Genomic DNA, 53,902 nt, shown 5'->3' on the forward strand with positions numbered 1-53,902 from the left:
CGGACGCTGGCGGATCGGGCCGCGGCGGACCGGCGGTGGACGTACGGGCATGTGATCGTCGACGAGGCGCAGGAGTTGTCGCCGATGGCGTGGCGGGCGATCGCCCGGCGCTGTCCGCTGCGGTCGATGACGGTGGTCGGTGACGTCGCGCAGACGAGTTCGGTCGGCGGCGGTACGTCGTGGTCGAGCGCGCTCGGGGAGACGTTCGGCGATCGCTGGCGGCTGGCCGAGCTGACGTTCAACTACCGGACGCCGGCCGAGGTGATGGAGTTGGCGAACGCCGTACTCCGCGCGGTCGACCCGTCCGCGAAGGCGCCGCAGTCGGTCCGTTCGACCGGCGTACGCCCGTGGCACATCGACGTACCGGCGGCCGAGCAAGCGTTGTACGTGTACAAGATGGCGGCCGAGGAGACGGCGTACGGCGAGGTCGGCGTGATCACGTCGCGGAGCCGGCTCGAGCTGATCCAGGAGGCGGTCGACGGCCTGACCGGCGTCACCGTCCTGACCGCCCGCGAGGCGAAGGGCCTCGAGTTCGACTCGGTCCTGGTCGTCGACCCCGACGGCATTGTGATCGAGTCACCCCGCGGCCTCCGCGACCTGTACGTCGCCCTCACCCGCTGCACCCAACGCCTCGGCGTCGTGGGCGAGCTCCCCGACGTACTGCGGGAGTCAGCCGCGTGGAGCTAGTGGTCCGCGCAGCACTTCTGTTGGTGCTGTAGCTCGAACGGGATCAAAAGGTCGCCGGCGGCCGGTTGGACCTGCAGGACCAGGCGGCCGTCGCGGCGGACCGGGCGGAGGAAATCGAGGGTGTCGATCAAGGTGTCGTCCTCGACCGGGACACCGCCGATGCCCTCCAGGTGATCGATGCCGCAGCGGGTGCGGAGCTCGGCCGCGGGCAGTACGCCGCGCGCCTGCTCGTGACCGGGCCAGCGGACCACGCGTCCGGACGTACCGAGCGCGGCCTCGACCGCGGCGACGTACGCGCCACGGACCAGGCGGCTCGGACCGGCCAGCTCCGGCTCGGACGCGCCCGGCCGGGTGACCGCCAGCCCTACGTCGCGCCCGGCAACCATTTCGCGGACCGGGTCGGCGAGGTCCGCCGTACTGGTCAGCGAGACCGCGACGTGCGGCCGGTCGTCGCCCGCCACCATGTGGGTGAGCGCGACGACCGGCTGGTCCAGCCCGGCGATCAACTCGTAGAGCAGATGGTCGGCCGCCGCGGTGTCCTTGCTGTCGGCATCGATCGCGATGATCATCTGCTACCTCGGAAGCACCCAGATCGGGTTGGTGTAGAACCACAGGTCGACCCACGGATCCGCGTCGCCGACCACGTCGAGCTTCGGGCCGGCCGGGTCGACCGCCGCGCCGTGGTAGCCAGGCTGGCTGCGATTCCCGTCGGTACCTCGGACCCGGACGTACTGCGCTTCGTCGGCGCGGCCGAGCGGGTACACCAGTTCGAACGTGCCGCGCTTGCCCGAGGTGTCCCACTGCTTGACAACCTTGGTGTTCGGCGCGGACAGCGTGTCCTTGTCGGCGACCGGACCGGTCACCGAGCCCTGGATGACGTCGACCCGGTTCAGCGCCGGGACGAAGTTCGCCCAGTTCGGCATCGTCTGCGTGGTGATCCGGACGACGAGCTCGATCGGACGGCCCTTCTTGACCAGCAGCGCGCCGCCGAGCGGTTCGCCGTAGCGCTTGCCGACCTCACGGACCTCGACCTCGACGCCCTTGACCAGTGCGCCGTGGTCGACCCAGACGCGGCCGTTGCGCAGACCCTCCATCACGGCGAGGTAGTCGCGGCGGTCGGCGCCGACGTGGGTACGGCTGTAGAAGCCCGGCCAGAAGTCGGTCGCGGTCGAGTTGACCGTGTTGCCGTAGACCGGGTCCATGTACCGGCCGTCGCGGTCGAACTGCTCCTGGCTCGAGCCGTCCGGACGGCGGGAGGTCTCGTTCCAGTTCACGTGCGAGTCGGAGTTCGCGGTGATCCACCACGGCTTGCCCTCGGCGAGCAGGCTGTCCCAGAGGCCGCCGACGGTCGCGGTCATCCAGTCGAAGCCGCCCCAGGTGCGGTAGCTCTCGGCCGGATAGCCGGTGAACGAGTTCGGGTTCGGGGCGTTGCCGTACAGGCCGCGGGCGCTGCCGGCGCCGATGCCCTTCGGTAGACCGCCGGCCTGGTGACCGGGCGCACCCTCGAAGCCGATCGCGATCCGCGGGTCGGCGTCGCGCCAGTTGCGGATCTCGTGCGGACTGTCGATACCGTTGCGGGCCGGGTGGTTGGCGAGGAACAACGCGTCGGCGACCCGGCGCTTGTCGACCTGCTGGCCGAGCCACTGGATGCCCGACACCGCGAGCGCCTCGTTGGCCGGCGAGTTCGAGCTCGCGCCCTTCACGCTGCCGTCGTAGTCGTTCTCGAACTGCTTGAGTACGTCGACCTCGCGGCTGCCCGGCGCGACGAAGATCGTGCCGTGTTCGGCGGCCGGGATGTTCCACTCGAGGCCCTGGAAGATCAGGGTGTCGCGCAACTCGGCGCGGGCCGCCTTGATCTGCGGGTTGACCAGGTCGACCCCGATCCGCGCGTGCGTGGCGCCCCCGTGGTCGGTGATGACGAGCCAGTCCAGTCCGTACGACGCCGCGTGCCGGGCCTGGTCGATGACGCGGTACATGCCGTCGGAGCTGAGCTGGGTGTGGATGTGGTGGTCGCCGGCCAGCCACACGTTCGGACGACTGCCGGGCTGGAACACGAACCCGTCCTTCGGCGCAGCCGCCGCCGCGAACTGCGCACCCGTCACCGCGAGCGCCGCCGTACCCCCAAGAATCCCGGCAGACCGCAACAACCCACGCCGACTCACCCCAGCCGGCGACAACTCACTGTCCGGCACAGACTCGTCGAGCGCCGCCAACGTCTCCTGATCCAACTCGGTATTCGGCCGGTGGTGATCGTGCTCATGTGAATGCGAATGACCATGACCGTGCGAGTGCGAGTGCGAGTGCCCCATCAACTGTCCTCTCCCAGGCGGAACCGCCGGGATCATCACCTCCCGCCATGACCAACAGATGTGCACCGGATGAACGCACCATGGGTCCCGCGGGTACTGCTAGCGGGGGCGGTGTTCGCGGAGCGTGGTGATGGATTTTTCGATGCGGCGGGTGCGGGTGGTGTCGGTTTTGGCGGAGGTGATTTGGAGGGCGTGCCATTGGCGGTTGCTGTAGCTGAGGGTGTCCCAGAATGCCTTCGCGTCCGGGTCGGCGGCCAGTGCCGCGGCGAGGGGCTCCGGAACTTCGAGCTCGCGTGGTGCGGTGTCGAGTACGACGTCCAGTTCGAGGACGTCCCCGGGCGCGATGCCGGCCTCGGTACGGCGCTCCGCGCTGACCCCGAGGAGGTACCGTCCGCCCATCCGCGCGATCGACGTACGGAAGGTGAAGCCGTTCACGGTGACCGCGACCTTCGGGTGGCCGCCGCCACCGAGTGACTCGACGACCGACTCGGGGATCTCGAAGCCGGCCGTGTTCTTGCCGGAGGAGAACAGTTCCGCGGTGAACTTCATCTGTCCATCATCCGAGCTCGGCAGGTCATGTCGAAACCCGGCCGACGGCTCCGACGTAGCGGGGTGAGAGTCGGAGCTGAGGAGAAATCGTGATTCTGAACAGCATGTTGCTCGGGAGTGCGGATGCCGAGCGGTTGAAGGCTTGGTACCGGGACGGGTTCCGGGCGGAGGTCGACGGATACGGGAACCTGGACCTCGGTGGGTTCGGGCTGGTGATCGAGCAGCGGGACGACGTCCCGGCGAAGAACGCGGAGCCGGGGCGGCACATCGTGAACTTCGCCGTCGACGACATCCACGAGGCGGCCGCGCAGCTGCGGACGCTGGACGTCGACTGGCTGGTGCACCCGGAGGACCGTGGCATCGGCTGGTTCGCGACGCTGATCGACCCGGACGGGAATTACGTCCAGTTGATCCAGATGAAACCGGAGTACTACGCGCAAAAGTGAAGAACGTTCGCACCGGACCTGGGGATCCGGTGCGAACGGGATTTGTCAATCAATCAGGCGCATTACACAGGGGAGGAAAGCGGGCGGCAAGCGAGGGGCAGAACGCCCACGCTCGCCTGCCGCCCGATACCGGTCCTTTGGTGATCGAGGTGAGGTGCTCGACCTGGCGACGTTCCGGGTGGGTTGTCTGGTGAGGTACGGAACGCGAAAGGTACCGGAGATTTCTCAGCGGGGCGCTACGTCCCACATGCGCTCGCCGGGCAGGGGGTCGGGGAGCTTGTCGATCATCGGCATCGGGTCGTTGGTGACCCGAAGACCGGCGAACCGGCGGCTCATGGCGTCTGCGTACCGCTCGGCCAACGCCGGCTCGGCGTTGTAGTCGGCGATCACGTGCTCACCGAACCAGACACGCACGCGTCGGCGCTGAACGGTCTGGGTGGCGGTGGCGGTTGTCACTGGTCCTCCTGGCTGTACTTCGAGGGGTGGAACGGCCTGGAAAACGCGGGCGAGCGCGGTGCCGGTGCGCCGTGTTGTGTTCACCGTCACGTCACTTCCAACGGAGGATGCCGAGCAGAGGTCACGCCCGGATCCGGAAATTCTGGGCAATCGGCAAAACTTTTCTCGACGGTTCAGAACCCCATTAATTCGCACACATTTTCGATTACCCGAACGGTCCTCGAACCGAGACGCCGCCGTCCAGCACGAGCTGCTGGCCGGTGATGTACGACGCGGCGTCGGACGCCAGGTAGACCACCGCCCGGGCGACCTCCTCGGACCGCCCGAACCGCCCGACCGGGATCTCCTCGACCACGTCGGCGCCGACCACTCCGTTGGCGACCGCGGTCGCGATCGCTCCGGCGGCGGCGACGTTCATCCGGATGCCGTCCCGCGCGTACTCCGCGGCGACCGTCCGCGCCAGGCTCAGGATGCCCGCCTTCATCACGCCGTACGCGGCCTGTTCGGGCGCCGCCATGAATCCCGTGACCGATCCGACGCTGACGATCGCCCCGCCGGTGCCCTGGTCCAGGAACACCCGGAGCGCGGCCCGGACGGCGCGGGCGACGTACCGCAGGTTGACCTCGTAGATCGTGTCCCAGTCCGCGTCGGCCATCTCGTGCAGCCTGACCGCCGGCACGAACGCGACCTGCCCGCCGACGACGGTGACCAGTACGTCGAGCCCTCCGAGCCGCCGTACCGCTTCGGCGACCATCGCCTCGATGTCTTCCGCCGAGCGGACGTCGCCGGACACCGGGTACGCCGTACCGCCGGCTGCTCGGACCGCGTCCGCGGCCTCCGCGGCACGCGCGGGATCGAGGTCCGCGACCACGACCGCGGCGCCTTCGTTGCCGAGGGCTTCGGTTGTCGCGCGGCCGATGCCGCCGCCCCCGCCGCCGATCACCAGGGCTCGTTTCGTACTCAGCTGCATAGCCGGAGGGTAGGCGAAGAACGTCATGAGATTCACAGGGATTCCTCAGGTAAGACACGCCGAAGCTGTCAGAACGGCTCCGTACGCTGGAACTGTGACGATCGAAGACGCTGGAATCAGGCCGCTCACCGAGGCAACCCTGGGATCCCCGGACGCCATCGACGAAACCGCTGAAACCGTCGTGGCGAACGCCCTGGTCGTGCCCGAGCGGGTGATCGGCGGCGTGGTCGCGTCACCGGTCCGGCCGGGTCCGGCTGGGATGGCGGCCGTCCAGACCGAGCACCTGATCAGCGACGTCGGCGACGCGCTGCGGCTGCTGGACGCGGTCGAACGGGTCCGCGGGCACGCGCACCCGTTGATCCTCGGCCTGCAGGAAGCGGTCGGGATCAAGATGCCGGCCGCGCTCGTGCTGAGTGCGATCGCGAACGGGCGGACCACCGCCCACCAGGTCGCCCAGCAGGTCGGCATCACCACAGGCGAGGCGGAGTTGGCGATTGCCGACCTGGAAGCCCTCGGCATGGTCCGCACCACGCCGACGCTGACCGTCTCGTCCCTCGGCCAGGCGCGGCTGTCGCAGCTCGACGGGCTGACCGTGCGCGTCCTCGACGTCATCACCGGCATCCTCGGCCCGACCGACGCCGCCCACCTGGTCCGCCTCCTGCACACAGTTGCCGACGGCCTCGAATCCGCCTCCGTCGCCGCCGCCGTGAACCCGGCTCTCTCGCACAACTAGTGTCGAAATCGCCCGGGTGGTGACGACGTAGCTGATGTCGAGTGACTACCAGGAGGGCATCAGATGCTTCAGGACAGCAAGGCATTCAGTGGGTTCTCGGTGGACGATATTCCGCGGGCCAAAGAGTTCTACACGAAGACGTTGGGTCTCGACGTCGGCGAAGAGCACGGGATGTTGCGGGTACGGACCGGCAGTGGGAACACCGTTCTCGTGTACCCGAAGGACAACCACGTCCCGGCGGAGTTCACCGTGCTCAACTTCCCGGTCGCGGACATCGAGGAGACGGCGCGTGAGTTGACCGCGCGCGGCGTCACGTTCGAGAGGTACAACGACGGGCACGACGAGCTCGGGATCTACCGCGGCCACGGCCCGTCGATCGCGTGGTTCAAGGACCCGGCGGGCAACGTCCTCTCGCTCATTCAGGACGCCGGGACCGGGTCCTGATACTGGCCGAGGCGGCCGGTGTAGCGGGTGCCGCTCAGGTAGGGCCACGGATACGCGGTGCAGCCGTGGAGACCTAGGGTCTGTTGCTGCATGACCGGTGCGGGTTGGCCGGGGCCGGGGCAGAGTTCGTGGCCGCGGCCGAGGCGGTGTCCGGTCTCGTGGTTCACCATGTACTGCCGGTACGTCGTCAGCGAGGCGCCGTACCCGGGGACGCCGTGCGCCCAGCGCGCGACGTTCAGCACCACGCGGTCGCCGATCCGGCAGCTCGTGTACCGGTCGGGCGCCGCACCGCAGAGCACGTCCCGGGTCTGTGGCGTCACCAGCATCAGCGTGAAGTCCGGGTTCGTGCCGGGCCCGACCTGCTGGAACCGCCACAACCCGTGCGACGCCCACCCTTCGGCCGCGCCGTACGTCTCCCGCACGAACCGGGCGAACCCCGACGGCCAGTCCGACCGTCCTGACAACTCTGCGCGGCATCCGGTGAGCTCCTCACGCCACGCCCCCAGCGGGCGCGCCCTCAGTGACTTCTTGCCACTGTGCTCAGAAACCCTTCTCCGCCCACCACCTCACCGCCCCCGAACCGGCATACCAGCCGGACTACGCCCTGGTGGCCCGGAACCGGAGGGACGGGAACCGGGACTCGACGAAGCCGAGGTTGCGGTAGAGGTCGATGCCGTCGTCGGTCGCGTGCAGTTCGATCTGGCCGACGGCCGTTTCTTCTTGGAACCACTCCACCACGGCGATCACGCACGCCCTGGCCAGACCGCGCCGACGGAAGTCCGGGTGGGTGCTGACGTTGTACAGGTGGCCGCGGACCGTGGTCAGGTCGTTCGGGCCCGGCGCGTGGGCGTACACGTTGCCGGCCGCACCCGCGACCACGCCCGCGCTCGGGTCGTCCACGACGTAGGCCGCGAACGTGTCCGAAGATGCGAGCTGGCCGGCGAACCAATCGAGCGCGATCGCCCGCCATGGTGCGTCCGGTCCGCCGACGTCGTTGCCCATCGCGGCGAGCATCAACCCGCGCAAGTGGACGAGCGACTCCGCATCGTCCGGTTTCGCTCGACGTACCTGAATGTCGATCACTTGGTCGATTCTGCCAACTTTTTGCCGGCTCACGGAATCGAAGAGGTCATGGCCCCGAGCAGAGCCCAGCGCGCCGCCCGCGCCCGCCGCGCAGGACCACGCACCTCAGGACCACGCACCGCAGGAGCAGGCCAGGCTGGACCACGCCGACAGACCGGGATCGGGGCGCTCGCGATCGCGGTGCTCGGTGTCCTGCTACCCGGTACGGCGTACCTGGTCGCGCGCCGCTTCAAGCTCGGCACGGTCGTCACGCTGCTGAGCCTCGGCCTGTACGGCGCTATGGCGTACGTCGGCCTGCGCAAGCGGGAGGAAGCGATCACCTGGGCACTGGATCCGTCGGTGCTGCTCTGGATGATCGTCGGCCTGTCCGTGATCGCGCTCGCGTGGATCGCGGTCCTGGTCACGTCGTACAAGATGCTCCGCCCGCTGACCGCCGGACCGGCAGCGCGGTCACTCGGGTCACTGGTGATCGGCGTGCTGTGTTTCGCGATGACGGTGAGTACGGCGACCGGCGCGCAGACGCTGATGGCACAACGCGAGCTGGTGAAGAAGGTGTTCGGCGGCACGGAGTCGAAGAGCCCGACGCGGCCGACGATCACCGGCAAGAAGGACATCTCGGACCAGCTGCCGCGACTGAACGTACTGCTGCTCGGCGCGGACGACGGCGCCGACCGGGACGGCGTCCGGACCGACTCGGTGATGGTCGCGAGCATCGACACCAAGACCGGCAATACCTCGCTGATCTCGCTGACCCGGAACTTCATGCGGATGCCGTTCCCGGCCGACTCGCCGCTGCACAAGAAGTTCCCGACCGGCTTCTGGGACCCGAAGGGGAAGAAGGAACAGCCCGAGTTCTACCTGGACGCGATGTACCGGAACATCCCGAAGCTGTACCCGGGCATCCTCGGCCCGTCCGACAACGAGGGCGCGGACGTGCTGAAGCAGTCGGTCGGCGAGGCGCTCGGGCTGCCGATCCACTACTACGTGCAGGTCAACCTTGCCGGGTTCGCGAAGCTGGTGGACGCGCTCGGCGGGATCACCGTGAACATCAACTACCCGGTCCCGGTCGGCGGCAACGACGACAAGAAGATCCCGCCCAGCCGGTACCTACAGCCGGGGCCGAATGTACCGCTCAAGGGCGGCGACGCGCTCTGGTTCGCTCGCGGCCGCTACAAGGTACCGACCGCGGACCTGGCCCGGCAGTCACGCCAGCGCTGCACCGTCAAGGCGATCGTGGAGCGGGCGACCCCGCAGAACGTGCTGGCGAACTTCGAGTCGATCGCGGAGGCCGGCCAGCAAATGATCCGGACCGACATCCCGCAGAAGGTGCTCGGCCAGCTCGTCGTGGTCGGCGAGCGGGTGAAGAACGCGAAGATCACCAACGTCGACCTGGACAAGAAGAAGAACTTCCCCACCGGCCGGAACCCGAACTACGCGGGGATGCGCGCGATCGTGGCGCAGGCGATCAACCCGGCCCGCCGGACCACCACACCCGTTCCGCGCAGGACCACCACCACGACCCCGTCGACCATCGCGACCCAACCGCGCGTGACCACGAAGCCGCCGGCGGGCGATCTGACGTCGGAGTGCGCCTACCACCCCGGACCACCAGGCTAGGGCCGCGGGCCGATCAGGAGGCAGAACTCGTTGCCGTCGGGGTCGGCCATCGGGATCGCGGCGTCGCCTTCCTGCCCGCTCTCCAGCCGGCTGGCACCGAGGGCCACCAGCCGCTCGACCTCCGCCTCGACATCGCCGTCGGCCGGCACCACGAGGTCGAAGTGCATCCGGTTCTTCGGCGCCTTCGGACGGATCGGCGGCCCGCCCCAGGCGAGCTTCGGTCCACCGGTCGGCGCCTGGATCGCGGTCTCCTCGTCCTGGTCCCAGACCAACGGCCAGTCGAGCGCCTTGCTCCAGAAGTTCCCGACCGCCCGCGTACCGTCTCCGGCCAGCTCGCCGAGGAACGCGGTGTTCGCGAGGTAGTTGTTCCCCGCCTCGATCACACAGAACTCGTTGCCCTCCGGATCCGCGAGCACGATGTGCAGTTCCTCCGGCAGCTGTCCGACGTCGAGGTGCCGGCCGCCGAGCTCGAGCGCCCGTGCCACTGTCTCCTGCTGCTGCTCGGGCCTGTCGCTGGTCAGGTGGAAGTGGATCTGGTTCGGCCGATCCTTCTCGACGTCACTCGGCAGGAAGCGCAGCCGGAACCCGGTCTTCTCGTCGGGCAGCAACTCGTGACCGTCGGTCTGCTCCCAGCCGAGGAGGGCGCCCCAGAACCGCGCCAGTCCGGCGGGATCCTTTGCGTCCACCGACAGTGCGTACAAAGAGGCGGTCATGACCGTCACGGTAGGTCGGCGCCCTTGACGCTCGCAAAGTGTTTAGCCGCCACGCGGGCGTGGTAGTCGGCTTGCGCGCGGGTCATCGGCTGCCGGAGCAGGACGAGCTGGTGGTAGATCGGCGCGGTCGCCGTGAGCAGCAGTTGATGTGCATCGACGTCGGCCGCGATCTCGCCGCGCTCGACGGCCCGGCGTACGACGAGAGCTGTGCGGGCGTAACGGTCCTTCCAGAACCGGGTCAGGGCCTCGGCCGCTTCCGGCGTACGGAAGGAGGCCGCGATCACGGCCTGGGTGATCGACGGGCGAGCCGTCAGAGCGGCGTGGACCTCACGGTTGACCGCGATCAGGTCGCCTTCGAGCGTGCCGGTGTCGGTGGGTTCCCACGAGTCGTCGGCTCCGGACTCGAGCAGGTCGACGAGTAGTCCGGGCACGGTCTTCCAGCGCCGGTAGATCGTCGTTCGATGGACGCCGGAACGTTCGGCGACGGCGTCGATCGTGAGTCCGTCGTACCCGTGCTCGGCGAGCTCGGCCTGCACCGCCGCGAGCACGTCGGCGCGCACCCGGGCGGTCCGTCCTCCCGGCCTGCTTGCGCGATCGGTGTCGATCATGGCATCATCTTAACGCAACAGTCGTCGCATTTAGGGAGCAGCCAGTGATCTTCTGACCCGCCGTTCGCCAACCACGAACCCGCGAGAGGTCAGGAGGATCCTCATGTCTACCCAGCTGTCCCTGCACGACGTCACCAAGTCCTACGACCACCGCCTGGTGCTCGACCGGATCAGCTGCGCCTTCCCACCGGGACAGGTCAGCGGCCTGATCGGCGAGAACGGCTCCGGCAAGTCGACGCTGCTGCGGATCCTGGCCGGTCTCGAGCCGGCCACCGACGGTACCGCGACGGTTGCCGGAAGCATCGGCTTCCTCGCCCAGGACAACCCGCTCGACCTGGACCTGGACGTCCAGGCCCTGGCCGATCACGCCCTGGCCGACCTGCGCCGGATCGAGTCCCGGATGCGCGAACTCGAAGCACTGCTGGCGGCAGGCCAGGTCGACGTCCTGGACGAGTACGGCGAACTCCAGACCGTCTTCGAGATCCGTGAGGGGTACGACGCGGACGCCCGCTTCGCTCGTGCGACGTACGGTCTCGGGCTGTCGGCGCTGCCCGGTGATCGCCGGTTGTCCGAGTTGTCCGGCGGCGAACTGGCCCGGCTGCACCTGGCCGCCGTCCTCGCGTCGTCCCCGGAGGTCCTGCTGCTCGACGAACCGACCAACCACCTGGACGTGTCGGCCGCGGTCTGGCTGGAGGACCACCTGAGGTCCAGGCGCGGTACGACGGTGGTCGTCTCGCACGACCGCGCGTTCCTGGAGCGGGTCGCGTCGACGCTGTTCGAGGTGGACGGCGACACGCACCGGCTGACGCGCTACGGCAACGGATTCCAGGGCTACCTGCACGAGAAGGCCGCCGAACGGGCGCGGCTGGAACAGGCCCGGCAGCAGTGGGAGGACGACGTCGCGCAGATGCGCGTGATGGTCCGTACGACGGCCGACCGGGTCGCGCACGGGCGGCCGATGAAGGACAACAACAAGGTGGCGTACGACCGGGCGAGTGGTCGGGTGAACGAGGCGGAACGCAGCAAGATCCGCAACGCCAAGGAGCGCCTGCGCCGCCTGGAGGAGAACCCGGCGCCGGTGCCGGCCAAGCCGCTCCGGTTCACCGCCTCGATCCGTACCACGGGCGCGGCGGCCGGGCTGGACGCGGTCGGTGTCGCGGTCGCCGACCGGCTGCGGCCGATGTCGCTCGAAGTACCCGCTGGTGGCCGGGTTCTGATCACCGGACCGAATGGGGTCGGCAAGTCCACGTTCCTCGACGTACTCGCGGGTGTGCTCGAGCCGGACTCCGGGTACGTCGACCGCCGCGGACGGATCGGCTACCTCCGGCAGGAGGTGGACGAACCGCGACCGGACGAAACGCTGCGCCAGGCGCTGGCACGGCACCCGGGCGCGGCCGGGCTCGGACTGTTCCGGCAGGAGCAGCTGCAGACCCGGGTCGGCGGGTTGTCGACCGGTCAACGCCGACGTCTCGCGCTGGCGCGAGTGCTCACCACGCCGTACGACGTACTGCTGCTGGACGAGCCGACGAACCACTTGTCGCTCGTGCTGGTGGAGGAACTGGAGGCCGCGCTCGACCGGTATGCCGGTGCGCTCGTCGTCGTCAGCCACGACCGCCGCTTCATCTCCCGCTGGCGCGGAACCGTCATCGACCTGAAGGAGAACCTGTATGTCAGTCAGTGAATATGCGATCGACGGCGCACCGTACGGCGTGGTCGCGGGCGGCGGTGAGGTGTGGACGACGCTCGTCCACACCGGCAAGGTCGCGACCGTCTCCGGGCGGGTGTTCGACCTCGGCGCACCCGAGTCCCGGCCGAGCGTCATCGTCGACGGCCCGGACGACGCAGTCTGGTTCACCCGGAACGGCGACGACCGGGTCGGGCGGATCGGGTACGACGGGGTCGTGTCCGCGGTCGAGGTCGCCGGCGCGCCGTACGGGTTGTGCGTCGGACCGGACGGCGCGTTGTGGTGCACGACGATGAGCAACGACTCGATCGCTCGCATCACCGTCGACGGCGACGTCACGACGTACCCGATCGGTACCACGGGCGCGTTCCCGGGGATGATCACGTCGTCTGCCGGGGACCTGTGGTTCACGCTCAACCAGGCGAACGCGATCGGCCGGATGACGGTGACCGGCGCGGTCACCAGCTATCCCCTGCCGCCCGCGGGCGCCGGGCCGGTCGGGATCAGCGCGGGACCCGACGGCGTCTGGTTCACCGAGATCCTCGCGAACCAGGCGGGTTTCATCGATCTCGACGGCGCGATCCAGGAGTTCACCCTGCCGGCCGACTCGAAGCCGCACGCCGCCGCGGCGACGGCGGACGGTTGCTGGATCACCCTGTGGGCGGCATCATCCCTCGTTCACATCGATGCCAAGGGCAACATCACCGAGCGGTACGACTTCGGCGAGGGCGCCGAGCCGCACGGGCTGTGCGTCGACGGTTCGGTCTGGGTCGCGCTGGAGAAGGGTTCCGTGGCTCACATCCAGTCTGGCGGGTGAGCAGGTTCACTCGGTGGAGGGAGGACGCGACGCACCAGCGAGGTGGACAGTGGAGTTGTGAGCACGGACGTGCAGGTACTCCGACCGCGGGTCCGTGACGTCGTCGCGGTCGGTCGTCCCGCGTTCTGGGTGGTCTCGATCGTTCCTTATTACACAGGGATTCTGCTCGCCACGCATCGGCTGCTCCCGCCAGTCGAGGAGTGGCCGCGGCTCGTCATCGGCGCCGTCGTGATGGGACCGCTGGTCTGGCTGGCCGTACCCGCGGTCAACGACGCATACGACCTGCCGAGCGACCGGCTCAACCCGCGGAAGGCCAAGTCGCCGCTGCTCGACGGGCGGATCACACTCCGGGCGGCGACCCGACTGGCCTTCGCGGCCGCCGTCGCCGCGGTCGGACTCAGCCTGCTGGTCGGGGTCGTGTTCGCGCTGGGCGTGCTCCTCGCCGTCCTCCTCGGGTACGCGTACTCCGTACCGCCGGTCCGGCTGAAGACCCGCGCCGGCTTCGACGTCGCGGTGAATGCCCTTGCCCTAGGGGCTTTCGGGCCGCTGGCGGGGTGGGCCGCGATCAACCCGGACCTGAGCGACTTCCCCTGGCTGATGGGCCTGCAGGGCACGCTCGCCGCCATCGGCCTGTACCTGCCCACCACCCTCGCCGACCTCGAAGCGGACCGTGCCGCCGGCTACCACACGATCGCGGTCCGCTTCGGCGCCCGGACGACGTACCTGATCGGGTACGGCGCCTGGATCGCAGCCGCCGCACTGTCGGTGATCCTCGCCGCCACCGGCACGATCATCCCGCGCAGCATGCTGCTGCTCGAGGTCGTGATGGTCCCGGTCCTGATCGCGGCCTACCGCAAACTCATCGGCCCGCACCAGTCCTTCAGGGGCATCGTCGTGCTGGCGTCGCTCTTCCTCATCCCGTGCGGGACGTTCGCGCTCACGTACACCGGAGTTCTGTAGCGGATGCACGTGCACCAAGGGCAAAGATTTGATCACTGATCTTTACAGCGATGGAACGCGCAGGAACTGTTATCTCTCATGACTCTGACCCGCCCGGAGCTGGAGACCGACTACAACCTCAGCCGGTCCGACCTCGCCCACTTCGCCGAGCACGGATTCGTCAAGCTGAAGAACGTGCTCAGCCCCGAGACGATCGCGGAGTACGAGCCCGAGATCACCGGCAAGGTGATCGAACTGAACACCCAGCACCTGCCGCTCGAGGAGCGTGACACCTACGGCAAGGCGTTCCTGCAGGTGTCGAACCTGTGGCAGGACAGCGAGCGGGTGCTGGAGTTCGTGTCGTCGCCGCGGCTGGCGCGGATCGCGACGCAGCTGCTCGGTGTGCAGTCGGTCCGGCTGTACCACGACCAGGCGCTCTACAAGGAGTCCGGCGGCGGCGTCACGCCCTGGCACGCGGACCAGTACTACTGGCCGTTCGCGACCGACCGCTGCGTGACGATCTGGGTACCGCTGCAGGAGACCCCGATGGAGATGGGTCCGCTGTCGTTCGCGGCCGGCAGCCAGACCTTCGAGCACGGCCGCGATCTGCCGATCAGCGACGAGTCGGAGCGCGTCCTGCAGCAGGCGCTGAAGGAGCAGAACTTCACCGAGGTCTCCGAGCCGTACGAGCTCGGCGAGGTCAGCTACCACCTCGGCTGGACGTTCCACCACGCGCCGCCGAACACCACCGACATCCCGCGCCGGGTGATGACTGTCATCTACGTCGACGCGGCGATGCGGATCGCGCCGCCGGTGAACGGCAACCAGGTCGCGGACCTGGCCACTTGGATGCCGGGCAACGAGCCGGGCGACCTCGTCTCCTCGCCGCTGAACCCGGTCCTCTACTGACCTCTGTACCTATTAGTATGTACGGCATGACCGAATCGATCAGCCGTGTCGTCGTCCTCGACCAGCACCTGCCCGCACCGCTCCCGGTCCAGCGCGTCGAAGTACGCCGGATCACCATCGAGCCGCACACCGCGGTCGGCGCCCATGTCCACAACGGGCCCGTGTTCGGGAACATCGTGTCCGGATCCGCCGTCTACCAGCAGGGCGCCGACGACGAGCCCCAGGTCCTGCGCGCCGGCGACGTCTTCTACGAACCAGCCGTCGACCGGATCAGCCGCTTCGACACCGAGGACGAGGGCGTCACGTTCCTCGCCTACTTCCCGCTGACCGACGGGCAGGAGGCAACGCTCGACCTGATCTAGAGCGTCCGCTTCTGGGGGTAGATCGTCTCGCCGCGGGCGAGTTGCCCGACGTACAGCGCGATCCGCTTCGCTCTGGTCTCGGGGCGCTTGGCGTCGTTGACGCGGTAGATCACGGCGAACCGGTTCGCGCTGGTGAGGATCTCGAACATCGCCAGCGCCTTCGGCTCCGCGGCCAGCGCCGCCGCGAGGTCTTCCGGCACTTCCCGCGTGCTCGCGCCGCCGTACGCCTTGTCCCACCGGCCGTCCGCCTTCGCGCGTTCGACCTCGGCACGCCCGGCGTCCTGCATCCGACCGTCCTGCTCCAGTCGCGCGACGATGCCGACGTTCCGCTGGGACCACATGCTCTTCGCGCGGCGCGGGGTGTACCGCTGGACGAAGGTCTGCTCGTCGCGTCCGCGCCGCTGCCCGTCGATCCATCCGTGACACAACGCTTCCTCGAGCGCCTCGTCGTACGTCAGGCTCGTCGGGTCCGTGACGTTCTTCTTCGCGAGCACCAGCCAGACGCCGTCGGAGTCGTGATGATGCGCCCGCAGCCACTCGTGCCAGGCGCCGGCGTCGGCGACGATGAGCTCACTGGTCATGAGGCGGCCTCCTGGTAGCGGGCGGCGAGTTGGGTGGCGGCGTCCTTCAGTTCCTGCGGACCGACGAACTCCAGTTCGCACTCGAACATGCCGAACATCGCGGCCAGTCCGGTCCACGACCAGCCGGTGAGGGCCAGCCGGCAGCTGGTCGGGGTGAGCTCCTCGACGAACGCGCCATGACCGGCCCACTGCGCGATGTCCGACGCCTTCGCCTGCAGGATCGCCTCACCACGACAGGGGTTCTGGTCCTGGCCGCGGAAGCGGCTGGAGATGTACGTCGCGACGTCGGGCGCCGGCAGTTCGCGCGGGGTGAAGCGCGGGCCGGTCGGCGTCTTCGGCGTCATCCGGTCCACGCGGAACGTCCGCCAGTCGTTGCGGTCGAGGTCCCAGCCGACCAGGTACCAGCGTCCGCCCCACGTCACCAGGTGATGCGGCTCGACCTTCCGGGGCGGCGGCCACGCGCCTTCCGGCGTACCGGGCGCGGCGTAGTCGAAGCGCAGTACCTCCTGGGCGCGGACCGCCATCCCGATCGCGATCAGGTGCTCCGAGTCGACCGTCGTACGGCGATGCGCGTACCGATCGACCGTGGTCACCTGCAGGGCGTCGACGCGTTGCCGCAGCCGAGCGGGCATCACCTGGCGGACCGTGGCCAGCGCCCGCAGCGCACCCTCCTCGATCCCGGTCACCGTTGTTGTTGCCGTCTGCAACGCCACCGCGACCGCGATCGCCTGGTCGTCGTCGAACAGCAACGGCGGCAGCTCGGCGCCCGCGTCCAGGCGGTACCCGCCGTCGGGGCCCTTGGTAGCGCGGACCGGGTAGCCGAGGTCGCGCAGCCGGTCGACGTCACGGCGTACCGTCCGCGGGCTCACCTCGAGTCGCTCCGCGAGCAGGGAACCCGGCCAGTCACGCCGGGCCTGCAGCAACGACAGCAGCGCGAGGAGACGAGCGGAGGTTTCGGCCATGTCCTCAGACTGCCATGAGTAGCGGCCAGATTTTGTCCGCTATTGAGTCGGGTGACCCAAATGCGCCAGTGTCGCCGCTGCGCCGACCTCAACGATGGAAATCACCTACGGTAGCGCTCAGATCACCCACCGCCCCGAAGGAGATCTGATGAGGCCCCGCCCCGCCTTGTTCGCCGTCCTGACCTCGCTGACCATCGCCGCACTCGCCGGTTCTAACGCGGTGGCCGCGCCGCCGCCCACTGCCGAGACGAAGAAGGTCGTTGCCACCGACACCGATGGCGACTCGCTCCCGGATGCCTGGGAGACGAACGGGTACGACGCCAACGGCGACGGAGTCGTCGACGTCGACCTGCCCGCGATGGGCGCGAACCCGAAGAAGAAGGACCTGTTCGTCGAGCTGGACTACATGTCGGGCCGGCTCGCCAGTACGGCGGCGCTGGACCGGATCGTCCAGGTGTTCGCGTCCGCACCGGTCGGCAACCCGGACGGCTCGACCGGCATCACGATCCACCTGGACGCGGGCGCCGCGCGCGGCACGAAGTACGACCTCGGCGGTGGCAACGAGGTGCCGTACGACGCCGACCTGAACCCGTCGGCCACCCAGACGAACGCGATCAAGGCCGCCAACTTCTCGTCGACGCGCAAGGCAGTCTTCCATTACATGCTCTGGGGTGACAGCTACGACGGTGGCTGCAGCAGCGGGCAGGCGTTCAACATCCCGAACGACACGTTCATCGTCACGGTCGGCCCGAAGTGCAACTGGAACGCGACCGACGACGTCAACGTGGGTACGTTCGTGCACGAACTCGGTCACAACCTCGGCCTGAAGCACGGCGGCACCGACAACCTGAACTACAAGCCGAACTACCTGAGCGTGATGAACTACTCGTTCCAGCTCGGCGGTGTGCTGAAGGCTGACGGCACCAAGTACTGGGGCTACTCGAACGTCCAGCCCACCTCGATCAACGAAGCCCGTCCGGACGAGACGGTCGGCCTCGGCAGCCTCGGCGCCGGATACCGGACCAGCTGGAAGTGCCCGAACGGCACGACCCGGACCACGGCCGGCGCCGCGAACCAGCCGATCGACTGGAACTGTGATGGTGACACCAACGACACGACCACGGCGGCCGACGTCAACGGCGACAAGACCACGTCGATCCTGATCGCCCAGAACAACTGGGCGAACATCGTCTTCGGCGGCGGCGCGGTCGGCGGCGGCACCGCACCCCTCGCGAAGACCCCTGCCTCGGAGCTGAAGGAGCTCACCCACGCCGAGTGGACCGCGCAGCACTGAGTCTCCGCCTCCCCCGCCTTCAGGTGGGCGGGGGAGGCGGACCGCCAACACTCAACAACCTGCCGCAGCACGCGAGTGCTGAGCGTGCGAGCGCCCGAGGGGCCACGGTTGTTGAGTGTTGGGCGTCCGCAGTTCAGAGCTCCCACACCCCGGTCTTCGCCGTTTCCCGGGCCCACTCCGTGAAATCGCGGGGCGGGCGGCCGAGGACCTGTTCGACGCCGTCCGAGACGTATTCGGAGCGGTGGTTGCGGATCACCGTGAACAGGTCGCGGACCGCCTCGGCGTCCTCCGGCGGGAGTCCGTGCTCGAGCAGTTCGGCGACATGCGCCGCCGGGTCGAGGTCGACGTACTTGATCCGACGGCCGGTCGCCGCGGTCAGCTCCTCGGCGATCTCGGTCATCGTCAGCACGCGCGGCCCGGAGATCGGGATCACCCGACCGGCGTACGACGGGTCGAGGAGCGCGGTGGTCATCACGTCGCCGACGTCGTTCGTGTCGATCCACGCCTCGCCACCGGTGCCCGCGGACAGGCGGATCTCGCCGGCGAGTACGTCGTAGCGCAGGAAGTCCTCGCTGAAGCCCTGCGCGAACCATGCCGGCTGCACGATCGTCCAGTCCAGATTGCTCTCCCGTACTACGTTCTCGAGTTCGAGCTGACCGTCGTACACGGCGAAGTCGCGCCCGGAACCGCCGACACCGCGACCGGACAACAACACGAGCCGGCGGAGCCCGTCGGCCTGCTGGACGAACCGGCCCGCCTGCGCGAGCCCGGTCGGTCCGACCGGCGGCGCGAGGTACGCCGTCTCGGTACCGCGGACCGCGTCCGCCCAGGTGCTCTCGTCGTACCAGTCGAAGCGCTGCTCGCTGGAACGCGACGCGAGCCGGCACGGGACGCCTCGGGCGTCAAGCTGTGCCGCCACGCGACGACCGGTCTTGCCCTTGCCACTGAGGATCAGGATCTCTGTCATGTCCCCAGTCCACCGGCTCGCGATGAGACAAACCATGGCTGTGTGCCGCAATCCGATGTTCGAAACACTCACGTTGTTCTAGGCTCGTCGTCATGGACGTGCTCGACGAACTGCTCACCGGGACCCGCGCGCAGGACGGCGTGTTCAACCTGACGATCCTGGATCGACCGTGGGCGCTGGAGATCCGCGACGAGGCTCCGCTCGCGCTCGCCACGATCGTCCGCGGCTCCGGCTGGCTGATCCGGGAGGGCGTCGAACCGCAGCGGATGGAACAGGGTGACGTCGCGATCGTCACCGGCCCGCAACCGTACGTCGTCGGCGACACGGTGCAGACCGTGCCGGTGCTGCGGATCCACCCCGGCGGCATCTGCGAACGGTTGCCGGGGGCACCTATCGACTACTCGGCGCAGCTCGGGGTGCGGACGTTCGGCGACCGCAAGACCGGCGAGATCATGGTTGCCAGCGGCACCTATTCGGTGGCCGGTGACGTCAGCCGACGGCTCGTCACCGCACTCCCCTCGGTCCTGGTCGTTCCGGCGGCCGAGGTGGCGGGCGCGGTGATGGACATGATCACCAGCGAGATCCAGCGCGACGTACCCGGCCAGCAGACCGTTCTCGACCGTTGGCTCGACCTCGCGTTGATCACTACCTTGCGCGCCTGGTTCGCCCGGCCGGAGTCGCACGCACCTGGTTGGTACCAGGCGCAGACCGATCCGGTGGCCGGTGCGGCGTTGCGCTTGCTGCACGAGGATCCGGCGTACCCGTGGAGCGTGACGGAACTCGCGGATCGCGTCGGGGTCTCCCGTGCGTCGCTGGCCCGGAGGTTCACGGCGGTCGTCGGCGAAGCGCCGATGAGCTACCTGACCGGCTGGCGGATCACCCTCGCCGCCGACCTGTTGCGCTCGACCCGCGATACGGTCGAGACGATCGCCCGCCGGGTCGGGTATGCGAACGCCTTCGCGTTGAGCGTTGCGTTCAAGCGGGTCCGTGGCATCACGCCGACGGACCATCGCCGCGCTGCGTGAAAGTCTCAAGTCCGGGGTTCAACGATATGGTTGAGGTCCATGGGTTATGACGAGATCCCGCTCAGCCTCGACGAGTTGCGGCAACTCAGCCTGTGGACGGCAGAGTGCGCCGAGCGAGCACTCCCCCTCTTCGAAGCGGCCTCACCGGGAGACCGGCGCGCGCGGGACGCGATCGAGGCAGCGCGCACCTTCGGCACCGGCGGCCGCCGAACAAAGGCGATCCGAACAACCGCCTTCGCAGCCCTCAAAGCAGCCGGCGAGCTTGCCACCGCGGCAGCTGGTGCTTCCGCCGGCGCCGCAGCCGGTGCTGCGCCCAGCGCCGGGGTTCGTGCTGGCGCCGGAGTCGGTGGGGCCGGTGGGGCGGTCGGTGGTGCGGTGGGGGCTGGGGAGGCTGCTGCTCGGGCTGCGGTGGGGGCTGCTGGGTCGGCTTATCTGCATCCGTTGGCGGCTGGTACGCAGGTGAAGCACGTCGTGGCGGCGGCGCAGTATGCGGCGTATGCCGAGGAGTTGGCGACTGGGGATCCGGCGGCGGCCGACGCCGTGGTCGAGTGGGCGCTCGAGCGCGCGCCAGTTGCCGTCCGGGAGGTGATCGCGCGGTATCCGGAAGGCTCACCCGGACGCGGTCGGCTGGGCGAGCTGCACCGGCAGTTGGAGGCCGAGCTCAGGCGACCGTCGACTTCATGAACGCGAGCGCCTGCGGCCACGCCAGCCGGAACGCCTCCGCGTTGACGTCCTTGCCGTGGCGCGACTTGTCCGAGAACCCATGCTCCGCTCCCGGAAAGTACTGCGCGAACGTCGCCCCGGCGGTCCGCGCCTGCAGCACGGTCTGCAGCGTCTCGAAGTCCGCGTTCGGTACGGCGGCGTCGGCGCTCGGATAGCTCACCAGTACCGGCGCCGTGATCCCGGCCGTCTCGGCGATCGCGTCGTACGTGTGATGAGCCGGCCGCTGCGACGGCACCGTCGGATGAAAGGCGACCACGTTCGCCACCCGCTGATCCCGCGCCGCGAGCAGCAACGCGAACCGTCCCCCGAGACACCACCCGATCACGCCGACCTTGCTGCACCCGAGCTCGTCGAACAGGTAGTCCAGCAACGCACTCTGCTGCCCGAGCGCCGCATCGTCGTCCAGCTCGCGCGCCAGACCGCCGAGCTCCTCCCGGGTGGCGTTGTCCGTACTGCGTCCCTCGAACGGATCCCACGCCAGCGCGGTGATCCCCTCCGCCGCCAGCTCATCGGCCCACGCCCGGACCTGCTCGCCGATCCCGGTGATCATCGGCAACAGCAACATCCCGGCCCTGCCGACCCGCGCGAGATAAGCGTCCTGCTCCCCGACCGTCACAGTCACACCCATGGGCGCATCCTAGATCCCAACGGTTTGGTGCTCCGCCTCGATGACGCCGACGACCCGGTCGAGGTCCCGGGAGTACGGCTGGCCGATGTACTTCATCGCGATCTCATCGACCAGTCGCCAGCCCTCATCACCGTCGATCCACTGGGTCACGCGACCGCGGACGATGACCGGTTCGTACGGCTTGTCGACCGGAGCCAACGACAGGGCGACGCGTGGATCGCGGCGGAGGTTGACCGCCTTCTGGGAGTTGGGCCCAGTGAGGAAGATGATCTTGTCGTCGAGGGTGCTGACCCACAGCGGGATCGAGTGCGGCGAGCCGTCCGGGAGCACGGTGGCCAGGTGGGCGATCGACGTGCTCTCGACGGCGGCGCGTACGGCGGGCTTCAACATGGCACGACTCCTTCAGCGAACGATTTCGTAGTGGAGGTGGGTGACGCCTGGGGCCGGTACGGCCTCGACCAGGTTCAGGCGGATGTGCTCCGGGAGCTCCTGGAAGAACGGGCGGCCGGCGCCGAGCAGGATCGGAACCTGGTGCAGGATGATTTCGTCGACCAGCCCGGCCCGCAACGCCGACGTCACCACACCGCCGCCCATCAGGCCGATGTCCTTGCCGCCGGCCAGTTTCCGCGCGGCCTCGACCGCGTCCTCGATCGTGTGCGCGAGGGTCTGCCGGTCGCTGATCTCCGCGACCGGACCGTGGCTCAGCACGACCAGGTGCGCGTTCGGGTGCGGGCTGTTGCCGCCGAAGTGGCCGGAGTCGTCGTACGTCTTGTGGCCGGCGATCACCGCGCCGACCCGGGTCGCGGCGGCGTCGAACACCCGGGCGCTCGGCGCGCTCAGCCTGAAGCCGTCGAAGGCCTGGCTCGGGGTGTCGCCGTCGAAGTACCAGTCGAACAGCATCGGTGCGTCGCCGAGACCGTGGTCCGGACCGGAGCCGCGCCCGGTGATGTACCCGTCGACCGAGACCGCGAGGGCGGCGAGGACCTTGCTCATCGTTGGTTCCTTCCGGTTCGGAGTTCCTTGAAGGAACGCTAACATGTTGGAGTTCCCTGAGGGAACCCAAACAGCTAGACTGATTCCATGCAGCGCACAGACTTCAGCGAGATGAGGTGCTCGATCGCGCGCACGCTGGACGTGATCGGCGAGCCGTGGTCACCCCTGATCCTGCGCGACATCTGGGTCGGCTTCTCCCGGTTCGAGCAACTCCAGGCGGACCTCGGGATCTCCCGCAAGGTGCTCACCGAACGGCTCAATCACCTGGTCGACCGCGAGGTGATCGAACGCCGCCCGTACGACGCACGCCCGCGCTACGAGTACGTCCTGACCGACCGCGGCCGCGAACTGGTCGACGTCCTGATGGTGATGGTTGCCTGGGGCGACAAGTGGCTCGCCGGTACGGCGGGTCCGCCGGTGCTGTACCGGCACAACGCCTGCGGCGAGATCAGCCACGTCGACCTGACCTGCGCGCACTGCGGCAAGCCGATGCACGCCGACGACGTCGAGGTCCTCCGTGGCCCCGGCGCCTAACCGCAGTACCGCTTGAAGATCTCCAGCTTGCGATCGACCGCGTCGATCCGCTCGAATCCCCACGTCTCCACGCCGGGCCGGTCGACTTCGTTCATCACCCGCGCCGAAAGGTCCCGCAGGCCGCGGGCGAGCAGCGCGAACTCCAGGTAATCGGCGTCCAGGTCGTCGGCGCCGTACGCGTCGAGGAACTCCATCAGCGGCTCGCCGTCGGCGGCGACCCACAGGTCGTACTCGCGGGGTCCGATCACCGCGTTCTCCCAGTCGAGGATCGCCGCCACCTCACCGTCCGGGCCGATCAGTACGTTCAACCCGTGGAAGTCGGTGTGGCACACGACGTGGCGCACCGGCTCGAGCCGCGACCGTACGTCGTCCAGTCGCGCCATCGCCGTACGCACCACGTCAGCGCGATCCGCGATCCACGGGTGCTCCAAGTACTGCGCAAGGTTGCGGATGTGGGGCTCGCTCACGTCCGCGGGTGGCAGCGACACGGACAGCGGCGCCTCATGCACCTCGCGCAACGCTCGGGCGACCACCCGCCAGTCGTCCCAGGTCGCCGTACGCCCTTGTACATAAGGGAAAACGGCGTACGCGCGGGAACCGCTCAGCGCGGACAGCTCACCGCGTACGGTCCTCAGCGGCTCGACGACCGGGAGGCGGAGCGCGTTCAACTCCGCTAGTTGGATCAGGCCCGAGGGCTCCGAGCCGTCCTTCCAGCGCTTCACGAACCAGCGGCGGTCCGCCACCCAGCCCTCGGTGGCGAAGCCGCCGTCGTGCGGTACGAGTTCGCTGACGCTCAGCCCGTAGTCGCGTTGAAGGTCCACGCTCGCATCAGATCACGACTTCTGCGCGGCCAGCATTCGGATTACCGCGGCATTGACGAGAATCAGGATCAACGCCGAGAACAGCAGGAGCGCTACCTGGGCGGGCAGCAACGCGATGCCGAGGCCGATTGCGAGGACCGGGATGGCGAGGCCGGCGTAGGCGATCAGAAAGAGGGCGGCAAGTACTTCGCCGCGGGACGACGGGTCGGCGAGTGAGGCGGCGGTCGCGACCGCGCCGCGGAAGACCAGCCCAACGCCGGCGCCTGCGACGACGCCGCCGATGACGAACAGCCACAGGTTGGGGATCAGGCCGCCGGCCGCGACACCGACCAGGCCGACGCTCATCGCGATCAGGCCGAGCCGCAGCTGCTGCGGGCGCGACATCCGCACGAAGACGACCTGGCTCCCCGCACCCGCGATGAACACCGCGAATGTGACGACCCCGGCGAGCAGGCGCGACGTGTGGTGCAGCACGCCGGCCAGGAACGTCGGCGCCAACGAGGTGGACAACCCGAAGATCGCGAACGCCGCGAACGCACCGATCGCCGACGCGAAGAACAACGGACGCGCGGACGACGGCAACGCGACCCGCTGCGGACGGTACGCCGGACGCTCCTCCAACCGCTCCACGGTCTCCGGCACCAACGCGATCCCGACCGCACTGATCAGCAGCAGCACCAGGAAAATCTCGTACGGACGCCGCAGCGGCGCGTCGACGTACTGCGCCAGCAACCCACCGATCAGCGGGCCGAACGCCAGGCCGCCGAGGTTCACCATGCTGGAGATCAACGCCGACCGGCTCGGGTCCTCCCCCGGCCGCGCGATCTGCCGCAGCTCGGACAGATGCGCGGTGGCGGTCGCCGTGAGGACGCCGACCCCGACACCACAGATGAACCGCGCGAGCAGCAGCCCGGGGACGGCCGGCCAGATCAGGAAGATCGCGGCGGACAGCGCCTCGGCGAGTACGGCGAGCAGCGCGACCCGGCGGCGCCCGAGCCAGTCGCTGACGTGACCGGCCAGGTACAGCGACGCCATCACGCCGACCGCATAGCTGGCGAAGATCACCGTGATCACGTAGGTCGGGAAGCCGTCGCGCTGCTGGTAGATCGCGTAGAGCGGGGTCGGGATCGTCGAGAAGGCCATCGTGGTGAGGAAGGCCGCCGCGATCACCCAGAACCCGGGGGCATGAGCGAACCGGATCCGTGCGCCGATCCGCGAAGACGTCATGGTGGACATGTTTCCAGCGTGCGCCGCCGGATCTATCGAGTCCAACGAAAGTTCTTGCACGCTCTTATCGGCAACTCCGATAATTGGCCCCCGTGGACAGCCGTCAACTGGAGTACTTCGTGGCCGTCGCCGAGGAACTGAGCTTCACCCGCGCGGCGCAGCGCCTGTTCACCGTGCAGTCGACGGTGTCCGCGGCGATCCGCGCGCTCGAGACCGATCTGAAGACGACGCTCTTCGACCGCTCGACCCGCCGAGTGGTACTGTCCACCGCCGGCCAGGCGCTGTTGCCCGAGGCAAAGGCGGCCCTGGAGGCTCTGGACCGAGCGCGAGCCGCGGTCGAGGAGGCGTCCACCGGGCTGCGCGGCAGCATCCGGATCGGGACGCTCGCGCGGCTCAGCCTGGTCGACATGGCCGAGCTGCTCGGCGCTTTCCACCGGAAGTACCCGCTGGTCGAGGTGCAGGTCGCCACCTCACCGACCGGATCGAGCGGGCTCGCGGACGACGTACGGCACGGCCGGCTCGACGTCGCGCTGCTCGGTCTCCCGAAGCCGGAACTCGCCGGACTCGAGATCCGCGACATCGGCGCCGTACCGTTCGTCGCGCTCGTGCCGGCGACCCACCGGCTGGCCGGCCGGGACGGCGTCCGGCTGGAGGAGCTGACCGGCGAACGGTTCGTCGACATGCCGCCCGGTTTCGGGAACCGCAAACAGGTCGATCGCTCCTTCGACGCGATCGGCCGGCCACGGCGGATCCAGGTCGAGGTCCCGGAGCTGACCGCGATCCCCGACTACGTCCGAGCCGGCCTTGGCGTCGCCGTCGTCCCCGACGTGCAGCTCGCCGACGACCCGGACGTCACGAAGCTGCGCATCACCGACACCGACCTGACCTGGACCCTGTCCGTCGTCACCGCCGCCACTCGCCGCCCGAGCCGAGCAGTGACCGCCCTGCTAGGCCTGATCGGCGACTCGATCCGCACCGACGGACCGTACTTCTAGACTGCTAGAGGGTCCGCAGATCGACCGCCGCGGCGATCGCCCGGGCCCCGGCATCGTTCAGGTGCAGGTGGTCGCCGGAGTCGTACGCCGGGTTGAGCGCCCGCGGGTCCTTCCGCGACGCGAGCACCTTCGCGAGGTCGACGACCGCGTCGTACTCGCCGCTGGTCCGGATCCAGCGGTTGAGCTGGTCGCGGACCTTCTGGTTGTCCTCGGTGTCGTAGCCCCAGGCGTTGCCCATCGGCGTCAGCGTCGCCCCGACGATCCGGACCCCGTGCCGGTGCGCGGCGCGGATCAGGGCCCGGTGCCCCTCGATCAGCTCGGCCGCGGTGACCACCGGCGAGGCGCCGCAGCCGAAGTCCGGGTAGCCGCCACCGCCGATGTCGTTCACGCCTTCGAGCACGATCACGGTTCGTACGCCCGGCTGACCCAGGACGTCGCGTGCGAACCGGCCGGCGCCGCTCTGGCCGAAGCACGACGAGTCGGCGAGGAGTTTGTTGCCGTTGACACCGACATTGGCGACACCGAAGTGCTTGCCTGCGGCATCGAGACGTTCGGCCAGTTCGTCGGGCCAGCGGTTGTCCGCAGCGGCCGTCGTACCGTAGCCGTCGGTGATCGAGTCGCCGAACGCGACGACCGTACCGCGGGCGGCGGGACGCCCGCTGACGTCGACGCCGGCCAGGTAGTAGCGCGAACCGCTGGTCTGCCCGAAGGCGGTCGCCCGCGGATCGAAGCGATGGTCGCCGCCCGCCCGGTACGCCGTCGCCAGGCCGAGCTCGTGGAAGGTGGCCGGACCGGTCGGCGTGCTGAAGTACAGCGTGACGGCCAGCGTTTCCAGCGCGCGGACAGGCAGTGCCGCGGCGTCCGAGGTCAGCTCGGCGCCGGCCGGAACCGTCGCCGACGCCCGGTCGGCGAAGGTCAAGGCCCGTTGCGATCCGGGCCGTAGGGCGGCTCCGCCCGCGGACCGGGCGATCGTCGCACCGGCGATCCGCAGCGGCTGGTTGCCGAACCGGTTGCTCAACCGGATCCTGATCCTTGTGCCGTCCGCGCTGACGCGGACGACCTGACGCAGCGACTCGGCGCCACCTTGTGCGAAGCCGGTGAGCGACCAGTTCGCACCTTCACCGGCGCTCGGTTGTTGCGGGGCGACGGTCCAGGCGGCGGACCAGGCTCCCGGCGGGGCGTCGTACGCGACGGCGGTGGTCGTTCCGGCGCTCAGCACCAGCGTTGCGGCGGCGACCACCGCCAGACATCTGCTCATGTTCGTAAGACCTTTCCGGTCGTCAGACGGTGATTTGCCAGTCCGGCAGTTCGTTGTACCGGCGCAGCGCGGCGACGCCGCTGAGCCAGCCGAGCCAGGCGCCGTACGGCGGGTTGGACTCGTCGAACCCGCTCATCACGAACGTGAGCCGGGTCTTGCCGCCGGACTCGGCGAGCTCCCAGGTGCTGATCCCGACCGGCCCCCAGTCCATCGACATCTTGCGGTTCTCGACCAGCTCGACGATCTCCACGCCGGGTCCGGCGTCGAAGCCGCCCATCGCGAACCGGCCGCCCTGGCGCAGGTCGATGTCGACCGGGTACCCGAACCAGGCGGTCGCCTTGGCCGAATCGGTCAGCGACGAGTACACCTGCGCGATCGGCGCATCGATCAGTGCCTCGCTCTCGAAGACCGCCGACGTGAAGTCCGGCCGGGTGGTGAGCTCGCGCCCCTCGAGGTGATCGACGAGGTTGGCGAGCGCCAGCGCCCAGAAGGTCTGCAGCACCCCGCGGATGTTCGAATTGCCGACCGCTTCGGCATAGTCGAAGTGGCTCTGCGTGAGCTTGATCAGTGTCGAGTCGTCACCCTCGGAGACGAGCGTGAACTCGGTCGTGGTCTCCTCGCCGCCGAGGGTCCACCCCAGCGTCAGGGTGTGGCCGTCGTACGCGAGCACCCGCTGGTGCGGCGCGTCGCCCTCGGGGATGCAGCGGCCCCAGAACTCGAACGTGCCGGGCAGATCGACGGTCGAGTGCTCGCCGAGCCACTGATTCAGGGCCTTGGGGTCGGTCAGCGCCTGCCGGGCCTCGTCGAGACCGGCCTTTGCGCGGACACACAGGATGAGCGGTTGAGTCATTGAACTTGTTCTCCCTTGGGGTAGCACGCGACAGCGAGTTTGAAGGCGTCGCCTTCGGAGCCGCCGTACCGCGCGAACAGGTCTTGTAAGGTGCTCTGCAGGTCGTGGAAGAACTCCCGCCGGCGCTCCGGCGGGACACGGATCTCCCCCGACACCCCGATGGACGGCAGCTCCGGAGCTGTCCGGTCCAGCGCGACGATGTCGGTCTGAACCTCTTCCATCAGGTCCAGCAGGTAACCGAGGCTCAACTCGTCCTGAGCCCGGCGGACGCCACCGATCCGGCCGACAAGCGACGGCGACAGCCAGTACGAGCGAGCGGTTGCCTGGTAGATCCCCTCATGGACGCCGCGGACCTTGCGCTCGTCGACGAGCGTCACCAGCCCTGCCTCCACGAGGCGTTTCACGTGGTAGTAGACGCGCTGCGGAGTCTGGCCCAGCTGCTCGGCCACCTCGCCGCAGGTGTGCGGCTCGGCCAGCCGCCGCAGCACCTCGATCCGCTGCGGCTTGAACAATGCCTCGGCCTGCTCGAGCTGCTCGAGGTGCATCACGTCTCTCATCACAAAAATGAGTTTGTACATAAAAATTCGACTTGTCAATGCTCATCAGAGATACATCAGTCGGGAATGTAAGTGGCCGTATCGCGGTTCTAACTGGTGCCCTCGGTGCGACGGAAAGGAAGCGCGACATGGCAACTGTTTCGTTCAAGGGAGCTACCCGGGTCTATCCGGGCACCGACCTCCCCGCGGTGGACAAGCTTGATCTGGATATCGAGGACGGCGAGTTCATGGTGCTCGTCGGGCCGTCCGGGTCCGGCAAGTCGACCGTTCTGCGCATGCTCGCCGGCCTCGAAGAGGTCAACGAGGGCGCGATCTTCATCGGCGACCGCGACGTCACCAACGCTCCGCCGAAGGAACGCGACATCGCGATGGTGTTCCAGAACTATGCGCTCTACCCGCACATGTCGGTGGCCGACAACATGGGCTTCGCCCTGAACGACAAGCGTGCGGTGGAGACGCCGTGGCAGAAGCGGTACGTGCAAAACCTGTTGACCGCGGAGTGAGCAATCACGTTGGGTCGGGACGTGACGATCGAGCGCAGCAACCCTGAAGGTCTGCACGCAACGCCGGGCTACCACCACGTGACCCGCGTGCAGGCGGACACCTTGGTGTACCTGGCCGGCCAGTGCCCGTTGCAACCGTCCGGCGAGCTGGCGCCCGGCGGTCTCGAAGGGCAGACCGCGCAGGTGATCACGAACATCCTCACCGCGCTGGAAAGCGCCGGTGCGACGCCCGATCAGGTTGTCCGTACGGTGATCTACGTGGCCAGCTCCGACCGATCCGACTTGAGCGCGGTCTGGGACCAGGTGAACGCCTCCCCGATCGCCGCCGCGTTCACCACCGCGAGCACGCTGCTCGGTGTCGCCCAGCTCGGCTTCCCGGGCCAACTCGTGGAAATCGACGTAACGGCGGCTCTGTGATCGTCCCCGCGGAGGTCGTCGACTACGACCCGCGCTGGCCGTCGTGGTTCGCCGAACTCCACGCGCGGTTGACGCCGTACCTGGTCGGGATCCCTCATCGCATCGAGCACGTCGGCAGCACCGCCGTACCCGGTCTGGCGGCGAAGCCGATCATCGACATCGACATCGTCGTACCGACGGCCGACCTGGTACCGGCCGCGATCGCCCGGCTGGCGACCGCCGGCTACCGGCACGAAGGCGACCAGGGGATCCCGGGTCGCGAGGCTTTCGCCCTGCCTCCCGAGCCGCTGCACTACCACCATCTGTATGTTGTTGTTGAAGGCAACAAAGCTTGGCGTGACCACATCCTGCTCCGCGATCATCTGCGCGCGGACGCGGCCGATCGCGAGCGGTACGCCAAGCGCAAACGCGAGCTGGCGCACCTGCTCACCACCGACCGCACCGCCTACGTGTCCGGCAAAGGCGCGTTGGTCGAGGAGCTGATCGCTAAATCTGGTGGTTCGCCCACAGCCGGCGGTCAGGGTCGTACCGGCGCCTGAGCTCGAGCAGCCGGTCGTAGTCGTCGTAGGCCTCGGCGATCTCTTCGGGAGTCAGCTTGTCGTAGCTGAAATTGAGGAACCGGCCGACGGCGGACCACGGCGCGAGGATCTTCCGCTGCAGCTGGGTGTCGGTGGTGATCACCGTCAACGAGTACGCCGCGTCGCGGTGACCGACCGCGTTCGGAACCTCGGGCTGCCGGGCGAGCGCGCCGCCGAGGTGCCGGATCGCGATCACATGCATCTGCTCGGCGGCCGGCCCCGGCAAGGTCTTCAGCGCGTCGAGGTCGTCCAGCAGTACGTTGCGTGAGCTGTACGCGTCCGGGCGCTCGGGCTCGGCGAAGATCTGCCCCGAGTCGGCGTACGGCATGACCCCGACCGTGTCGATCGCCGGCGTACCGATCGCCCGCAGCGGCGCGATCAGTTCTTCGCCGCGGTCGCCGAGGATCGCCAGCTGGAGCTGCCCGATGTACTTCCCGCGCACCGGCTCCGGTACCTGCGGGATGTCCGGCACCGGCAGGATCGCGATCGCCGACGTCACCTCCTCCGGTACCGACCGGGTCCACTCGCGCCACACCTCGGGCGCCTCCGGGTACTCGGCGAGGTCGAAGTACAGACTCCCGCCGAAGATCGTCGGTACGTCGAACAGCTCGACCTCGATGCCCGTGACCACACCGAAGTTCCCGCCGCCGCCGCGGAGCGCCCAGAACAGGTCCGGGTCCTCCTCGGCATTCCGTCGTACGCCGTCAGCGGTCACCACCTCGATTCGCCGTACGTGGTCCGCGGCGTACCCGTACCGCCGGGCCATCAGGCCCAGTCCGCCGCCCAGCGTGTACGGGATCGCGCCGACGCCGGGGTAACTCCCGGACAGCGGCGCGAGGCCGTACGGCGCGGTCGCGGCGACCACGTCCCGCCAGGTCGCGCCCGCCTCGATCCAGGCGGTCCTCCGCTCGGCGTCGACGGTCACGCCGTTGAAGCCGCCGGTCGCGATCAGCACGCCACCGTCGATCCCCTCGGTCACCCCGTGCCCGGACGCCTGGACCGCGATCCGCAGGTCGTTGTCGACCGCGTACCGGACCGCGTCCTGCACCTCGTCGGCGCTCGTGACGGGGAAGATGACCTCCGGCCGGTGCGGGTCGCGCCGCTGGAACCCGAGCCGCGCCTCGTCGTACTGCTTGCTAGTCGTCGTCAGCATCATGTACTTCACGGTAAGAGCCCTTGCGGACATAACTTGTCCGCAAGCAATACTTGCCGCATGAGAGACATGCCCGGCCGTCTGCTGCGGCTGCTGTCGCTGCTGCAGAGCCGGCGCGAGTGGTCCGGCCGCGAGCTCGCCGACCGCCTCGGGGTCACCGAGCGCACGGTACGCCGGGACGTCGAGCGGCTCCGGGCGCTCGACTATCCGGTGACCGGTACGACCGGCACCGCGGGCGGGTACCGGCTCGGATCCGGTACGCACCTGCCGCCGCTGCAACTGGACGACGACGAGGCGATCGCCGTCGCGCTCGGCCTGGTCGGCGCGGCCGGCGGCGGGGTGAGCGGGATGGCCGACAGCTCGATGAGCGCGCTCGCGAAGCTGGAGCAGGTGCTGCCCGTCCGGCTCCGGCCGCAACTCGCCGCGGTCGGCTCGGCCGCCGAGGCGATCCCGCGGCCCGGCGTACCGCAGGTCGATCCGGGCGTGCTCGCCGTGCTCGCCCGCTGCTGCCGGAACCACGAGATCGTTGCCTTCGACTACCACGGTCGCGCTCGCGACACGACGCGCCGGCGGGTGGAGCCGCATCAGCTGCTGACGCTGGCGTGGCGGTGGTACCTGCTCGCGTTCGACCCGGACCGCGACGACTGGCGGATCTTCCGCGCCGACCGGATCACCGACGTCACGCCGGTGCTGCACCGCTTCACGCCCCGGGTGATCGACGGGGCGTCGTACCTGCTCGAGTCCTTCGTCTCCGCGCAGTACCAACACACCGTCGAGCTCACGGTGCAAGCTCCAGCCACCGCCGTCACCTCGGCCTTCGAAGGCGTGGTCCGCGGCATCGTCACCCCGCTCAGCGACACGTCCTGTCAGGTCCGTTTCAGCGCCGACACCCCCACCATGCTCCTGACCCAGGTAGCCGCCGTCGCCGCCCTCGGCCCGTTCACCGTCGACCAGGCGACACCGGAGACCTCCGCACTGATCAGCTCGGTCGGATCGCGGCTGGCGCAGGCGTTCGGCTAGGCGGTGATCAAGCCGATTCCCAAGGTCAGGACGCCGACGGCGAGGGCGGCGGCGCCTAGCCACAGGACCCAGAGGAACTGGTTGGGCTCGGTGCGGTCCTTGCCGGCCGAGGAGGCGAAGAAGCCGCCGGACATCAGGATCGCGGCGACCGGGATCGCCAGCCGGGCGACCCACAACCAGAAGCCGGTGAAGCCGGTCTGGTCGACGTACAGCAGGCCGACCAAGCTGAGGATCACCAGGACGCCGGCGTGCGCGTGACCGGCCCGGGCGAACGACTTCTGGAAGCCGGTCATCGGGACCTGGCCGCGGACGATCTTCGTCATGAAGTAGCCGCCGAACTGGATCGTCACGATCGTCAGCAGGATGACGCCGGCGATCGTGCGAGATGCGTCGGTCATATGAACACGCGCTCCTTATGGATAGTTCAGGTATCCGCTTATGGATACTGATACTATCCATCACAGGCGACAGGAAGGCAAGCGATGCGAATCGGGGAACTCAGCAAGGCCACCGACGTCCCGGTGCCGACGATCAAGTACTACCTGCGCGAGGGTTTGCTGCCGGCCGGGGAGCTCAGCAGCCCGAACCAGGCGTCGTACGACGACACGCACGTCCGCCGGCTGCGACTGATCCGCGCGCTGATCGAACTGGGCCAGGTACCGGTCGCCACCGTGAAGGAGATCCTCGAGTCACTGGACGCCAACGCCGAGCCGCTGCACGAGCAGATCGGCCGCGCCCACCGCGCGCTCACGCCGGCGCGCCGGCTGTCCGCCACCGACGAGGCCCGCAGCGCTGCGGCGGCCCAGGTCGCGGACCTGCTCCGCTCCCGCGGCTGGACTGTTGAACCGTCGGCGCCGGCCCTGGCCACGTTGATCGACACCGTCGCCGCCTTCCGGAGTCTCGGTCAGGAGAACCTGGTCGCGGATCTGGACAGGAAAGCCGAAGCCGTCGAGGCCTTCACCGCGCTCGAGATCGACGCGGTGACTGCGAACCCGACCCGGGACCAGGTCGCCGAATCCGTCGTGATCGGCACGATCCTCGGCGAGACGTTGATTGCTTCACTGCGACTGCTCGCGCAGGAGTCGATCTCGGCGGAGCGTTGGCGGGATCGCTAACAGTTTTCCTGAAGGCCGGGGAGGAGCTTCGCCATCGTCTTCTGCAGTGCGCGTCCTTCGGCCTCACTCAGCGGATCGAAGACCAGTTTGCGGACCAGTTCGACATGGCCGGGCGCGGCTTTCACGAGCTCTTCATACCCGGCCGGGGTCAGGATCGCATTGGTGAAACGGCCGTCGTTCGGGTCCGGCTCGCGGCGGACCAGGCCGCGGTTCTCCAGGCGACGGATCAGGTGTGACAGGCGGGATAGTTCGGAGTTTGCCAACACCGCGAGGCTGCTCAGGCGCATCGTGTGCTCGGGCTGATCCGACAGGCCGGCGAGAACGTAGTACTCCAGGAAGCTCAGGTTGGAATCGCGCTGGAGCTGCTCCCCCAAGGCGGTCGTGAGCAGCGCCATCGTGAGCTGCAGGGTCTTCCAGGTCTCCAGCTCGTCGGCCTTCAGCCAGCGCGGTTCGCCTGCACCCATGCCTGCAGCATAGCCAGCCGATGGATGACTTGAATGTTCATGTAAGCCAGCCTATCGTCTTACTTGAAGTTTCAAGTCATCCTCTTCTCTGAAGGAGTCGTCGCGATGAGCGACCTGAAGATCGCGGTCATCCTCGGTAGCACCCGCCCCGGCCGGAACGGCAAGGCGGTGGCCGACTGGGTGCTCGAGCAGGCCCGGCACCGCACCGGTGCGAGCTATGAACCGATCGACCTGCTCGACTACCCGCTGCCGCACCTGGACGAGGCGATCCCGCCCTCGGCCGGGCAGTACGCCGGCGCGCACACGAAGGCGTGGGCCGCGACGATCGCGGCGTACGACGGGTTCGTCTTCGTCACGCCGGAGTACAACCACTCCACGTCCGCCGTACTGAAGAACGCCATCGACTACCTGTACGCCGAGTGGAACAACAAGGCGGCCGGCTTCGTGTCGTACGGCTCGCTCGGCGGCGCGCGGGCGATCGAACACCTGCGCGCGATCAGCTCCGAACTGCAGATGGCCCACGTCCGTCAGCAGCTGTCGTTCTCGCTGTTCAACGACTTCGAGAACTTCAGCGTCTTCCGCCCAGGCCCGCAGTACGCCGACCAGGCCACGATCCTGTTCGACCAACTCGAGTCGTGGGCAGCCGCCCTCAAGCAGGTCCGCACCGCTCAGCCAGTGGCGGCATGAACATCACCTAGCCGTCGTGCGCCATGTCCACAAACCGTGAGTAGTGGCCCTGGAACGCGACAACCACATCCGCAGTAGGCCCGTTCCGGTGCTTGGCGACAATAAAGTCGGCTTCACCGGGCCGGGTCGACTCCCGCTCATAAGCATCCTCCCGATGCAACAGAATGACCACGTCAGCATCCTGTTCCAGGCTGCCGCTTTCGCGGAGGTCCGAGGCCATGGGGCGTTTGTCGGAGCGTTGTTCGGAGCCTCGGTTCAGCTGGCAGATGGCTACTACGGGGAGCTCGAGCTCTTTGGCGAGGAGCTTGATGGAGCGGGAGAACTCGGAGACTTCGAGTTGGCGGGACTCGACCTTCTTGCCCGACGTCATCAGCTGGAGGTAGTCGATGACGATCAGCTTGAGGTCGTGGCGTTGTTTGAGGCGGCGGGCCTTGGCGCGGATCTCCATCATCGTCAGGTTCGGCGAGTCGTCGATGAACAGCGGGGCCTCGGAGACCTCGCCCATCTTGCGGGCCAGCCGGGCCCAGTCCTCGTCGGTCATCTTGCCGTTGCGCATGTGGTGCAGCGGCACCTTCGCCTCGGCGGACAGCAGCCGCATGGTGATCTCGTTGCGACTCATCTCCAGCGAGAAGATGCACGAGGTCAGGCCGTGCTTGATCGAGCAGGAGCGGGCGAAGTCCAGACCCAGGGTGGAGTTGTGGGTGGGGATCATCGTCTTGCCGGCCAGGTACAGGTGGTCGGGGTTGTCGACCTCGACGCAGCGCACCGGCACGCTGGCCACCGGGTCGACCCACTCGAGCCGCCGCTCCCCCTCGCCGGTCAGCGCGGCCGGGTAGCCGTGCCCGGTGATCTGCCGCGGCGCGGACCCCGGGATCAGCGGTGTCAGCCCGGGACTCGCCGACATCGCCGTGTAGAGGTCCTCGGTCGTGCAGATCACCGGGCGGCCGCCGTCCTCGACCCGCCACTGGTGCTCGGCGTCGGCGACGATCGAGCTGCCGTCGGAGAACGACAGCCGGAAGCACGGACGGTCCACCATCACCTCGGTCGCCGCGACCACCGTCGTCGGCAGCCCCTCGGCGTCCAGCAGTTGGTCGCCGACCGCGACCTCGGCCATCGTGGTCCAGCCGGTCGGCGTCGGCAGCGGGGTGTCGAGGGCGAGCGCCTTACCCATCGCGGGACGGGCGGCGACGATGATCATCTGGCCGGGGTGCAGCCCGTTGGTCAGCTCGTCCAGGTCGGTGAACCCGGTCGGCACGCCGACCATCGCGTCACCACGGGAGTCGATCGCCTCGATCTCGTCGAGGGTGCCCTCCATGATGTCCTTCAGCGGCGCGTAGTCCTCGGCGGTGCGCTTCTCGGTGACCGAGTAGATCTCCGCCTGCGCTTCGTCGACGACGTCATCGACCTCGCCCTCACCCGCATACCCCAGCTGGACGATCTTGGTGCCGGCCTCGACCAGGCGGCGGAGGATCGCCTTCTCCCGGACGATGTGCGCGTAGTACGACGCGTTCGCCGCGAGCGGGACCGAGGCGACCAGGGTGTGCACGTACGGCGCGCCGCCGATCCGGGCCATCTCGCCGCGCTTGGTCAGCTCGGCGGCGACCGTGATCGCGTCGGCCGGCTCGCCTCGCGCGTAGAGGTCGGTGATCGCGTCGAAGACCACCTCGTGCGCCGGGCGGTAGAAGTCCGTGCTGCGCAGGTTCTCGATCACGTCGGCGATCGCGTCCTTGCTCAACATCATCGCGCCGAGCACACACTGCTCGGCGGCCAGATCCTGAGGCGGAGTGCGATCGAAGCCCATCGCCGGACTGCGCTCTTCGTGACCGTCGCCCTGACCCCCGCGGAACTCCGCCACGCTCACTTCGTCCGACCTCCTCGTCGCCGCCCCAGCCACCGGACCGGGTTCGAACACCTGCTCGAACCTTAGCCCCGCCCACCGACAGTCTCGGATGCAGGTTCTGGCACCAGCCTCGCGACCGTACGCCGAGCGCTTCCCGCAAAGCCACCCGGACATCCACAGGGGGTGTGGACGAACCGTGGATAACCCCGCTACGGGCTGTGCACAGGTTGGGCACAACCCTGTGGATATCTGTGGAAGGAAACCCACAACCCGGCTCTGACCTGCGAATTCGTCGGTGCACAACTGTGGAGAAGAAAAAGTCTGAGACCAATTTCCGACACGCCCGAGCGGCCTGGGTAACCTCGCTCCGGTGAGACCACGGGTAGGCGCACAGGATCGCGAAATCCTCCGGCTGGCCGTGCCGGCGTTCTTCGCGCTGGTGTCCGAACCTCTGATGCTGCTCGCGGACTCGGCCATCGTCGGTCACCTCGGTACGCCGCAACTGGCCGCGCTCGGCGTCGCCGGAACGATCCTGCAGACCCTGGTCGGCATCTGCGTCTTCCTGGCGTACGGCACCACGTCGGCGGTCGCCCGGCGGATCGGTGCCGGCGACCACAAGGGTGCGCTTGCCCAAGGCATCGATGGCCTGTGGCTGGCGTTGCTCCTCGGCGTCGTACTCGCCCTGCTCGGGCTGGCGCTCGCTCCGCAGGCGATCGGTGCGTTCGACCCGTCGCCACAGGTGGCCGGGTACGCCGTGACGTACCTGCGGATCTCCTGCCTCGGCATCCCGTCGATGCTGCTTCTGCTCGCGGCGACCGGCGTACTGCGTGGGCTCCAGGACACCAAGACCCCGATGGTCGTCGCGATCACCGCCAACCTCGCGAACATCGGCCTGAACGTCCTGCTCGTGTACGGCGTACACCTGAACATCGCCGGCTCCGCCCTCGGTACGGCGCTCGCGCAGACCGGCGCCGGAATCGCCCTGGTTATCGTCGTGGTCCGTGGCGCCCGGAGGGACGGCGCCAAGCTCCGCCCGGACCGCCCCGGCATCCTCGCGTCGGCGCAGATGGGCGTACCGCTGATCGTCCGGACGCTGACGCTCCGTGCGGCGATCGTCCTGCTCACCTTCGTCGCCACCGCGCTGGGTACGACGTCCGTCGCCGCCCACCAGGTCGCGTTCACGCTGTGGTCGTTCCTCGCGCTCGCGCTGGACGCGATCGCGATCGCGGCGCAGGCGCTCACCGGTCGTGCGCTCGGCGCCGGCGATGTCGCGGGGACCCGGGCGATCACCCGCCGGATGATGTGGTGGGGCCTGTTCTCCGGCGTACTCGGCGGCCTGGCCCTCTGGGGTCTGCGCGGCGTCTACGTCCCGTGGTTCACCTCGGACCCCGATGTACGGCGTACGCTCGCCGCCGTGCTGATCGTGGCCGCGTTGTGGCAGCCGGTCAACGGGGTCGTGTTCGTACTGGACGGCGTACTGATCGGCGCCGGAGACGGGCGCTACCTGGCGATGGCCGGGGTCGTGGCACTCATGCTCTACGTACCGCTGGCGCTCGCGGTGCTGTGGCTCGGCGGTGGGATCGTCGCGCTGTGGTGGGCGTTCGGTGGGTACATGTTGCTGCGATTCCTCACCCTGACCACCCGCGAACGCCGCGACGGCTGGCTGGTCACCGGAGCTACCCGCTGACCCCGCCGTACGGCAAGGTGGAACAGAAGGAAAGGAGCGGCATGCCCGACACCGACGAGGAGCCGTCCGTCGAGCCCACGCCGGACCAATGGGACCGCGGAGACGACTACACGGAGTCCGCGCGTGCCGCCCGGCGGCGGAAGGACGAGGACGAGCTGCACGCTCGCCAGGAAGCCGACGACGCAGCCCTGCGTGACGAGGAAGAGCTGGAGCTCCGAGCCAAGGAGGACCTGGAGCGGCACGAACTCCGCGACCGGGCCGAGGTCGCCGAGGCCACCCGCGCACAGCAGATCGCGTTCGCGGAGAGCGCGGAGGCATCGGCCGACCGGCACCGCGCCTTCGCCGCCAACCGCGAGCAGCGCGAACTGGCCCTGCAGGCCCGCGGGCAACACAAGCAGGACGAGGCGGCCGCGAGACCCGAAGAACCGGGCGCCGACGAACTCGCTGCCGAGGGCCGGCGGAACATCCGCGCGAGCGAACTCGACGGCTACCAGGTGAACGCCGACGACGATCGGGCCCGAGCGGACGACGAACTGGCCCGCGAGTACCGGGCGAAGGTCCAGCCCGACGCGGTCGAGGCGGTTCGCAATCCGCCGTCGAAAACCCCCGCGGTGATGGAACCGCAGGAGCGCCAGCATCTCCGGCTCGGTCCGGGAAACACCGAGAGCCGCAGAGAACCGAACCGTTCCGCGACGCCCGACCTCAACCTGGACCGCGAGCGCTAGTCAGGGCTGCAGCTTCTGGGTGTGGATGATCGCCAGGTTCGCGGCGACCACCACGACGAACACGACACCGAGCACCGGGTGCCCGAGGCTCCACAGCGCGGCGCCCGAGAGTCCGAAGACCAGGACCTTCACGATCCAGCGTGGCAGCTGCCCGCGGTTGGCGGTCGGTGCCGCGAACAGGCCCCACAGGACGGCGCCCACCAGCGGCAGCCCGATCGCGAGCAGCAGTCGCACCAGAGTCGTACCGCCGGTTGCCCAGCCCCACCACGCGAAGATGCCCAGGGCAACCAGTTCGACGGCGAAGGCCAGCAGCAGGTTCGCTGCTTTCCACATCTCAGACGCCGCGGATGTTCGGCTGGCGCTGGTCGAAGAACAGGCCGGCCGGCGGCTCCTGGACCGGCAGTGGCGGGATCGGGTAGTCGGTGTGCTGGTTGTTCCGGCACGCCGCGAACGGGCCGTCCGGGTCGAGCAACGCCATCATGTGCGGGTCCGCGTGGTCGCGCCACCACACCGACATACCGGTCGCGGGGTCCAGCCGCAGGTGCTCCCAGGCCCGCCAGATCGAGTCCAGCCGGCTGAGTGCCTCGGCGTGCCGGTACCACTCCGGGCACCAGACGAACTGCTGGCCGAGGCGGCGCGTGTAGAGGTAGATCAGCCGGTCTTCCACGAACTCCGCGACATGCGGGTAGAAGAGCTCCTGCTCACCATCCACCGCCGTTGCCCCCTTCGTTCTGCTCCCAGACCGGCCGCTCCGGACCACGCTGCTGGATCGCCGGCTGCTGCGACGCCAGCCACGGGTTGTTGCTCGCCGGGCTGTTCAGCGCTGCTCCTGGATCGTACTTCGCCAGCGAGGCCTTCACCGCGCCGGCGTCCGGCCGGGTGAACCACGGGACGGTCTTCACCATCGTGGCCGGGTTACCCGACGAGAGCACGACCGCACGGCCCGGCGGCATCGCGGCCAGCTCGGAAACCTCGAGGATGTTGTGCCGCTGGACCTGCTGGCTGGTCCCGCGCTTGCCCTCGTTGTACGACGCCGAGTTGGACTGGATGTCGTAGTCGCCGACCATCTTGCTGAGCCGCTCGAGGAAGTTCGTGTCCGCGCCACCACCGCCGTACACGCGGATGTTGGCCGAGCCCCACAACTTCTCCATGCCGTGCTCACCCCAACACTCCTGGCCCTGCGCCCAGGACTGCAGGATCGTCATCAGCACGATGCCGCGGGACCCGAAGTGCGAGTACAGGTCGGGGAGGTTCTTCCAGCGGCAGACGTTCGCGGCCTCGTCCAGTACGCCGACCAGCGGTTTCGGCATCCGGCCGAGCGCGCAGCCGCGGGCGTACTGCTCGGCGGCCTCGACGACGGCGACGGTGAGCGCGGTGACCAGCGGTCCCGCCGTACCCGCACCTTCCTTGGAGAGGCTGTAGAGCGTGCCGCCCTGGCGGACGAACTCGTGCGGGTTGAACTGCGGACGGTTGTCGTTCGGGCCGTTCGGGATCACCCAGCGGGTGACCTTGCGGTTGATCAGGAACTGGGCGCTCTGCTGCGCCGTACCGTAGACACCGGCGCGCTGCTTGTCCGGCGCGTTGATGACACCGGCGAGGCCGTCCGCGGACATCTGTAGGCCCGGGGTGTTGCGCAGGATCCGCTCCGGCTCGTCGTTGCGCTGGTCGGCGAGCCAGCTGTACACCTGCGTGATCGGGCGCTTCGCGACCGCGGCGGCGAGCAGCAGGCCGGCGAGCAGGTCCGTACCGGCGGCGTCGAAGAACGCGTCGGTCTGGGCACCGACCACGCGCTGCGAGGCGACGAAGTGCTCGGCGAGCTCGCGGGCCTTGGTCTCGTCGGTGATGTAGGTCAGCGGGTTCCACCACCAGTTCGGCGGTTCCTCGCAGACCTCCTGCGGGTCGAACACCCACAGCGGACCCTTCTGCGACCGCGGACCGCGGGTGGCGTCGACGATGTCCCGCTTGTTCGAGGTGGCGACGACGCAGCCCGGGGCGTCCAGGATCGCCGGTACCGCCCGCGAGGTGGTCTTACCGGTCCGGGGACCCCAGATGTCGACGTGCATGTCTTCCCAGTTGCCGAACACCTCGAGGTTGTCGGTCACGGTGCGGCCGATCAGGATGCCCGGGCCGGCGTCGGCGATGCCGAGCTGGTTCGCCTTCTGCTGCGCGCCCTCGCGGGTGAGCTTGAAGATCTCGGACCGCTTCGCCATCAGCGACGCCTGCCGGTCGACCCGGCCGATCGACTGCTGGCGGCTCCGGACCAGCCACCAGACGCCGCCGGCGATCCCGAGCAACACCACGATCTCGATCACCAGTACGCCGGTGGCGGCGCCGGACCAGTGCAGGCTGCCCTTGGCCAGCTCGACGATCGCGTCGAACGGGTTGCCGGCCGGGTGCGTGCCGTTGATCGCGGCGGCGACCTTCAGCGCACCCCAGAGCGCGAACACCACCAGCGCGACCGCGCCGACGACGACGAAGATGAACAGTGCCTCGGGTGAGACCGCACTCGGTCCGGTACTCCGCTTGCCCTGGGCCATTTACTCGTCAACTCCCGTTCTGGCGACCACGCGCGTGGTCGGGTCGGGGGGCGGCAGCAGCGCCGGGTCGTCCAGGCTGTACTCACCGACGACGGCCTCGGTGCCGTCCGGTGCGATCTCCACCTTCTGCGGCTTGCCGTCGTCGCCGGTCTTCCACAGCTTGTTGGTGTCGTTGATCTCACGCTCGACCGAGGTCAGGCCGACGTGCACCGGGATGCCCGGCCGGCCACCGACCTTGATCAGGAAGTTTCCTCGGCCGGGAGGTGCGGCCTCCTTGCCGGTTGCCGGGTCCCACGCGGGCGGGTCCTGCCAGCCGACGAGCATGTTCTGCTCCTCCATCGACATCGCCACGACCTCGGTCAGGTTGTCCATCTCGGCGCGCGGCAGACCACCGCAGATCACCATGCCGGAACGCTCGACGAAGCCCTTCGCCTTCATCCGGTCCTCCGGGTTCGGCAGCGCGAGCAGGTCGGACATGGTGTGCGAGATCATCGCCATGCCGACACCACGCTGCCGGTTCAGCCGGGTCAGCGCGTCGACCCGGTCGACCAGGCCGCTGCCGGCCCGCAGTACCCGCCAGAGCTCGTCGAGGATGACGAAGTAGTGCCGCCGCGGCTCCAGGCCCGCGTCGGCGAGCGCCTGCGAGACCGCGACCGCCCCGAACCCGTACGACCAGCAGGCCAGCAGTACGGCGGCCTGCAGGCTGGTCTCGGAGTCGTCGACGTTGGACACGTCGAACACCACCGGACGGTCCATCTGCATCGGGTTGTCGGTCGGCGCGGAGAAGATCTCGCCGAGCCGGCCACCGCCGACCAGACCGATCAGCGAGGCCTCGAGGCCTTCGGTGATCTGCCGGTAGCGGTCCAGGCTGCCCCGGTCGAGGGCGACGTTGCGGACCCGGTCCGGCGCGTCCTGGATGACCTGGAGCAGGTCCTTCAGCACCGGCGTGCCCTGGAAGCGCTCGTCCAGCACCTTCAGCGCCTCGTCGAGGATGGTCTCCTCGCGGTCGTTCGGGTTCTGGTTGCGCATGATCGCGATCAGCGCCGACACCATCGTCTGCCGGCGTCCGTGCGCGTCGGCCTGGATCGCCTCGCGGGCCTTGCCGGTCAGCCGGAGCGCGGCCTCCCGGGACTCGCCCGGGTCGAGCACGTTCAGATGGCCGCGGCCACGGCCGAGCTGGATGACCTGGCCGCCGAGGGCCTCGATCAGGTCCTTGTAGTCCGGCTTCAGGTCGCCCAGCACCAGCGGCTGTACGCCGTACCCCGCGAGCCCGAGCGCCATCCGCCGGGTGATCGTCGACTTGCCCAGACCGGGCTTGCCGAGGACGAACATCGATGGGTTCGAGATCAGCTTGGCGCGCATGAACCAGCTGATCGGGTCGCAGCACATGGTCGCGCCGGACAGGATGTTCCGGCCGATCGGTACGCCGACCATCGGGCTGCCGGTACCGGCCGAGAACGGCCACATCCCGCAGACCTGCACCGTCGTACCGCGCCACTCCGGGGGCGCCTGCAGGTACGTCGAGTAGCCTCCGCCCGGACCGGGCCAGCCACGCGGCATCGGCCGCCGGCCGCGACGGCTGGGGTCGACGGGCTTCTTCTGCTTCTTCTTGTTGTCGCTCACTGTGACTCCCCAGATGTCACTGCGCTCGGATCGATCATAGGGATTCCCGCAGGCCGGCCGGCACCGCGAGATGGCTCGAGACCACGATGCCGAGCGGCAGCGCGGAGACGAACGCGGAATCCTGCGAGCCGTACGCCGGACGTAGCAGCACGCGGGCGGTGGCGCCGAGGTTGTCGATCGCCGCGACCATGTCCGGCAGCTGCTCCGCGGACATCACGGTGCCGGTCACCACCATGCCGAAGTTGACCAGACCGGCGCCGCGGGCCTCCTCCTGCGCGGACCGGTCGGCGGCACGGGCCTCGGCGAGGCTGCGCGCGGACGGCCGTGCCGATGTGGTCGCCCGGAACGACGCGTTCCGCTTGTCGGCCTCCACCATGCGAGCCGCCGTACCGGCGTCCAGCGGGCGGTAGAGCAGCGTGACGCGCTTGCGGTCGATGTCGGGGTGCGGCGCGACCAGCTGTGACAGCACCGACGAGAACACCTCGCCGCGGGGCGCCTGCGACATCTGCCAGGTCATCGACCAGGCCGAGTCGTGCCGGTACTTGTCCCAGAACGCCTGAGCAGCGGCCGGGCCGACGTCGGTCCACTGCAGCTCGGGCGGCATGCCCTGGCTGCGGGCCTCGTCGATCAGCGCGGCCGATGCCGGGTCGTACGCGATCCGGATCGCCTCGCACAGTTCCTGGGCGCTGACCGGCCGGGCGGCGCCGGCACCGGTCGCGTTCAGGCTCTGGGTGAGTGCGGGCAGCCGGGCCGCCAGCTCGCGGCCCATGTCGTCTTCCTTGCGCCGCTTGCCGCTGCGGTCGGTGCCCTTGAAGGTCAGCGCGACCCGGGCGGACACCAGCGCGGAGCCTTCCGGGTACGTCTGCACGACCTCGGTGAGCATCGCCCGAGCGATCGCCGGCGTGTTGTCCATCATGTTGTTGCCGACCTCGCGCCGCAGCCGGATACCGGTGTCCGGCGCGCTCTCCACCGTCACCGAGGCTGCGACGATGCCCGGCTCGTGGCCGAGCGATGCGAGCCACTGGCCCCAGTGCGCGACCCAGATGTCCACCTGCTCCTCGTCGACCAGCGACGCGCCGTCGGGCTCGGCGTTGATGACGACCGTGAAGTGCCGGGTGCTCGGGTAGAACAGCAGCGCGAACGGCCGCCCGTACGAGTCCTGGTACTCGCTCAACTGGGAGGCGGCGGCGAGACCGGGGAGCTGGAACTTGCCCCAGGCGGTCCGGCCGAGCGGGCCGGAACGGTACAGGTTGTGCTTAGCCATCTTTGCTCGTTGCCATCCAATGCTGGTCGAGAGCCGTTGCAGCGTCGACTGCCCGTGCTTGTCCTTGGTGATCAGCAGCCCGATCGCGATACCGACGATCACCAGCGTGACGAAGGCGGCCTTGATACCGCCGGACATCGTCGCGATGACCACCAGGAGCAGGCCACCCATCAGGATGGCCGTACCGAGCATGCCCAGGCCGGCGATGCCCGCCGAGGCGGGCTGCCGCCAGTTGCCGTAGGTGCGAGGTGCGCGTCGTACGTTCTCAGCCGCTGCCACTTGGTCCGTCCGGTTCTGGTGGCGGCTGGTTGCCTCCACCGTCGTTTGAGCTCTGTGCAGTGTTCGGGGTGCTGCCGGTCGGGCCGCCACCGCCGCCACCACCACCACCGCCACCACCACCGCCACCGCCACCTCCGCCGCCACCGGTGTCGGGTTCACCCATGGTTTCGCCGCCGGCGGTCTTGCCGAAGTCGCTGGTCATCTTCGTCCCGATCGCGACGACCGCGACCGGAGCAGCCACAGCGGCGGCCGGCCCTGCGGCGGCAGCCGCACCACCACCCGCGGCGCCACCTGCTGCACCGCCGCCTGCGGCACCGCCCGCAGCACCGCCTGCCGCACCGCCACCGGCTCCGCCGGCCGCCGCACCTTCACCGCCGGCCGCAGCGCCTTCCCCACCAGGCGCGCCACCACTCGGGCCGCTGCTCGGCGCCTGGTGCGGCGCCCGACCGACGTTCTGCGCGCCGGTCGGACCGTCGCCGCCGCCACCACTGCCGCTGTCCGAGCCCGAATCGGCGCCCTTGTTCGCCAGGTCGCCGAGCTTGTCCATCCCGGCCATCCGGGCCGCGATCATGCCGGCACCGGCCGAGCCCGCGGTCGCCGCGACCATCGGCACGATGAACCGCATCAGCGCCGGCAGCGCGAACAACGCGAGTACCAGCATCGTGAGACCGGTGACCACGTTCATCACCATGTTCCCGACACCCCCGTCGGGGTTGAAGGACAGATCGCCGTTGTTCGTGGTCAGCCGGATCGCGGTGGCGTAGACGATCGCCGCCACCGGTTTGTACAGGATGAAGGCGAAGATCCAGGCCAGGATCTTCTTGAACCATTCCTTGCCCATCTCGGTGTTGGTCGCGGCCGCCGCGATCGGCAGCACCCCGAGCAGCAGGATCAGCATCGCGGTCCGGACGATCATCAGCACGATCTGGATCACGCCGGCGATGATGCACAGCAGCCCGATACAGATCAGCAGCCCGATGCCGAGCGGACTACCCACGCCCGCGGACGCGACCGTGGCGAACCCGAGCAGGGCGATCATCGCCGTACCGAAGTCCTGTCCTTGGCCTTGCGGTATCTTGCCGAACTCGGCGCAGACCCAACCCTGCTGGCCGTGCGCGAGCGCCGTGGTGACGATGCAGTTCGAGAACTGGTCGCCCCAGTCGATCAGCACCTGGGCCACCGCGATCACGAACGCGCTGGCGACGGCGAGCGTGATCAGTGCCTTGAGCAACTCCCGGGCGGACTCGCCGCGCTGGGTCCAGGCCATCTGCATGCAGCCGACGATCAGACCGATGGCGGCGATCGAAAGGCTGATGAACGAGGTGTGCGTCCAGACCCAGCTGACCGCGCCGCTGGCCGGTTCCCCGGTCGTGGTGTTCCCGATGGTCGGTGTCTTGACGTAGATCCAGAAGGTTCCGATCGTGCTCATGATGAGCCCGACCGCCTTCGCGATCGCCGTCAGAATCGGTTCGAAGACCAATTTGATCAGACCCTCGATCAAGGTTCCGGCGCCGTCGAGGACGGCCTGGAACGCCTTTTTGAGTATGTCGATCCAGCCGAGCGCGATCATGTCAGGACGTCTTCGGTGAGACGAACCGCAGGATGGCCGGCAACGCGACGATCGCGACGATCATGAGCGTGATGCCCATCGCCATGCTGAGCGTTTCCGAGGTACCCGGCGCGGCGCCCTCCACCTTCGGCGCGCCGCCGATCAGGAGGATGGCGACGGCGTAGATCAGCGCCGCGACGGGTTTGTAGATGATGAATCCGACCAGCCAGCTCAGTGCGCGCTTGAACCACATCATCCCCATCTCGGTGTTCGTCGCGGCCGCGGTCAGCGGCAGCATGCCGACCAGCAGCACGAGCATCCCGTAGCGCACGATCATCAGCGCCAACTGGATGATCGCCGTGATCACCATCAGGATTCCGACGAAGATGACCAGGATGAAGCCGAAGGTCTCCGACGGGCCCTTGAGCGGATTGACCAGTACCTCGGTGAGCTTGGAGACCGCCGCATCCGAGCAGACGTGCTTGGCGCTCTCGGGGACCTTGTCGCCGTGGCAGTCGCCGTTGCTCGGCAGCAGGGCCGAGTCGATGATCCACTTCGAGAAACTGTCGGACGCCGTGATCAAGGTGGCCGCGAAGGTGGCGCCGCCCCCCGACACGACGAGCAGCGTGAGCAGTGACTTCAGGATGTCGCGCAGCGGCTCGCCGCGGTGCGTGAACGCCATCTGCATGGCACCCACCATCACCGCGATCCCGCCGACCGCGACGACGATGAAGTACGTGTGGGCCTGGACCCAGCTGGCCGGGCCGTTCGCGTCGACGTTCGGGGTCGCGAGGTAGATCCAGAGGAAGCCGACCGCCTTGATCACGTTCGCGACGGCCGTGAGGACGATGTCGCGGACAGCCTCGAACAGCTTGTCGAAGAGCGTGCCGACGAACCAGCGGACCGCCTCGCCCACGTACTTCGCGACACAGTCCTTCCAGTCCCCCGGCCACCACGAGCATCCGAGCGCGATCATGAGGAACCACTGAACCTTACGTAGCCGTTGAGCGAGGACAGGATGTCCGGCTCGACCGTTCCGTTGAAGCTTCCGTCGTCCTGCAGCACCGCACGCCAGTCGCCCTTGTACCACTGCATGGTGACGAGCAGGGCGCCGACGCCCTGGTCACCCAGCTGGGACGCGATCTGGATGATCGCCTGCGAGCCGTCCGAGGGATAGGAGACCACCTTGAAACCGACGAACTGCACGTCGGTGGTGTCCGCCGGCGTGGCCAGGTCGGCCTTCGTCTGAGCGATCGCTTTGAGCTGGCCGGGCCCGGGAACCACGCGCTCGTTGAGTACGTCGAGCGCGATCGACCGGTTCTGCACCTGGCCGAGCAGGACCATCGCCGCGAGCACGGCACCGGTCGGCGAGTGCGCGAAGCAGTACTTGACGCCGTTCGGCCTGGTCGCCGCGGGACCGCCGGCCACCTGCAGCGGGATCAGCATGTTCCCCTCGAACTGCCACGTCACCGCCGTCGGTGCGTAGTACCGCGGGATCGCCTGCGAGGGCTTGGCGACGTGGCAGCCGCCGACGGTGTTGTTGGCCGGCGGCGGCGTCACCCGCGGGGTCGTCGACGTCGCGGTCGGGTCCGGGGTGGCGGGCGGTCCACTCGGCTCGTCGGTGGGTACGTCGGTGGGTTGTCCAGTGGGCGCGTCCGTACTCGGGGTCCGGCTCGGCGTGGCCGAGGGCGAACCCGATCCGCCGCGCAGCACCAGGAACACCACGAGACAGAGGATCAAGGCCACGACGACGATCGCGCCGGCAACGAAACCGCGCTGCTGGAGCAGCGCGGTTCCGTCGGTGTCCTCGTCGGAGTCGGGGTCCCTGCTGAACAGTCCCACCTACGATCAGCCTCCCAGGGCGGTCGGTACGGGTCGGGAGACCGTCACTTCAGCGCGTCGACGAGCGCCGTCGCCGCACCGATCACGATGCAGGCGGCCAGCACCCAGCCCAGCCGAGCGGCGTGCTCGCCACCCTCACCGCGACGCTGGCCGATCGCCATCATGCCGCCGGCGATGATGATGCCCAGACCGCAGACGATGTACGCGATGTACTTGACCCAGCTGACGACCGTGTCCAGGCCGTTCTTGACCGGGTCGGGCAGAGGGGCCTCGACCGGCAGCACATTCGGCAGCTCGGTGGCGAGGTGGTGGAGCAACATCATGGTGGTAACGCCTTTCAGTACGGGGCGGGGTAGTCCGCTGGGTTTGACGCGCGAAGTGCGTAGATGGATTCAAGTACTTCGAAAACCTCGTCCGGAGTGTTGTCAGGCGTGGGAGCCTCCCCTCGGCGCCACTCCTCGATCCACGGAATGTCCCAGACCCGCGGGACACCTCCCCCGACGATGTCGGCGAAGTCGTCGAGAACCCGCGGCAACCGGCCCGGGGCGTCCGCGATCAGCACCAGGCCGAGCACGGCGACCCCCTGCACGACTCCCGAGGCCCACTCGATCGCGGCTCGCTGCGCGGCGCGCAGACCGGACCCGTGGGTCCGGGCGACCAGGATCACCGGCGTCGGCACCGGCGGTGGTGGGATCGGCCAACGATGGTTGGCCGCCCGGGTCCCCGGAAGCAGCGTGGACATCGTGGTCTCGCCGGCACCACCGTGCACCCCGACCCACCACAACGTGTCCGCCGCCGGAATCGCGAACTTGGGCAGCCGCTGATCCTCCGCGGGCGCCGGCACCCCGTGCTGCGGGGCGGACGGCCCCCGCGGGGTGAGGTCCGGCCGAGGTCCGGGGCCGACCGACGGCTGCTGCGGACCCGGAGACTGATCTCGTGTCCACGGGTTCTGCGTCATGGCCCCTCCTCTCGCGGTCTGTCACAGGCTGTCGCCCACCGTATTCTCTCGCTTTCCGGGTGTACTTTCGTGACCCATCCACAGGCGAGGATGTTTCTACCCCCTTGTCGGGGTCAGTCGAGCCGCCGGGCCCGCGTGGTTTGCCTGCCCGGAATCCCTGGCATGCCTCGTGCGGGGGACATGCTAGAACGAGGACGCCGGAACCGAACGAGCGAGGGATAGCTGTGGCGGGAATGAGAGGACACTGTGGCTGAGAAGATCCCTTCCTGGCCCAAGGTCACGATTCGGCTCTACGACGACCACAACGCCGAAGTGAAGATCGCAGGCCGCAGTCACCCGCTCAACAACATGGATCCGCGGGCCGCCGCCCTCCAACTGGTCGCCGAGCAGGCCGCACAGCTCGGCCGCCCGATGAAGGTGACCGCGGTCGAGGCCGACGGCGCCTCCTGGCCGCTGATCGTGCACCCGGACGGTCAGGTCGACGCGGTCGACACCAACGCCGGGAAGAAGAAGCCGATCTGGCCGATCGTGCTGGCGATGGTCGTGGCCGTCGTACTGCTCGGCGGGACCATCCTCTACCTGACGGTCTTCAGCAAGCTGGGCGACCACCGGCCGGTGGCGACCGTGTCACCGAAGCTGCCGTCGCTCCCGGAGCCCAAGGTCCAAAGCGACGACTTCCCTCCGAAGACGCAGCCGCCGGGGTACACCGCGCACGCGGACTGGACCGTCGACATCGCCAAGGACAGTACGCCGGCGATCCGGCCGGACGGCACCGAGGTCGCGATCCTCGTGCAGGACCCGGACTCGTCGAACAAGAAGGTCGTCGTATTCGATGCCGGGGGCAAGGTGCTCTGGCAGGACAAGGTTCCGAAGGACGCGGACAGCCCGGTCTACACCACGATCGACTCCAAGGTCGTACTCGCGATCACCACCCAGGACACGCTGTACTACTGGGAGGGCGACGGCGCGATGGCCAAGGAGATCGAGCTGCCCGACGGCGCCACCGTACAGTTCTTCGGCAAGTCGCCGTTGATCATGCTGGGAGACCAGGCGGGCGCGATGGTGATCTCGGGCGGCGTACTCAAGGCGATCCCGGAGATCCCGCGGCTGTCGACCATCCTGCTCGCCGAGGGCGACCGCGTGCTGGTCTCGCGGTACGACACGCCGATCTACTGGGCGCAGCCGGACAAGCCGATGGCGGAGCTGACGCTGGAGAAGCCGGGCGGGGCCGGGGAGGTCAAGCAGGTCGTTGCCGCCAGCCCCGACTATGTCTTGGTGCTTTGGACCCTCGCGAAGGACCCGACTCAGGTCATCCCGGTGGTGCACTCGTCGGCCAGCGGCAAGCTGGTCGCGGTGTGCCAGACCCAGCAGGAGGGCGGGACCGACGACTGGGACTGGGTCCCGGACCCGACCCGCAAGTCCGCCGCCTGGGGTGAGTGCCTGATCAACATGTCCAGCCGGAAGATCCACATGCTCCCCGGCTTCAGGCCGCTCTCACTGGCCGGCGGCTTCATCTACGGCACCCTGGAAAGCAAAACCGTCGCCATCTCGTCGAACTGGAAGCAGTACCCGCTCACCGCCGTCACCCGCCCCTGGGGCATCGCAGGCACCCACGCCATCATCGTCTACAACTCAGTCCTCTACGCCCTGGACCGCAAATGACCCCCCACCGCGCAGTCAACATGACCACACGGCCCGGAGCAGCCGCGAGCGGACGGCTCGGAACTGGTGTGAGTGGGTGGCTCGGAGTTGGTGTGATTGGCCGGCGCGGGATGGGGCGGGTGTTGGCGGCGCTGGCAGCAGTTGGTGTGCTGCTGGCTCCGTCGGCACAGGCGCTCGCGGAGGACAGCGAACCACAGCCAACCGCCTGGCCCACCGTCGACCCACCAGACAAGTTCGGCCAAGCCTCAGAACCCCAACCAGTCAAATGGCCCGCCCCCGTCCAATACCCCGGCTGACCCCGGTCGTCTCCTCCCGAGCCGCCCCAGGCTGATGGGCTGCCCCAGGCTGCACTCGGACTGACCCCGGGTGACCGCAGCTGACCGGCGCTGACCCAATCCGACCGGAGCTCCGCTCGAGCTGACCCGCGCTGCACCGGACTGCACTCCGGCCACTCTGGCTGCACTCGCGCTGACACCGCTGCACTCATGCCGACCCGGGTGACCGCGGCTCACCGGAGCTGACCCGCGCCCGACCGCAGCTCCACTCGGGCTGACCCGGGCTGACCGGAGCTCCACTCCGGGCTGACCCGCATTGCCCCGGGCTGCACTCGAACTGACTCCGGCTGACTCCGGCTGACTGGCGCTGCGCCTGGCTGACCCGGCTGGGCTCGGGCTGGGCCGGGGTCGGCTGGGCTGCAGGCGGGGTGATACGGCGAAGGCCCGCGGTCCCTGGTGGGGAGCGCGGGCCGTTTGGGGGGTGGGATCAGTTGGCTGCTACCTCGAGGCGGACCGTGGCGGCTACCTCGGGGTGGAGCTGGACTGAGACCTGGTGCTTGCCGGTGGTCTTGATCGGGGACGCGATCGCGATCGCGCGCTTCTCGACCAGGGGGCCGCCGGCGGCCTTGATGGCGGCGGCGATGTCGGCCGGGGTCACCGAACCGAACAGCCGGCCGGTGTCGCCGGCCTTGACGTCCAGCTTGACGGCGAGCTGCTCGAGCTGATTCTTGACCTCGCTCGCGTGCTCCTTGCCCTGGATCGCCCGGGCGTCACGCGCCCGCTTGATCGTGACGATCTGCTTCTCCGCACCGCGGGTCCAGCCGATCGCCAGGCCGCGCGGGACGAGGTAGTTCCGGCCGTAGCCGTCCTTGACCTCGACGATGTCGCCGGGAGCCCCGAGGCCCTCGACCTCCTGAGACAGGATGAGCTTCATGGTCCGCGCCTCCCTCAGCGAGCCGTGCTCGTGTACGGCAGCAGAGCCACCTCACGAGCGTTCTTGATAGCGGTGGCCACGTCGCGCTGGTGCTGCACGCAGTTCCCGGTCACCCGGCGGGCGCGGATCTTGCCGCGGTCCGAGATGAACTTCCGCAGCAGCGCGGTGTCCTTGTAATCGACGTACGTCGCCTTGTCCTTGCAGAAGCCGCAGATCTTCTTCTTCGGCTTCCGAACGATCTTGGCCATTGTGGTGCTCTCTTCCTACTTCCAGAGCCCGGCAGAGTTGCCGGAATGGTCACTGACTGATGATGAATTGCGGGCCGATCAGAACGGAGGCTCCTCCATCGAGCCGCCGCCCTGGCTGGCCCAGGGGTCGTTCTGCTGGGCGGACTGACCGCCGCCCTGCGGGGTGGCCCAGGGGTCGTTCTGCTGGTTGCCGCCACCTTGGCCGCCGCCGTAGCCGCCGCCTTGGTTGCCGCCACCCTGGTAACCACCGCCACCCTGGTTGCCGCCACCCTGGTTGCCGCCACCACCGAAGCCACCGCCGCCACCGCCGTCGGAGCGCGAGGTCTTGGAGATCTTCAGCGTCGCGTACCGCATGCTGGCGCCGATCTCCTCGACGTCACACTCGAAGACGGTGCGCTTGTTCCCGTCGCGGTCGTCGTAGCTGCGCGCCTTCAGGCGCCCGTGCACGACGACCCGGGAACCGCGGGTGAGTGACTCGGCAACGTTCTCGGCGACCTGCCGCCACACCGAACACGAGATGAAGAGGGTCTCCCCGTCCTTCCACTCGTTGCTCTGCCGGTCCAGCGTCCGCGGGGTGGAAGCGATGGTGAAATTCGCCACCGCGGCACCAGAGGGCGTGAAGCGCAGTTCGGGATCACCCGTGAGGTTTCCGATCAGGGTGATGGGTGGTTCGCCTGCCATTGCCGTTCCTCCTGCTATCGGGTGTGGCTGCGTCTACAGCTATTGGTATCGGCTGGAGCCGACAGTACCGATGGCTGCTGACGACCCCAGGGTCAGTGCTGGTCCGGCCGGATGACCTTGGTGCGCAGGATCGACTCGTTCAGCGTGAGCTGACGGTCGAGCTCCTTCACGACCGCCGGCTCGGCGGTCAGGTCGACGACGGCATAGATGCCTTCGGACTTCTTCTTCACGTCATAGGCAAGCTTCCGACGGCCCCAGATGTCGAGCTTCTCGACCGTGCCACCTTCCTTGCGGACGATGTTCAGGTACTGGTCGATGGACGGCTCCACGGTGCGCTCATCGAGCTCCGGGTCGAGGATCACCATGACTTCGTAACGACGCATGCGCGAACTCCACCTCCTTCGGACTTGGCGGCCACGGTCTCTCCGTGGCAGGAGGGCGATGCGGTGTGCTGCACGCCGGCAATTGCCGCCGACGCCAAGCAATGAGCCCGGTCGATGGACCGGGCCACAACCAAAAGAGTACCAGCGTCCGGACGCCGACTTGACCATATCCACAGGCTTATTCGGTGACTCTACGTCAGCAGGTGATGACGATCCGTTCGCGCTGGCGGAGTACGAGCACCACCAACGGTACGGCGAGGACGAGTGCTACCGCGGCCAGGATCGGGAAGCCGCCGAGCGTGAACAGCCACGGTGAGGTTGCGGTGGCGAGGGCGGAAACGCCCCAGATCGCGGACTCGACGCGGCTCTCGAGCGCGGTCGCGCCGAGTTGGGCGCTGCCGCTGAGGTAGCAGAGGTTCCAGGCGTAGCCGAGGAGGAAGAGGGCCGGGGTGAAGACGAGGCCGGCGCGGGTGACCAGTACGGCGGCCGCGAGGAGGCCGGTCAGTCCGGCGAGCATCACGACTCGCGAACCGAAGCGGTCGATCAGCCAACCGGTCAGCGGCGACAGGGCGAACATCCCCAGCGTGTGGGCAGACAGCATCACGCCGAGAACGCCTAGGCCGTCGTGGTGCAGATGGGTATGGACCGGGACGGCTGTCATCACCGAGACCATCACCAGTTGGCCGACGATCATGACGCCCGCAGCCAAGAGCACGGGCCGCCTGCTGGTTGCTGTG

62 protein-coding genes and 1 pseudogene (2 of these 63 running past the window's edge) are annotated in these 53,902 nt (G+C 68.7%); 24 read left to right on the forward strand and 39 right to left on the reverse strand.

The window, feature by feature from the left end:
• Positions 1 to 687, forward strand: partial view of a HelD family protein gene (locus FB475_RS14760; protein ID WP_238332152.1) — the final stretch only. 1,713 nt of this gene lie to the left of the window's left edge; only the last 687 of its 2,400 coding nucleotides appear in the window; its start codon lies beyond the left edge, outside the window; it ends in the stop codon at positions 685 to 687.
• Here the strand turns inward: FB475_RS14760 and FB475_RS14765 are convergent.
• From FB475_RS14765 to FB475_RS14775, 3 genes are all read right to left on the reverse strand, one after another.
• Positions 684 to 1,256 carry a hypothetical protein gene (locus FB475_RS14765; protein ID WP_141856373.1) on the reverse strand — a complete coding sequence of 191 codons (573 nt, stop codon included), beginning with the start codon at positions 1,254 to 1,256 and terminating at the stop codon, positions 684 to 686. The genes FB475_RS14760 and FB475_RS14765 overlap by 4 nt on opposite strands.
• A gap of 3 nt (positions 1,257 to 1,259) precedes the next feature.
• Positions 1,260 to 2,915: a PHP domain-containing protein gene (locus FB475_RS14770; protein ID WP_238332153.1), complete on the reverse strand. Its 1,656-nt coding sequence runs from the start codon at positions 2,913 to 2,915 to the stop codon at positions 1,260 to 1,262.
• Positions 2,916 to 3,095: 180 nt separating this feature from the next.
• Positions 3,096 to 3,545 carry a YdeI/OmpD-associated family protein gene (locus FB475_RS14775; protein ID WP_141856377.1) on the reverse strand — a complete coding sequence of 150 codons (450 nt, stop codon included), beginning with the start codon at positions 3,543 to 3,545 and terminating at the stop codon, positions 3,096 to 3,098.
• 89 nt (positions 3,546 to 3,634) lie between these two features.
• Here FB475_RS14775 and FB475_RS14780 point away from each other — a divergent pair, with 89 nt between their 5' ends.
• The gene (locus FB475_RS14780; RefSeq protein ID WP_238332154.1) at positions 3,635 to 3,991 is read left to right on the forward strand and encodes a VOC family protein; all 357 of its coding nucleotides are present in this window, start codon (positions 3,635 to 3,637) and stop codon (positions 3,989 to 3,991) included.
• 225 nt (positions 3,992 to 4,216) lie between these two features.
• Here the strand turns inward: FB475_RS14780 and FB475_RS14785 are convergent, their stop codons facing one another.
• Complete coding sequence (locus tag FB475_RS14785; RefSeq protein ID WP_141856379.1) at positions 4,217 to 4,447, reverse strand: hypothetical protein; 231 nt, start codon at positions 4,445 to 4,447, stop codon at positions 4,217 to 4,219.
• Positions 4,448 to 4,652: 205 nt separating this feature from the next.
• A complete protein-coding gene (locus tag FB475_RS14790; RefSeq protein ID WP_141856381.1) occupies positions 4,653 to 5,417 on the reverse strand; it encodes an SDR family NAD(P)-dependent oxidoreductase in 765 nt (254 codons plus the stop codon).
• 94 nt (positions 5,418 to 5,511) lie between these two features.
• On the opposite strand from FB475_RS14790, the gene FB475_RS14795 reads away from it, so the two are divergent.
• A complete protein-coding gene (locus tag FB475_RS14795; RefSeq protein ID WP_238332155.1) occupies positions 5,512 to 6,150 on the forward strand; it encodes a MarR family transcriptional regulator in 639 nt (212 codons plus the stop codon).
• A gap of 63 nt (positions 6,151 to 6,213) precedes the next feature.
• On the forward strand, positions 6,214 to 6,594 hold the full coding sequence (locus FB475_RS14800) for a VOC family protein (RefSeq protein ID WP_141856383.1): 381 nt from the start codon (positions 6,214 to 6,216) through the stop codon (positions 6,592 to 6,594).
• On the opposite strand, the gene FB475_RS14805 is transcribed toward FB475_RS14800, so the two are convergent.
• Both FB475_RS14805 and FB475_RS14810 read right to left on the reverse strand, forming a co-directional pair.
• A complete protein-coding gene (locus FB475_RS14805; RefSeq protein ID WP_202878331.1) occupies positions 6,570 to 7,058 on the reverse strand; it encodes a DUF3152 domain-containing protein in 489 nt (162 codons plus the stop codon). The genes FB475_RS14800 and FB475_RS14805 overlap by 25 nt on opposite strands.
• Positions 7,059 to 7,191: 133 nt before the next feature.
• The gene (locus tag FB475_RS14810; protein WP_141856387.1) at positions 7,192 to 7,677 is read right to left on the reverse strand and encodes a GNAT family N-acetyltransferase; all 486 of its coding nucleotides are present in this window, start codon (positions 7,675 to 7,677) and stop codon (positions 7,192 to 7,194) included.
• A 48-nt stretch (positions 7,678 to 7,725) separates the two neighbouring features.
• Here FB475_RS14810 and FB475_RS14815 point away from each other — a divergent pair, with 48 nt between their 5' ends.
• Positions 7,726 to 9,294 carry an LCP family protein gene (locus tag FB475_RS14815; RefSeq protein ID WP_141856389.1) on the forward strand — a complete coding sequence of 523 codons (1,569 nt, stop codon included), beginning with the start codon at positions 7,726 to 7,728 and terminating at the stop codon, positions 9,292 to 9,294.
• Here the strand turns inward: FB475_RS14815 and FB475_RS14820 are convergent.
• Together FB475_RS14820 and FB475_RS14825 are read right to left on the reverse strand one after the other, a co-directional pair.
• The gene (locus FB475_RS14820) at positions 9,291 to 10,007 is read right to left on the reverse strand and encodes a VOC family protein (protein ID WP_141856391.1); all 717 of its coding nucleotides are present in this window, start codon (positions 10,005 to 10,007) and stop codon (positions 9,291 to 9,293) included. The genes FB475_RS14815 and FB475_RS14820 overlap by 4 nt on opposite strands.
• Positions 10,008 to 10,012: 5 nt before the next feature.
• On the reverse strand, positions 10,013 to 10,615 hold the full coding sequence (locus FB475_RS14825; RefSeq protein WP_141856393.1) for a TetR/AcrR family transcriptional regulator: 603 nt from the start codon (positions 10,613 to 10,615) through the stop codon (positions 10,013 to 10,015).
• A gap of 103 nt (positions 10,616 to 10,718) precedes the next feature.
• On the opposite strand from FB475_RS14825, the gene FB475_RS14830 reads away from it, so the two are divergent.
• The 5 genes from FB475_RS14830 to FB475_RS14850 all read left to right on the forward strand — a co-directional run bounded on the left by FB475_RS14830 (position 10,719) and on the right by FB475_RS14850 (position 15,326).
• Positions 10,719 to 12,296, forward strand: a complete 1,578-nt coding sequence (locus FB475_RS14830; RefSeq protein ID WP_141856395.1) for an ABC-F family ATP-binding cassette domain-containing protein — start codon at positions 10,719 to 10,721, stop codon at positions 12,294 to 12,296.
• Positions 12,283 to 13,116 carry a Vgb family protein gene (locus tag FB475_RS14835; RefSeq protein WP_141856397.1) on the forward strand — a complete coding sequence of 278 codons (834 nt, stop codon included), beginning with the start codon at positions 12,283 to 12,285 and terminating at the stop codon, positions 13,114 to 13,116. Before FB475_RS14830 ends, FB475_RS14835 begins: the two co-directional genes overlap by 14 nt.
• A 57-nt stretch (positions 13,117 to 13,173) precedes the next feature.
• A complete protein-coding gene (locus FB475_RS14840) occupies positions 13,174 to 14,076 on the forward strand; it encodes a UbiA prenyltransferase family protein (RefSeq protein WP_141856400.1) in 903 nt (300 codons plus the stop codon).
• Between the two features lie 78 nt (positions 14,077 to 14,154).
• A complete protein-coding gene (locus tag FB475_RS14845; protein WP_141856403.1) occupies positions 14,155 to 14,964 on the forward strand; it encodes a phytanoyl-CoA dioxygenase family protein in 810 nt (269 codons plus the stop codon).
• Between the two features lie 26 nt (positions 14,965 to 14,990).
• Positions 14,991 to 15,326: a cupin domain-containing protein gene (locus tag FB475_RS14850; RefSeq protein ID WP_141856405.1), complete on the forward strand. Its 336-nt coding sequence runs from the start codon at positions 14,991 to 14,993 to the stop codon at positions 15,324 to 15,326.
• Here the strand turns inward: FB475_RS14850 and FB475_RS14855 are convergent.
• Complete coding sequence (locus FB475_RS14855; RefSeq protein ID WP_141856407.1) at positions 15,323 to 15,907, reverse strand: YdeI/OmpD-associated family protein; 585 nt, start codon at positions 15,905 to 15,907, stop codon at positions 15,323 to 15,325. The two genes, FB475_RS14850 and FB475_RS14855, sit on opposite strands and share 4 nt — an antisense overlap.
• Complete coding sequence (locus FB475_RS14860; RefSeq protein ID WP_141856409.1) at positions 15,904 to 16,869, reverse strand: helix-turn-helix transcriptional regulator; 966 nt, start codon at positions 16,867 to 16,869, stop codon at positions 15,904 to 15,906. Before FB475_RS14860 ends, FB475_RS14855 begins: the two co-directional genes overlap by 4 nt.
• Before the next feature lie 148 nt (positions 16,870 to 17,017).
• On the opposite strand from FB475_RS14860, the gene FB475_RS14865 reads away from it, so the two are divergent.
• A complete protein-coding gene (locus FB475_RS14865) occupies positions 17,018 to 18,163 on the forward strand; it encodes a zinc-dependent metalloprotease family protein (protein ID WP_141856411.1) in 1,146 nt (381 codons plus the stop codon).
• A gap of 133 nt (positions 18,164 to 18,296) precedes the next feature.
• On the opposite strand, the gene FB475_RS14870 is transcribed toward FB475_RS14865, so the two are convergent.
• Positions 18,297 to 19,130, reverse strand: coding sequence for an NAD(P)H-binding protein (locus FB475_RS14870; protein ID WP_141856413.1), 834 nt, complete (start codon positions 19,128 to 19,130; stop codon positions 18,297 to 18,299).
• Positions 19,131 to 19,222: 92 nt separating this feature from the next.
• Between FB475_RS14870 and FB475_RS14875 the strand changes: the two genes are divergently transcribed.
• Positions 19,223 to 20,155: an AraC family transcriptional regulator gene (locus FB475_RS14875; protein ID WP_141856415.1), complete on the forward strand. Its 933-nt coding sequence runs from the start codon at positions 19,223 to 19,225 to the stop codon at positions 20,153 to 20,155.
• A gap of 39 nt (positions 20,156 to 20,194) precedes the next feature.
• Positions 20,195 to 20,839: a putative immunity protein gene (locus FB475_RS14880; RefSeq protein WP_202878332.1), complete on the forward strand. Its 645-nt coding sequence runs from the start codon at positions 20,195 to 20,197 to the stop codon at positions 20,837 to 20,839.
• Here FB475_RS14880 and FB475_RS14885 read toward each other — a convergent pair.
• From FB475_RS14885 to FB475_RS14895, 3 genes are read right to left on the reverse strand one after another with little or no spacing between them, the layout of a single operon-like run.
• Entirely contained in the window at positions 20,817 to 21,506 is a 690-nt protein-coding gene (locus tag FB475_RS14885; RefSeq protein ID WP_141856417.1) for a dienelactone hydrolase family protein, read from the reverse strand. The genes FB475_RS14880 and FB475_RS14885 overlap by 23 nt on opposite strands.
• Before the next feature lie 9 nt (positions 21,507 to 21,515).
• Positions 21,516 to 21,896, reverse strand: coding sequence for a TIGR03618 family F420-dependent PPOX class oxidoreductase (locus FB475_RS14890; protein ID WP_141856419.1), 381 nt, complete (start codon positions 21,894 to 21,896; stop codon positions 21,516 to 21,518).
• A gap of 12 nt (positions 21,897 to 21,908) precedes the next feature.
• A complete protein-coding gene (locus tag FB475_RS14895; RefSeq protein WP_141856421.1) occupies positions 21,909 to 22,499 on the reverse strand; it encodes a dihydrofolate reductase family protein in 591 nt (196 codons plus the stop codon).
• A gap of 87 nt (positions 22,500 to 22,586) precedes the next feature.
• Here FB475_RS14895 and FB475_RS14900 point away from each other — a divergent pair, with 87 nt between their 5' ends.
• The gene (locus FB475_RS14900) at positions 22,587 to 23,033 is read left to right on the forward strand and encodes a winged helix-turn-helix transcriptional regulator (protein WP_141856423.1); all 447 of its coding nucleotides are present in this window, start codon (positions 22,587 to 22,589) and stop codon (positions 23,031 to 23,033) included.
• On the opposite strand, the gene FB475_RS14905 is transcribed toward FB475_RS14900, so the two are convergent.
• A complete protein-coding gene (locus FB475_RS14905) occupies positions 23,030 to 23,854 on the reverse strand; it encodes a phosphotransferase enzyme family protein (protein ID WP_141856424.1) in 825 nt (274 codons plus the stop codon). The genes FB475_RS14900 and FB475_RS14905 overlap by 4 nt on opposite strands.
• Before the next feature lie 12 nt (positions 23,855 to 23,866).
• The gene (locus tag FB475_RS14910) at positions 23,867 to 25,081 is read right to left on the reverse strand and encodes an MFS transporter (protein ID WP_238332156.1); all 1,215 of its coding nucleotides are present in this window, start codon (positions 25,079 to 25,081) and stop codon (positions 23,867 to 23,869) included.
• Positions 25,082 to 25,173: 92 nt separating this feature from the next.
• On the opposite strand from FB475_RS14910, the gene FB475_RS14915 reads away from it, so the two are divergent.
• Positions 25,174 to 26,076 carry a LysR family transcriptional regulator gene (locus FB475_RS14915; protein WP_141856428.1) on the forward strand — a complete coding sequence of 301 codons (903 nt, stop codon included), beginning with the start codon at positions 25,174 to 25,176 and terminating at the stop codon, positions 26,074 to 26,076.
• A 4-nt stretch (positions 26,077 to 26,080) separates the two neighbouring features.
• On the opposite strand, the gene FB475_RS14920 is transcribed toward FB475_RS14915, so the two are convergent.
• From FB475_RS14920 to FB475_RS14930, 3 genes are read right to left on the reverse strand one after another with little or no spacing between them, the layout of a single operon-like run.
• Positions 26,081 to 27,334 carry an SGNH/GDSL hydrolase family protein gene (locus FB475_RS14920; RefSeq protein ID WP_141856429.1) on the reverse strand — a complete coding sequence of 418 codons (1,254 nt, stop codon included), beginning with the start codon at positions 27,332 to 27,334 and terminating at the stop codon, positions 26,081 to 26,083.
• 22 nt (positions 27,335 to 27,356) lie between these two features.
• Entirely contained in the window at positions 27,357 to 28,184 is an 828-nt protein-coding gene (locus tag FB475_RS14925) for an SRPBCC family protein (protein ID WP_141856431.1), read from the reverse strand.
• Positions 28,181 to 28,741, reverse strand: coding sequence for an ArsR/SmtB family transcription factor (locus FB475_RS14930; RefSeq protein ID WP_141856433.1), 561 nt, complete (start codon positions 28,739 to 28,741; stop codon positions 28,181 to 28,183). The genes FB475_RS14925 and FB475_RS14930 overlap by 4 nt, the downstream gene beginning before the upstream one ends.
• Before the next feature lie 128 nt (positions 28,742 to 28,869).
• On the opposite strand from FB475_RS14930, the pseudogene FB475_RS14935 reads away from it, so the two are divergent.
• The 3 genes and pseudogenes from FB475_RS14935 to FB475_RS14945 form a co-directional block, all read left to right on the forward strand.
• Positions 28,870 to 29,223, forward strand: a pseudogene (locus FB475_RS14935) (ATP-binding cassette domain-containing protein); the annotation flags it as partial.
• Positions 29,224 to 29,265: 42 nt separating this feature from the next.
• Complete coding sequence (locus FB475_RS14940; protein ID WP_141856435.1) at positions 29,266 to 29,661, forward strand: RidA family protein; 396 nt, start codon at positions 29,266 to 29,268, stop codon at positions 29,659 to 29,661.
• Positions 29,658 to 30,200 carry a GrpB family protein gene (locus FB475_RS14945; RefSeq protein WP_185759256.1) on the forward strand — a complete coding sequence of 181 codons (543 nt, stop codon included), beginning with the start codon at positions 29,658 to 29,660 and terminating at the stop codon, positions 30,198 to 30,200. Before FB475_RS14940 ends, FB475_RS14945 begins: the two co-directional genes overlap by 4 nt.
• Here FB475_RS14945 and FB475_RS14950 read toward each other — a convergent pair.
• Positions 30,148 to 31,395 carry an FAD-binding oxidoreductase gene (locus FB475_RS14950; protein WP_202878333.1) on the reverse strand — a complete coding sequence of 416 codons (1,248 nt, stop codon included), beginning with the start codon at positions 31,393 to 31,395 and terminating at the stop codon, positions 30,148 to 30,150. The genes FB475_RS14945 and FB475_RS14950 overlap by 53 nt on opposite strands.
• Positions 31,396 to 31,452: 57 nt before the next feature.
• Between FB475_RS14950 and FB475_RS14955 the strand changes: the two genes are divergently transcribed.
• Positions 31,453 to 32,412 carry a helix-turn-helix transcriptional regulator gene (locus FB475_RS14955; RefSeq protein ID WP_141856441.1) on the forward strand — a complete coding sequence of 320 codons (960 nt, stop codon included), beginning with the start codon at positions 31,453 to 31,455 and terminating at the stop codon, positions 32,410 to 32,412.
• On the opposite strand, the gene FB475_RS14960 is transcribed toward FB475_RS14955, so the two are convergent.
• Positions 32,409 to 32,810: a hypothetical protein gene (locus tag FB475_RS14960; RefSeq protein ID WP_141856443.1), complete on the reverse strand. Its 402-nt coding sequence runs from the start codon at positions 32,808 to 32,810 to the stop codon at positions 32,409 to 32,411. The genes FB475_RS14955 and FB475_RS14960 overlap by 4 nt on opposite strands.
• Positions 32,811 to 32,894: 84 nt before the next feature.
• Here FB475_RS14960 and FB475_RS14965 point away from each other — a divergent pair, with 84 nt between their 5' ends.
• Entirely contained in the window at positions 32,895 to 33,527 is a 633-nt protein-coding gene (locus FB475_RS14965; protein ID WP_141856444.1) for a MerR family transcriptional regulator, read from the forward strand.
• Here FB475_RS14965 and FB475_RS14970 read toward each other — a convergent pair.
• Entirely contained in the window at positions 33,524 to 33,991 is a 468-nt protein-coding gene (locus tag FB475_RS14970; protein WP_141856446.1) for a MarR family winged helix-turn-helix transcriptional regulator, read from the reverse strand. The genes FB475_RS14965 and FB475_RS14970 overlap by 4 nt on opposite strands.
• Before the next feature lie 105 nt (positions 33,992 to 34,096).
• Between FB475_RS14970 and FB475_RS14975 the strand changes: the two genes are divergently transcribed.
• A complete protein-coding gene (locus tag FB475_RS14975) occupies positions 34,097 to 34,678 on the forward strand; it encodes an NADPH-dependent FMN reductase (RefSeq protein ID WP_141856448.1) in 582 nt (193 codons plus the stop codon).
• A 7-nt stretch (positions 34,679 to 34,685) separates the two neighbouring features.
• On the opposite strand, the gene dnaB is transcribed toward FB475_RS14975, so the two are convergent.
• Positions 34,686 to 36,995, reverse strand: coding sequence for a replicative DNA helicase (gene dnaB / locus FB475_RS14980; protein ID WP_420359212.1), 2,310 nt, complete (start codon positions 36,993 to 36,995; stop codon positions 34,686 to 34,688).
• Between dnaB and FB475_RS14985 the strand changes: the two genes are divergently transcribed.
• A complete protein-coding gene (locus tag FB475_RS14985) occupies positions 36,889 to 38,205 on the forward strand; it encodes an MATE family efflux transporter (RefSeq protein ID WP_202878334.1) in 1,317 nt (438 codons plus the stop codon). The two genes, dnaB and FB475_RS14985, sit on opposite strands and share 107 nt — an antisense overlap.
• A 41-nt stretch (positions 38,206 to 38,246) precedes the next feature.
• Positions 38,247 to 38,930 (forward strand): hypothetical protein, encoded by a 684-nt coding sequence (locus FB475_RS14990; protein ID WP_141856450.1) that lies wholly within the window; start codon positions 38,247 to 38,249, stop codon positions 38,928 to 38,930.
• On the opposite strand, the gene FB475_RS14995 is transcribed toward FB475_RS14990, so the two are convergent.
• The 10 genes from FB475_RS14995 to FB475_RS15040 are packed head-to-tail and all read right to left on the reverse strand — an operon-like array spanning position 38,931 to position 48,982.
• Positions 38,931 to 39,263, reverse strand: coding sequence for a YrdB family protein (locus tag FB475_RS14995; protein ID WP_141856451.1), 333 nt, complete (start codon positions 39,261 to 39,263; stop codon positions 38,931 to 38,933).
• A gap of 1 nt (position 39,264) precedes the next feature.
• Positions 39,265 to 39,642, reverse strand: a complete 378-nt coding sequence (locus FB475_RS15000) for a DUF4913 domain-containing protein (protein WP_141856453.1) — start codon at positions 39,640 to 39,642, stop codon at positions 39,265 to 39,267.
• Positions 39,632 to 41,467 (reverse strand): type IV secretory system conjugative DNA transfer family protein, encoded by a 1,836-nt coding sequence (locus tag FB475_RS15005; protein WP_141856455.1) that lies wholly within the window; start codon positions 41,465 to 41,467, stop codon positions 39,632 to 39,634. The genes FB475_RS15000 and FB475_RS15005 overlap by 11 nt, the downstream gene beginning before the upstream one ends.
• Positions 41,468 to 43,090 (reverse strand): ATP/GTP-binding protein, encoded by a 1,623-nt coding sequence (locus FB475_RS15010; protein WP_238332157.1) that lies wholly within the window; start codon positions 43,088 to 43,090, stop codon positions 41,468 to 41,470.
• 34 nt (positions 43,091 to 43,124) lie between these two features.
• Positions 43,125 to 44,633 carry an SCO6880 family protein gene (locus FB475_RS15015; RefSeq protein ID WP_185759257.1) on the reverse strand — a complete coding sequence of 503 codons (1,509 nt, stop codon included), beginning with the start codon at positions 44,631 to 44,633 and terminating at the stop codon, positions 43,125 to 43,127.
• Positions 44,620 to 46,203 (reverse strand): TrbL/VirB6 family protein, encoded by a 1,584-nt coding sequence (locus FB475_RS36770; protein WP_185759258.1) that lies wholly within the window; start codon positions 46,201 to 46,203, stop codon positions 44,620 to 44,622. The genes FB475_RS15015 and FB475_RS36770 overlap by 14 nt, the downstream gene beginning before the upstream one ends.
• 1 nt (position 46,204) lies before the next feature.
• Positions 46,205 to 47,158, reverse strand: a complete 954-nt coding sequence (locus FB475_RS15025; RefSeq protein WP_141856457.1) for a TrbL/VirB6 family protein — start codon at positions 47,156 to 47,158, stop codon at positions 46,205 to 46,207.
• Positions 47,155 to 48,024, reverse strand: a complete 870-nt coding sequence (locus tag FB475_RS15030; RefSeq protein WP_141856459.1) for a DUF8175 domain-containg protein — start codon at positions 48,022 to 48,024, stop codon at positions 47,155 to 47,157. The genes FB475_RS15025 and FB475_RS15030 overlap by 4 nt, the downstream gene beginning before the upstream one ends.
• A gap of 44 nt (positions 48,025 to 48,068) precedes the next feature.
• Positions 48,069 to 48,347, reverse strand: coding sequence for a TrbC/VirB2 family protein (locus FB475_RS15035; RefSeq protein WP_141856461.1), 279 nt, complete (start codon positions 48,345 to 48,347; stop codon positions 48,069 to 48,071).
• Between the two features lie 14 nt (positions 48,348 to 48,361).
• The gene (locus FB475_RS15040; RefSeq protein ID WP_141856463.1) at positions 48,362 to 48,982 is read right to left on the reverse strand and encodes a DUF6668 family protein; all 621 of its coding nucleotides are present in this window, start codon (positions 48,980 to 48,982) and stop codon (positions 48,362 to 48,364) included.
• A 246-nt stretch (positions 48,983 to 49,228) separates the two neighbouring features.
• Between FB475_RS15040 and FB475_RS15045 the strand changes: the two genes are divergently transcribed.
• Entirely contained in the window at positions 49,229 to 50,644 is a 1,416-nt protein-coding gene (locus FB475_RS15045; RefSeq protein ID WP_141856466.1) for a hypothetical protein, read from the forward strand.
• 762 nt (positions 50,645 to 51,406) lie between these two features.
• Here the strand turns inward: FB475_RS15045 and rplI are convergent.
• From rplI to FB475_RS15070, 5 genes are all read right to left on the reverse strand, one after another.
• Entirely contained in the window at positions 51,407 to 51,853 is a 447-nt protein-coding gene (gene rplI, locus FB475_RS15050; protein ID WP_141856468.1) for a 50S ribosomal protein L9, read from the reverse strand.
• 14 nt (positions 51,854 to 51,867) lie between these two features.
• A complete protein-coding gene (gene rpsR, locus FB475_RS15055; protein ID WP_141856470.1) occupies positions 51,868 to 52,101 on the reverse strand; it encodes a 30S ribosomal protein S18 in 234 nt (77 codons plus the stop codon).
• 78 nt (positions 52,102 to 52,179) lie between these two features.
• Positions 52,180 to 52,782: a single-stranded DNA-binding protein gene (locus FB475_RS15060; protein ID WP_141856472.1), complete on the reverse strand. Its 603-nt coding sequence runs from the start codon at positions 52,780 to 52,782 to the stop codon at positions 52,180 to 52,182.
• Positions 52,783 to 52,874: 92 nt separating this feature from the next.
• Positions 52,875 to 53,165: a 30S ribosomal protein S6 gene (gene rpsF, locus FB475_RS15065; RefSeq protein ID WP_130386399.1), complete on the reverse strand. Its 291-nt coding sequence runs from the start codon at positions 53,163 to 53,165 to the stop codon at positions 52,875 to 52,877.
• Between the two features lie 196 nt (positions 53,166 to 53,361).
• On the reverse strand, positions 53,362 to 53,902 hold the 3' end of the coding sequence (locus FB475_RS15070) for an MFS transporter (RefSeq protein ID WP_141856474.1). Its footprint extends 578 nt past the window's final position; 541 of the gene's 1,119 nt are visible here — the last part of the coding sequence; its start codon lies beyond the right edge, outside the window — the gene reads right to left on this strand; the stop codon is at positions 53,362 to 53,364.

Source organism: Kribbella jejuensis (assembly GCF_006715085.1).
GTDB lineage: Bacteria > Actinomycetota > Actinomycetes > Propionibacteriales > Kribbellaceae > Kribbella > Kribbella jejuensis.

What these genes read in the sequence shown, in the direction of transcription:
- FB475_RS14765 (WP_141856373.1), bottom strand. Translation starts at nt 1,256, where the DNA reads ATGATCATCGCGATCGATGCCGACAGCAAGGACACCGCGGCGGCCGAC.
- FB475_RS14775 (WP_141856377.1), bottom strand. Translation starts at nt 3,545, where the DNA reads ATGAAGTTCACCGCGGAACTGTTCTCCTCCGGCAAGAACACGGCCGGC.
- FB475_RS14790 (WP_141856381.1), bottom strand. Translation starts at nt 5,417, where the DNA reads ATGCAGCTGAGTACGAAACGAGCCCTGGTGATCGGCGGCGGGGGCGGC.
- FB475_RS14800 (WP_141856383.1), top strand. Translation starts at nt 6,214, where the DNA reads ATGCTTCAGGACAGCAAGGCATTCAGTGGGTTCTCGGTGGACGATATT.
- FB475_RS14815 (WP_141856389.1), top strand. Translation starts at nt 7,726, where the DNA reads ATGGCCCCGAGCAGAGCCCAGCGCGCCGCCCGCGCCCGCCGCGCAGGA.
- FB475_RS14820 (WP_141856391.1), bottom strand. Translation starts at nt 10,007, where the DNA reads ATGACCGCCTCTTTGTACGCACTGTCGGTGGACGCAAAGGATCCCGCC.
- FB475_RS14825 (WP_141856393.1), bottom strand. Translation starts at nt 10,615, where the DNA reads ATGATCGACACCGATCGCGCAAGCAGGCCGGGAGGACGGACCGCCCGG.
- FB475_RS14830 (WP_141856395.1), top strand. Translation starts at nt 10,719, where the DNA reads ATGTCTACCCAGCTGTCCCTGCACGACGTCACCAAGTCCTACGACCAC.
- FB475_RS14835 (WP_141856397.1), top strand. Translation starts at nt 12,283, where the DNA reads ATGTCAGTCAGTGAATATGCGATCGACGGCGCACCGTACGGCGTGGTC.
- FB475_RS14845 (WP_141856403.1), top strand. Translation starts at nt 14,155, where the DNA reads ATGACTCTGACCCGCCCGGAGCTGGAGACCGACTACAACCTCAGCCGG.
- FB475_RS14850 (WP_141856405.1), top strand. Translation starts at nt 14,991, where the DNA reads ATGACCGAATCGATCAGCCGTGTCGTCGTCCTCGACCAGCACCTGCCC.
- FB475_RS14855 (WP_141856407.1), bottom strand. Translation starts at nt 15,907, where the DNA reads ATGACCAGTGAGCTCATCGTCGCCGACGCCGGCGCCTGGCACGAGTGG.
- FB475_RS14860 (WP_141856409.1), bottom strand. Translation starts at nt 16,869, where the DNA reads ATGGCCGAAACCTCCGCTCGTCTCCTCGCGCTGCTGTCGTTGCTGCAG.
- FB475_RS14865 (WP_141856411.1), top strand. Translation starts at nt 17,018, where the DNA reads ATGAGGCCCCGCCCCGCCTTGTTCGCCGTCCTGACCTCGCTGACCATC.
- FB475_RS14870 (WP_141856413.1), bottom strand. Translation starts at nt 19,130, where the DNA reads ATGACAGAGATCCTGATCCTCAGTGGCAAGGGCAAGACCGGTCGTCGC.
- FB475_RS14875 (WP_141856415.1), top strand. Translation starts at nt 19,223, where the DNA reads ATGGACGTGCTCGACGAACTGCTCACCGGGACCCGCGCGCAGGACGGC.
- FB475_RS14880 (WP_202878332.1), top strand. Translation starts at nt 20,195, where the DNA reads ATGGGTTATGACGAGATCCCGCTCAGCCTCGACGAGTTGCGGCAACTC.
- FB475_RS14885 (WP_141856417.1), bottom strand. Translation starts at nt 21,506, where the DNA reads ATGGGTGTGACTGTGACGGTCGGGGAGCAGGACGCTTATCTCGCGCGG.
- FB475_RS14890 (WP_141856419.1), bottom strand. Translation starts at nt 21,896, where the DNA reads ATGTTGAAGCCCGCCGTACGCGCCGCCGTCGAGAGCACGTCGATCGCC.
- FB475_RS14895 (WP_141856421.1), bottom strand. Translation starts at nt 22,499, where the DNA reads ATGAGCAAGGTCCTCGCCGCCCTCGCGGTCTCGGTCGACGGGTACATC.
- FB475_RS14900 (WP_141856423.1), top strand. Translation starts at nt 22,587, where the DNA reads ATGCAGCGCACAGACTTCAGCGAGATGAGGTGCTCGATCGCGCGCACG.
- FB475_RS14910 (WP_238332156.1), bottom strand. Translation starts at nt 25,081, where the DNA reads ATGACGTCTTCGCGGATCGGCGCACGGATCCGGTTCGCTCATGCCCCC.
- FB475_RS14920 (WP_141856429.1), bottom strand. Translation starts at nt 27,334, where the DNA reads ATGAGCAGATGTCTGGCGGTGGTCGCCGCCGCAACGCTGGTGCTGAGC.
- FB475_RS14925 (WP_141856431.1), bottom strand. Translation starts at nt 28,184, where the DNA reads ATGACTCAACCGCTCATCCTGTGTGTCCGCGCAAAGGCCGGTCTCGAC.
- FB475_RS14930 (WP_141856433.1), bottom strand. Translation starts at nt 28,741, where the DNA reads ATGAGAGACGTGATGCACCTCGAGCAGCTCGAGCAGGCCGAGGCATTG.
- FB475_RS14950 (WP_202878333.1), bottom strand. Translation starts at nt 31,395, where the DNA reads ATGATGCTGACGACGACTAGCAAGCAGTACGACGAGGCGCGGCTCGGG.
- FB475_RS14955 (WP_141856441.1), top strand. Translation starts at nt 31,453, where the DNA reads ATGAGAGACATGCCCGGCCGTCTGCTGCGGCTGCTGTCGCTGCTGCAG.
- FB475_RS14960 (WP_141856443.1), bottom strand. Translation starts at nt 32,810, where the DNA reads ATGACCGACGCATCTCGCACGATCGCCGGCGTCATCCTGCTGACGATC.
- FB475_RS14965 (WP_141856444.1), top strand. Translation starts at nt 32,895, where the DNA reads ATGCGAATCGGGGAACTCAGCAAGGCCACCGACGTCCCGGTGCCGACG.
- FB475_RS14970 (WP_141856446.1), bottom strand. Translation starts at nt 33,991, where the DNA reads ATGGGTGCAGGCGAACCGCGCTGGCTGAAGGCCGACGAGCTGGAGACC.
- FB475_RS14975 (WP_141856448.1), top strand. Translation starts at nt 34,097, where the DNA reads ATGAGCGACCTGAAGATCGCGGTCATCCTCGGTAGCACCCGCCCCGGC.
- dnaB (WP_420359212.1), bottom strand. Translation starts at nt 36,995, where the DNA reads ATGGCCGAGTCCGCGAGCAGCATCAGAGGTTCGGACACCAGCGCGAAG.
- FB475_RS14990 (WP_141856450.1), top strand. Translation starts at nt 38,247, where the DNA reads ATGCCCGACACCGACGAGGAGCCGTCCGTCGAGCCCACGCCGGACCAA.
- FB475_RS14995 (WP_141856451.1), bottom strand. Translation starts at nt 39,263, where the DNA reads ATGTGGAAAGCAGCGAACCTGCTGCTGGCCTTCGCCGTCGAACTGGTT.
- FB475_RS15005 (WP_141856455.1), bottom strand. Translation starts at nt 41,467, where the DNA reads ATGGCCCAGGGCAAGCGGAGTACCGGACCGAGTGCGGTCTCACCCGAG.
- FB475_RS36770 (WP_185759258.1), bottom strand. Translation starts at nt 46,203, where the DNA reads ATGATCGCGCTCGGCTGGATCGACATACTCAAAAAGGCGTTCCAGGCC.
- FB475_RS15025 (WP_141856457.1), bottom strand. Translation starts at nt 47,158, where the DNA reads ATGATCGCGCTCGGATGCTCGTGGTGGCCGGGGGACTGGAAGGACTGT.
- FB475_RS15035 (WP_141856461.1), bottom strand. Translation starts at nt 48,347, where the DNA reads ATGATGTTGCTCCACCACCTCGCCACCGAGCTGCCGAATGTGCTGCCG.
- FB475_RS15040 (WP_141856463.1), bottom strand. Translation starts at nt 48,982, where the DNA reads ATGACGCAGAACCCGTGGACACGAGATCAGTCTCCGGGTCCGCAGCAG.
- rplI (WP_141856468.1), bottom strand. Translation starts at nt 51,853, where the DNA reads ATGAAGCTCATCCTGTCTCAGGAGGTCGAGGGCCTCGGGGCTCCCGGC.
- rpsR (WP_141856470.1), bottom strand. Translation starts at nt 52,101, where the DNA reads ATGGCCAAGATCGTTCGGAAGCCGAAGAAGAAGATCTGCGGCTTCTGC.
- FB475_RS15060 (WP_141856472.1), bottom strand. Translation starts at nt 52,782, where the DNA reads ATGGCAGGCGAACCACCCATCACCCTGATCGGAAACCTCACGGGTGAT.
- rpsF (WP_130386399.1), bottom strand. Translation starts at nt 53,165, where the DNA reads ATGCGTCGTTACGAAGTCATGGTGATCCTCGACCCGGAGCTCGATGAG.